58 protein-coding genes (1 of these 58 running past the window's edge) are annotated in these 55,883 nt (G+C 49.7%); 28 read left to right on the top strand and 30 right to left on the bottom strand.

The genetic code is table 11. The features are described from left to right. Window positions 1-415 carry the beginning of a solanesyl diphosphate synthase gene (gene sds, locus ACKFKF_RS03125; protein ID WP_446866340.1) on the bottom strand. 554 nt of this gene lie to the left of the window's left edge, so the window shows 415 of its 969 coding nt (coding positions 1-415); its start codon is at window positions 413-415; its stop codon lies beyond the left edge, outside the window. Window positions 416-1,098: 683 nt separating this feature from the next. Between sds and ACKFKF_RS03120 the strand changes: the two genes are divergently transcribed. Then, window positions 1,099-1,230 (top strand): hypothetical protein, encoded by a 132-nt coding sequence (locus tag ACKFKF_RS03120; protein WP_446859422.1) that lies wholly within the window; start codon window positions 1,099-1,101, stop codon window positions 1,228-1,230. Here ACKFKF_RS03120 and ACKFKF_RS03115 read toward each other — a convergent pair. Beyond that, window positions 1,219-2,229 carry a glycosyltransferase family 2 protein gene (locus ACKFKF_RS03115; protein WP_446866339.1) on the bottom strand — a complete coding sequence of 337 codons (1,011 nt, stop codon included), beginning with the start codon at window positions 2,227-2,229 and terminating at the stop codon, window positions 1,219-1,221. The two genes, ACKFKF_RS03120 and ACKFKF_RS03115, sit on opposite strands and share 12 nt — an antisense overlap. A gap of 185 nt (window positions 2,230-2,414) precedes the next feature. After that, window positions 2,415-3,068, bottom strand: a complete 654-nt coding sequence (locus ACKFKF_RS03110) for a C40 family peptidase (protein WP_446866338.1) — start codon at window positions 3,066-3,068, stop codon at window positions 2,415-2,417. 147 nt (window positions 3,069-3,215) lie between these two features. Between ACKFKF_RS03110 and ACKFKF_RS03105 the strand changes: the two genes are divergently transcribed. The 3 genes from ACKFKF_RS03105 (at window position 3,216) to ACKFKF_RS03095 (ending at window position 7,131) form a co-directional block, all read left to right on the top strand. Further along, complete coding sequence (locus ACKFKF_RS03105) at window positions 3,216-4,166, top strand: serine hydrolase (protein ID WP_446866337.1); 951 nt, start codon at window positions 3,216-3,218, stop codon at window positions 4,164-4,166. 145 nt (window positions 4,167-4,311) lie between these two features. Continuing rightward, window positions 4,312-4,923 carry a Uma2 family endonuclease gene (locus ACKFKF_RS03100; RefSeq protein ID WP_446866336.1) on the top strand — a complete coding sequence of 204 codons (612 nt, stop codon included), beginning with the start codon at window positions 4,312-4,314 and terminating at the stop codon, window positions 4,921-4,923. Between the two features lie 150 nt (window positions 4,924-5,073). Continuing rightward, window positions 5,074-7,131, top strand: coding sequence for a prolyl oligopeptidase family serine peptidase (locus ACKFKF_RS03095; protein WP_446866335.1), 2,058 nt, complete (start codon window positions 5,074-5,076; stop codon window positions 7,129-7,131). A 341-nt stretch (window positions 7,132-7,472) separates the two neighbouring features. Here ACKFKF_RS03095 and ACKFKF_RS03090 read toward each other — a convergent pair whose 3' ends face one another. The 3 genes from ACKFKF_RS03090 to ACKFKF_RS03080 all read right to left on the bottom strand — a co-directional run bounded on the left by ACKFKF_RS03090 (window position 7,473) and on the right by ACKFKF_RS03080 (window position 11,972). Next, window positions 7,473-7,655, bottom strand: a complete 183-nt coding sequence (locus tag ACKFKF_RS03090) for a hypothetical protein (protein WP_446866334.1) — start codon at window positions 7,653-7,655, stop codon at window positions 7,473-7,475. Between the two features lie 74 nt (window positions 7,656-7,729). After that, window positions 7,730-10,801 carry a PAS domain S-box protein gene (locus ACKFKF_RS03085; RefSeq protein ID WP_446866333.1) on the bottom strand — a complete coding sequence of 1,024 codons (3,072 nt, stop codon included), beginning with the start codon at window positions 10,799-10,801 and terminating at the stop codon, window positions 7,730-7,732. Window positions 10,802-11,453: 652 nt separating this feature from the next. After that, window positions 11,454-11,972, bottom strand: coding sequence for a glyoxalase-like domain protein (locus ACKFKF_RS03080; RefSeq protein WP_446866332.1), 519 nt, complete (start codon window positions 11,970-11,972; stop codon window positions 11,454-11,456). A 310-nt stretch (window positions 11,973-12,282) separates the two neighbouring features. Between ACKFKF_RS03080 and ACKFKF_RS03075 the strand changes: the two genes are divergently transcribed. Genes ACKFKF_RS03075 through ACKFKF_RS03065 form a run of 3 tightly spaced genes read left to right on the top strand, consistent with a single transcriptional unit; the run spans window position 12,283 to window position 14,629 of the window. Next, window positions 12,283-12,954, top strand: coding sequence for an RNA polymerase sigma factor (locus tag ACKFKF_RS03075; RefSeq protein ID WP_446866331.1), 672 nt, complete (start codon window positions 12,283-12,285; stop codon window positions 12,952-12,954). A gap of 56 nt (window positions 12,955-13,010) precedes the next feature. Then, window positions 13,011-14,039: a tetratricopeptide repeat protein gene (locus ACKFKF_RS03070; RefSeq protein ID WP_446866330.1), complete on the top strand. Its 1,029-nt coding sequence runs from the start codon at window positions 13,011-13,013 to the stop codon at window positions 14,037-14,039. A 5-nt stretch (window positions 14,040-14,044) separates the two neighbouring features. Then, window positions 14,045-14,629, top strand: a complete 585-nt coding sequence (locus ACKFKF_RS03065) for a Uma2 family endonuclease (protein ID WP_446866329.1) — start codon at window positions 14,045-14,047, stop codon at window positions 14,627-14,629. Window positions 14,630-14,662: 33 nt separating this feature from the next. On the opposite strand, the gene ACKFKF_RS03060 is transcribed toward ACKFKF_RS03065, so the two are convergent. Then, on the bottom strand, window positions 14,663-15,475 hold the full coding sequence (locus ACKFKF_RS03060; RefSeq protein WP_446866328.1) for a prohibitin family protein: 813 nt from the start codon (window positions 15,473-15,475) through the stop codon (window positions 14,663-14,665). 216 nt (window positions 15,476-15,691) lie between these two features. Between ACKFKF_RS03060 and ACKFKF_RS03055 the strand changes: the two genes are divergently transcribed. Next, the gene (locus ACKFKF_RS03055; protein ID WP_446866327.1) at window positions 15,692-16,117 is read left to right on the top strand and encodes a cupin domain-containing protein; all 426 of its coding nucleotides are present in this window, start codon (window positions 15,692-15,694) and stop codon (window positions 16,115-16,117) included. On the opposite strand, the gene ACKFKF_RS03050 is transcribed toward ACKFKF_RS03055, so the two are convergent. The 3 genes from ACKFKF_RS03050 to ACKFKF_RS03040 form a co-directional block, all read right to left on the bottom strand. Further along, window positions 16,096-16,956: a TlyA family RNA methyltransferase gene (locus ACKFKF_RS03050; RefSeq protein WP_446866326.1), complete on the bottom strand. Its 861-nt coding sequence runs from the start codon at window positions 16,954-16,956 to the stop codon at window positions 16,096-16,098. The genes ACKFKF_RS03055 and ACKFKF_RS03050 overlap by 22 nt on opposite strands. A gap of 167 nt (window positions 16,957-17,123) precedes the next feature. Then, entirely contained in the window at window positions 17,124-18,488 is a 1,365-nt protein-coding gene (locus ACKFKF_RS03045; protein WP_446866325.1) for a tetratricopeptide repeat protein, read from the bottom strand. Then, complete coding sequence (locus ACKFKF_RS03040) at window positions 18,488-19,651, bottom strand: hypothetical protein (RefSeq protein WP_446866324.1); 1,164 nt, start codon at window positions 19,649-19,651, stop codon at window positions 18,488-18,490. The genes ACKFKF_RS03045 and ACKFKF_RS03040 overlap by 1 nt, the downstream gene beginning before the upstream one ends. Window positions 19,652-19,749: 98 nt before the next feature. Here ACKFKF_RS03040 and ACKFKF_RS03035 point away from each other — a divergent pair, with 98 nt between their 5' ends. The 6 genes from ACKFKF_RS03035 (at window position 19,750) to ACKFKF_RS03010 (ending at window position 23,922) form a co-directional block, all read left to right on the top strand. Further along, window positions 19,750-20,568 (top strand): creatininase family protein, encoded by an 819-nt coding sequence (locus ACKFKF_RS03035; protein WP_446866323.1) that lies wholly within the window; start codon window positions 19,750-19,752, stop codon window positions 20,566-20,568. 147 nt (window positions 20,569-20,715) lie between these two features. Next, on the top strand, window positions 20,716-20,931 hold the full coding sequence (locus tag ACKFKF_RS03030) for a hypothetical protein (protein WP_446859438.1): 216 nt from the start codon (window positions 20,716-20,718) through the stop codon (window positions 20,929-20,931). A gap of 308 nt (window positions 20,932-21,239) precedes the next feature. Beyond that, window positions 21,240-21,419 (top strand): ribbon-helix-helix domain-containing protein, encoded by a 180-nt coding sequence (locus ACKFKF_RS03025; protein WP_446866426.1) that lies wholly within the window; start codon window positions 21,240-21,242, stop codon window positions 21,417-21,419. 5 nt (window positions 21,420-21,424) lie between these two features. Next, the gene (gene glsA, locus ACKFKF_RS03020) at window positions 21,425-22,402 is read left to right on the top strand and encodes a glutaminase A (protein WP_446866322.1); all 978 of its coding nucleotides are present in this window, start codon (window positions 21,425-21,427) and stop codon (window positions 22,400-22,402) included. 70 nt (window positions 22,403-22,472) lie between these two features. After that, the gene (locus ACKFKF_RS03015; protein WP_446866320.1) at window positions 22,473-23,171 is read left to right on the top strand and encodes a hypothetical protein; all 699 of its coding nucleotides are present in this window, start codon (window positions 22,473-22,475) and stop codon (window positions 23,169-23,171) included. A 58-nt stretch (window positions 23,172-23,229) separates the two neighbouring features. Then, window positions 23,230-23,922, top strand: coding sequence for an ROK family protein (locus ACKFKF_RS03010; RefSeq protein WP_446866319.1), 693 nt, complete (start codon window positions 23,230-23,232; stop codon window positions 23,920-23,922). A 1-nt stretch (window position 23,923) separates the two neighbouring features. Here the strand turns inward: ACKFKF_RS03010 and ACKFKF_RS03005 are convergent, their stop codons facing one another. The 4 genes from ACKFKF_RS03005 to ACKFKF_RS02990 all read right to left on the bottom strand — a co-directional run bounded on the left by ACKFKF_RS03005 (window position 23,924) and on the right by ACKFKF_RS02990 (window position 27,562). Beyond that, window positions 23,924-24,892, bottom strand: coding sequence for a glutathione S-transferase family protein (locus ACKFKF_RS03005; protein ID WP_446866318.1), 969 nt, complete (start codon window positions 24,890-24,892; stop codon window positions 23,924-23,926). A 285-nt stretch (window positions 24,893-25,177) separates the two neighbouring features. Continuing rightward, complete coding sequence (locus ACKFKF_RS03000; RefSeq protein WP_446866316.1) at window positions 25,178-25,894, bottom strand: pirin family protein; 717 nt, start codon at window positions 25,892-25,894, stop codon at window positions 25,178-25,180. Window positions 25,895-26,065: 171 nt separating this feature from the next. Further along, window positions 26,066-26,890: an endonuclease VIII gene (nei, locus tag ACKFKF_RS02995; protein WP_446866315.1), complete on the bottom strand. Its 825-nt coding sequence runs from the start codon at window positions 26,888-26,890 to the stop codon at window positions 26,066-26,068. Window positions 26,891-26,989: 99 nt separating this feature from the next. Continuing rightward, a complete protein-coding gene (locus ACKFKF_RS02990; RefSeq protein WP_446866314.1) occupies window positions 26,990-27,562 on the bottom strand; it encodes a TMEM175 family protein in 573 nt (190 codons plus the stop codon). Window positions 27,563-27,901: 339 nt separating this feature from the next. On the opposite strand from ACKFKF_RS02990, the gene ACKFKF_RS02985 reads away from it, so the two are divergent. The 4 genes from ACKFKF_RS02985 to ACKFKF_RS02970 all read left to right on the top strand — a co-directional run bounded on the left by ACKFKF_RS02985 (window position 27,902) and on the right by ACKFKF_RS02970 (window position 32,086). Further along, on the top strand, window positions 27,902-28,723 hold the full coding sequence (locus ACKFKF_RS02985; protein ID WP_446866313.1) for a PHP domain-containing protein: 822 nt from the start codon (window positions 27,902-27,904) through the stop codon (window positions 28,721-28,723). A 306-nt stretch (window positions 28,724-29,029) separates the two neighbouring features. Continuing rightward, the gene (locus ACKFKF_RS02980) at window positions 29,030-29,809 is read left to right on the top strand and encodes a class I SAM-dependent methyltransferase (RefSeq protein WP_446866312.1); all 780 of its coding nucleotides are present in this window, start codon (window positions 29,030-29,032) and stop codon (window positions 29,807-29,809) included. Between the two features lie 33 nt (window positions 29,810-29,842). Then, on the top strand, window positions 29,843-31,414 hold the full coding sequence (cobA, locus tag ACKFKF_RS02975) for a uroporphyrinogen-III C-methyltransferase (RefSeq protein ID WP_446866311.1): 1,572 nt from the start codon (window positions 29,843-29,845) through the stop codon (window positions 31,412-31,414). Between the two features lie 108 nt (window positions 31,415-31,522). Further along, a complete protein-coding gene (locus tag ACKFKF_RS02970; RefSeq protein ID WP_446866310.1) occupies window positions 31,523-32,086 on the top strand; it encodes a DUF2721 domain-containing protein in 564 nt (187 codons plus the stop codon). Here ACKFKF_RS02970 and ACKFKF_RS02965 read toward each other — a convergent pair. Next, window positions 32,083-32,361 (bottom strand): hypothetical protein, encoded by a 279-nt coding sequence (locus tag ACKFKF_RS02965; protein WP_446866309.1) that lies wholly within the window; start codon window positions 32,359-32,361, stop codon window positions 32,083-32,085. The two genes, ACKFKF_RS02970 and ACKFKF_RS02965, sit on opposite strands and share 4 nt — an antisense overlap. A gap of 322 nt (window positions 32,362-32,683) precedes the next feature. On the opposite strand from ACKFKF_RS02965, the gene ACKFKF_RS02960 reads away from it, so the two are divergent. The 5 genes from ACKFKF_RS02960 (at window position 32,684) to ACKFKF_RS02940 (ending at window position 40,088) form a co-directional block, all read left to right on the top strand. Further along, a complete protein-coding gene (locus tag ACKFKF_RS02960) occupies window positions 32,684-36,184 on the top strand; it encodes a DNA polymerase III subunit alpha (protein ID WP_446866308.1) in 3,501 nt (1,166 codons plus the stop codon). 33 nt (window positions 36,185-36,217) lie between these two features. Then, window positions 36,218-36,394, top strand: coding sequence for a hypothetical protein (locus tag ACKFKF_RS02955; protein WP_446866307.1), 177 nt, complete (start codon window positions 36,218-36,220; stop codon window positions 36,392-36,394). A gap of 447 nt (window positions 36,395-36,841) precedes the next feature. Further along, window positions 36,842-38,449, top strand: coding sequence for a phytoene desaturase family protein (locus ACKFKF_RS02950; protein ID WP_446866306.1), 1,608 nt, complete (start codon window positions 36,842-36,844; stop codon window positions 38,447-38,449). A gap of 24 nt (window positions 38,450-38,473) precedes the next feature. After that, window positions 38,474-39,337, top strand: coding sequence for an alpha/beta fold hydrolase (locus ACKFKF_RS02945; protein WP_446866305.1), 864 nt, complete (start codon window positions 38,474-38,476; stop codon window positions 39,335-39,337). Between the two features lie 94 nt (window positions 39,338-39,431). Next, window positions 39,432-40,088, top strand: a complete 657-nt coding sequence (locus ACKFKF_RS02940; protein WP_446866304.1) for a DUF998 domain-containing protein — start codon at window positions 39,432-39,434, stop codon at window positions 40,086-40,088. Window positions 40,089-40,099: 11 nt separating this feature from the next. On the opposite strand, the gene ACKFKF_RS02935 is transcribed toward ACKFKF_RS02940, so the two are convergent. The 11 genes from ACKFKF_RS02935 to ACKFKF_RS02885 all read right to left on the bottom strand — a co-directional run bounded on the left by ACKFKF_RS02935 (window position 40,100) and on the right by ACKFKF_RS02885 (window position 47,995). Further along, a complete protein-coding gene (locus ACKFKF_RS02935; protein WP_446866303.1) occupies window positions 40,100-40,261 on the bottom strand; it encodes a hypothetical protein in 162 nt (53 codons plus the stop codon). A gap of 177 nt (window positions 40,262-40,438) precedes the next feature. Beyond that, window positions 40,439-41,038, bottom strand: coding sequence for a hypothetical protein (locus ACKFKF_RS02930; RefSeq protein ID WP_446866302.1), 600 nt, complete (start codon window positions 41,036-41,038; stop codon window positions 40,439-40,441). Window positions 41,039-41,040: 2 nt separating this feature from the next. Next, window positions 41,041-41,310 (bottom strand): hypothetical protein, encoded by a 270-nt coding sequence (locus ACKFKF_RS02925; protein ID WP_446866301.1) that lies wholly within the window; start codon window positions 41,308-41,310, stop codon window positions 41,041-41,043. A 156-nt stretch (window positions 41,311-41,466) separates the two neighbouring features. Continuing rightward, window positions 41,467-41,739, bottom strand: a complete 273-nt coding sequence (locus ACKFKF_RS02920; RefSeq protein ID WP_446866300.1) for a hypothetical protein — start codon at window positions 41,737-41,739, stop codon at window positions 41,467-41,469. Between the two features lie 89 nt (window positions 41,740-41,828). After that, entirely contained in the window at window positions 41,829-43,814 is a 1,986-nt protein-coding gene (locus ACKFKF_RS02915) for a protein kinase domain-containing protein (protein ID WP_446866299.1), read from the bottom strand. A 182-nt stretch (window positions 43,815-43,996) separates the two neighbouring features. Then, entirely contained in the window at window positions 43,997-44,464 is a 468-nt protein-coding gene (crcB, locus tag ACKFKF_RS02910; RefSeq protein WP_446866298.1) for a fluoride efflux transporter CrcB, read from the bottom strand. Further along, window positions 44,434-44,778 carry a glutaminase gene (locus tag ACKFKF_RS02905; protein ID WP_446866297.1) on the bottom strand — a complete coding sequence of 115 codons (345 nt, stop codon included), beginning with the start codon at window positions 44,776-44,778 and terminating at the stop codon, window positions 44,434-44,436. The genes crcB and ACKFKF_RS02905 overlap by 31 nt, the downstream gene beginning before the upstream one ends. A 138-nt stretch (window positions 44,779-44,916) precedes the next feature. Further along, entirely contained in the window at window positions 44,917-46,383 is a 1,467-nt protein-coding gene (locus tag ACKFKF_RS02900; RefSeq protein ID WP_446866296.1) for a caspase family protein, read from the bottom strand. Between the two features lie 68 nt (window positions 46,384-46,451). Continuing rightward, window positions 46,452-46,781 (bottom strand): Pepco domain-containing protein, encoded by a 330-nt coding sequence (locus ACKFKF_RS02895; protein WP_446866295.1) that lies wholly within the window; start codon window positions 46,779-46,781, stop codon window positions 46,452-46,454. A 54-nt stretch (window positions 46,782-46,835) separates the two neighbouring features. Further along, a complete protein-coding gene (locus ACKFKF_RS02890) occupies window positions 46,836-47,390 on the bottom strand; it encodes a Uma2 family endonuclease (RefSeq protein WP_446866294.1) in 555 nt (184 codons plus the stop codon). A gap of 50 nt (window positions 47,391-47,440) precedes the next feature. Continuing rightward, entirely contained in the window at window positions 47,441-47,995 is a 555-nt protein-coding gene (locus ACKFKF_RS02885) for a Uma2 family endonuclease (protein ID WP_446866293.1), read from the bottom strand. Window positions 47,996-48,127: 132 nt separating this feature from the next. On the opposite strand from ACKFKF_RS02885, the gene ACKFKF_RS02880 reads away from it, so the two are divergent. From ACKFKF_RS02880 to ACKFKF_RS02870, 3 genes are all read left to right on the top strand, one after another. After that, on the top strand, window positions 48,128-48,385 hold the full coding sequence (locus tag ACKFKF_RS02880; protein WP_446866292.1) for a MoaD/ThiS family protein: 258 nt from the start codon (window positions 48,128-48,130) through the stop codon (window positions 48,383-48,385). A gap of 126 nt (window positions 48,386-48,511) precedes the next feature. Continuing rightward, the gene (gene thrC, locus ACKFKF_RS02875) at window positions 48,512-49,816 is read left to right on the top strand and encodes a threonine synthase (RefSeq protein ID WP_446866291.1); all 1,305 of its coding nucleotides are present in this window, start codon (window positions 48,512-48,514) and stop codon (window positions 49,814-49,816) included. Between the two features lie 84 nt (window positions 49,817-49,900). Next, a complete protein-coding gene (locus tag ACKFKF_RS02870) occupies window positions 49,901-50,176 on the top strand; it encodes a MoaD/ThiS family protein (protein ID WP_446866290.1) in 276 nt (91 codons plus the stop codon). A gap of 88 nt (window positions 50,177-50,264) precedes the next feature. Here ACKFKF_RS02870 and ACKFKF_RS02865 read toward each other — a convergent pair whose 3' ends face one another. The 3 genes from ACKFKF_RS02865 to ACKFKF_RS02855 all read right to left on the bottom strand — a co-directional run bounded on the left by ACKFKF_RS02865 (window position 50,265) and on the right by ACKFKF_RS02855 (window position 53,464). Next, window positions 50,265-50,984: a PEP-CTERM sorting domain-containing protein gene (locus tag ACKFKF_RS02865; protein WP_446866289.1), complete on the bottom strand. Its 720-nt coding sequence runs from the start codon at window positions 50,982-50,984 to the stop codon at window positions 50,265-50,267. A gap of 1,121 nt (window positions 50,985-52,105) precedes the next feature. Continuing rightward, the gene (dapB, locus tag ACKFKF_RS02860; protein WP_446862105.1) at window positions 52,106-52,927 is read right to left on the bottom strand and encodes a 4-hydroxy-tetrahydrodipicolinate reductase; all 822 of its coding nucleotides are present in this window, start codon (window positions 52,925-52,927) and stop codon (window positions 52,106-52,108) included. Window positions 52,928-53,062: 135 nt separating this feature from the next. After that, on the bottom strand, window positions 53,063-53,464 hold the full coding sequence (locus ACKFKF_RS02855) for a hypothetical protein (RefSeq protein WP_446866288.1): 402 nt from the start codon (window positions 53,462-53,464) through the stop codon (window positions 53,063-53,065). 171 nt (window positions 53,465-53,635) lie between these two features. Between ACKFKF_RS02855 and bchI the strand changes: the two genes are divergently transcribed. Continuing rightward, the gene (gene bchI / locus ACKFKF_RS02850; protein WP_446862107.1) at window positions 53,636-54,733 is read left to right on the top strand and encodes a magnesium chelatase ATPase subunit I; all 1,098 of its coding nucleotides are present in this window, start codon (window positions 53,636-53,638) and stop codon (window positions 54,731-54,733) included. A gap of 63 nt (window positions 54,734-54,796) precedes the next feature. Here the strand turns inward: bchI and ACKFKF_RS02845 are convergent, their stop codons facing one another. Further along, window positions 54,797-55,378 carry an SRPBCC family protein gene (locus tag ACKFKF_RS02845; protein ID WP_446862108.1) on the bottom strand — a complete coding sequence of 194 codons (582 nt, stop codon included), beginning with the start codon at window positions 55,376-55,378 and terminating at the stop codon, window positions 54,797-54,799. A 269-nt stretch (window positions 55,379-55,647) separates the two neighbouring features. On the opposite strand from ACKFKF_RS02845, the gene ACKFKF_RS02840 reads away from it, so the two are divergent. Then, window positions 55,648-55,827: a hypothetical protein gene (locus ACKFKF_RS02840; protein ID WP_446862109.1), complete on the top strand. Its 180-nt coding sequence runs from the start codon at window positions 55,648-55,650 to the stop codon at window positions 55,825-55,827. Window positions 55,828-55,883: the final 56 nt, after the last annotated feature.

Genomic DNA, 55,883 nt, shown 5'->3' with positions numbered 1-55,883 from the left:
ACAGCTTGACGACTTGCAGATTATCTAAATTTGCCAGATACCAGGAAGACTGAGCAAAGAGAAAGTCTCCAGCCAGCACAGCGACCCGACTACCAAAGCTGCTGTGAACCGTAGGAATGCCGCGCCGCATGTCTGATTCATCGACGACATCATCATGGACGAGGCTGGCAGTGTGGATCATTTCGGTGATTTCGGCCAGTCGTCGATGACGTTCGGTAATCCCCTGATCCGGCATTGTTGCCCGTGTAACCAGGAAGACGATCGCGGGTCTGACCCGTTTCCCCTTGGCTCCAAAGAGGTGTTCTGCGGCTGCGTACAAAATTGGATGACGCGCACCGATGAGATTTTTAAGGTTCTCCGTCAGCACACAGAGGTCTGCTTCAACCGGGGAGAATAGGGATGTTGCTGAGGTCATGGATAAGCCGACTAAGGGGCTACATGGTTAAGAAACTTTACAGGTTCTGAACTTATTCTAAGCTAAGGGTTTTCTACATGGAATAGAAACGCAGAAAAAGTTTGGGAATTGGGCGCAAATCATCGGTTATTGGGTAAGAGAACTAGAAATTTAGGCTAAAAGCTATCTGACTAATGACAGATTTATGAGAAGAACTGAGGGAGACTGCTTTTTCCTCATCACTTCTTAAGACTGAAGGATCAGCCGGATCGCTGAAGATTGTATAGATTTTTGAAGTTCGTTCCCAGAAAGTCCCTAAACCTCTAGAGTGCTGTGTTAGTCTAGTTTGTAGGCATTTCAAAAATTTCATAACGTTCGGTACGAATCGAGAATGTAGGCGATTTTGAGTTCTTGAGCCAGGTTTTCTAAGGTTTGGCTTTTGGGTAGAGAGAGGTCTGCATTTATGAGAGCTTTTTACTAATTTTCACCAATTTGAGAAAGCCTCTCTGTACTGAGTCAGGAAGTCTGCTCCATCGTTGCAGATTATTGAATCATATGTGAACACAGTGTAGAACGCGGGTTTGTGTCGATCGGCGCTGACGCATCTTATGTTCTCGACGTGGCTAAATTGCTCAGAGTCCGGCAGGTTTCGGCTTGCCTCAATATTTTTGCTGTTTCTTAGTTTTTTATAGGTCGATCGCGCTATGGTTTACCGTGACATTCCTCTGATTATTCCAGTGTTGGCTGCGGGTTATTTATTGATTGTCTATGGGCTGCTGGGGCTGGCTCGACGCAATTCGACTGAGGTTTCGCGATCGTCGGGGTCACGAGAGTAATTTGGTTGCGTCTCCGACAACTTCTCTGACTCGATAGATGGGTCGGCCTTGTGATTCGTGGTAGGTTCTCATCGAAAGTTCGGCGAGCAGTCCAAAGCTAAACAGGTGCAGCCCTGACAAGAGCAGCAAGACCGTGAGAATGAGTAAGGGACGTTGCCCAATGTCTTCTCCTAAACCCAATTTGACATAAGCCAGGTAAGCGCCCGAAACGGTGCCTGCTAGCAAAGAGAGCAACCCAACTCCACCAAAAACGTGCATGGGACGGGTGAGAAATTTTCGCATAAAGGCGATCGTCAGCAGATCCATGATCACGCGAAAGGTGCGGTCTAATCCATACTTACTTTTGCCAAATCGTCGAGCATGGTGGCGGACGGGAATTTCGGTAATTCTGGCTCCCTCAATAAAGGCGAGTGCGGGGAGAAATCGATGCAGTTCGCCGTAGAGATTCATATCCGCCACCAGTTCAGCCCGATACGCCTTGAGTGAGCAACCGTAATCGTGAAGATGAACACTGGTGCCCCATCCAATCAGCCAGTTGGCAATTTTGGAGGGCAAAATCCGCGTCAGCGAGTTGTCTTGACGATGTTTGCGCCAGCCGCTTACCAGGTCATAGCCTTCTTCGAGTTTGGCCAGCAAGATGGGAATGTCTGCCGGGTCGTTTTGCAAGTCGCCGTCTAGTGTGACGATCGCGCTTCCTCTCGCGTGACTAAATCCTGCGGCGATCGCGGCCGTCTGCCCATAGTTCTTTCTCAAAATCACGGCTCGTAGGTCGCGGCGCGTCTGAGCCTGTTGCTTCAGCAGTTGGTCAGATCCATCTTGCGAACCATCATCCACACAAATGATTTCGTAGTGTAAATGCTGGATCTGGAGGGCGATCGCGTCCAGTAAAGCAGGAATGCTCTCAATCTCGTTGTAGATGGGCACCACAACAGACAGATCAGGCTGAAGGTCACTGCTAAAAGTTGCTGGCGTTCCGTGAGGAAAAGGAGAAATGCTCATGAGGACGAGAGAAAAGTTGGCTTTTAGTCTATCAGCAAAGGGGAGGGATGAGGGATGAGGGATGAGGGATGAGGGATGAGAATTTTAAATCAAAATGCTTGTCCGAAAGTCCCCCAGAATTGGGTGGTTGGAGGGCAGGAGATGCAAACAACGAAGCGAAAAAACTTTATCGAGCTGAGGATCGCTTACTTCTCTTGAGGTTGGTAGCTGGTGGTGACTCGTCCGGCTCCTCGTAGTTGGGCGTAGTAGGTTTGACTAATGGAGTCGCCTTCTGCCGACAAGATATCAATTCCGATACCGTTGCGTCCCTGATCTTTGCCTGAACTGTGAATATATTGTTGGTTTCCTAAATACAAGCCCACATGCGTTGCTTTAACAGGTGTACCAAAGAAGATTAGATCACCGGGAATTAAGCATTCGATTTCAACCTTTTTTACAAAGCCTTCTTGCTGATAGGCATCTCTGGGTAAACGAATTCCCGCCGAAGCGAAGGCCGCTTGCATCAAGCCAGAGCAATCATAATTTGGGGCAACGGTTCCTCCCCAAAGATAGTGATTGGGGACATTCATCGCCGCTTTTGTAAACTCAATGACTTGAGGAATTTGCTGCTGGATTTCTGCCTCAGATAGAATCGGCGCTTGATAGGAAGTTCTCGTTTCCTGCAAATACTGCAAATCTTCAACGGACAGCCAGCCGGAGTAGTCATCTTCGCAAAGCATGACCTGGAGCGGCGTGGGAGAGAGAATTTTTAAGAAACGCCCGATCGCGACCTGAGTTGCCAGACTTTTAAGTTCAGGAGAATCGTAAAGATTGAGGTTAGCTCTGGTGAGATACTGCATGGTGGCAAGGAGGAGGGATGAGGGGTGAGGGATGAGGGATGAGGGTTGTCTTTGACACGCTTTGCGGGAGAGAGGAGGGTAAGAGGTAGGATTTCTTTAAGGATCGGTGGCTTTGTCGTTCCTGGGTCAAACTCAGAGCTTTCTACCATGACTTTCTTTCACAAAGACGAAACGTTGCAAACTTTGGGCGATCGCATTCTCGAAGCGACTTGGCGTGAGTTTCCGGCGTTGGCACAAAATCAGATTGCGATGACCTGGATTGTCTATGATGCGCCAGTGTTCGTGAATACGGGAGGGGCGGTGAATGTGGATGATTTTTGGCAACGATCGCCGCGGGGCTTTCAGTATCGAGGAGTTGAGCGGATTTACCCGGCTAGTGTGGTCAAGCTGTTTTACCTAGTGGCAGCTCATGAGTGGCTAGAGAAGGGCATGATTCAAACTTCGACTGAGTTGGAGCGGGCGATCGCTGACATGATCATCGATTCGAGTAATGACGCGACGAGTCTGGTGGTGGATGTGTTGACGGGAACGACGAGCGGCCCAGAGATTCCGAGTGCCCCGTTTGAGACGTGGAAACAACAGCGCAATATTGTGAATCGCTACTTTCAATCGATCGGCTGGCCTGACCTGGCCACCGTGAACATGAATCAGAAAACCTGGTGCGATGGCGCATACGGACGAGAACGAGCCTTTTTGGGGGAGGCTTATGAAAATCGCAACATGTTGACGACCAATGCTTCGGCTCGATTGCTGCACAGCATTATTGGTGGAGTAACGGTTTCGGCGGCGCGATCGCAGTCCATGATGAATTTGATGCGGCGATCGCTCAATCCCACTGAGTTAAAAGCCAACCCTGAAAATCAAGTGACGGGCTTTTTGGGCGAAGGGTTGCCGCAAGTGGCTCGACTCTGGTCAAAGGCAGGATTGACGAGTCAGGTTCGCCACGATGCCGCCTATGTCGAATTGCCCAATGTGCGCCCCTATTTGCTGGTCGTCTTCACCGAAGGCAAACCTCACAGCACCAATGAGGCAATTTTGCCGTTTGTGTCTCAGCAAGTGGTGGAGGCGATCGCTTCTCTAGGAAGGGATGAGGGATGAGGGATGAGGGATGAGGGGTTGCTGTTGGGTTTGGGTTTGTTCAACACCAACCTATAGAAGATGAAGGAGTTTAGGCGTTTTGTTAGTCAATCAGGGCTATTCGCTATAGTGAAAAAAGACTTTTCTGGATGGAGCTAGGTTGCCGATGACTAGCCTGTTGGTTCAATCTGCACAGATGTCAATGCCGATCGATCTTTCTTCGCTCACTACACTGTCGAAGATGAGTGATCAGCAGTTTTATGAGTTTTGTCGCACGAATCCTGACTTGCGAATCGAGCGGAACGCCACCGGAGAAATCGTTGTGATGCCCCCTGCATTTGCTGATACTGGAAACCGCAATGGCAGAGTCTTTGGGCAACTCTATGTCTGGTCTGAAGCGGATGGGACGGGAGAGGTATTTGATTCTAGTTCGGGCTTTACGTTAGCCAATGGTGCTACTCGATCGCCCGATGCCGCCTGGATTTTGTCCAATCGCTGGAATGCTTTGCCGCCAGAACAACAGGCATCTTTTGCCCCGATCGCTCCCGACTTTGTGGTGGAATTGCGATCTAGTAGCGATACATTGATCAGCCTGAAGGAAAAGATGGAGGAATATATTGCAAATGGGGTGCGGTTGGGGTTATTGATCGACAGAAAGCATTGTCAAGTTCATGTTTATCGAGTCGATCGATCTCCAGAGATTTTGGACAACCCTGAGTCTGTCAGTTGCGAACCTGAGATGCCAATGTTTGCGCTGAAGATGGCAAAGATTTGGTAAGGAGATTGCACGCTGGTTATGTGTAACGATACGACAGCCTTTTAGCTGGTCGGTTGGGTAATACGAGGCTGATGTGAGCAGGAATCGAGTGATCGCTGCTCTCGGAAATGTGTAGGCTTGAGGGGTTGCTCACTCATTTCTGATTGTTCTATGACCTCTTATCCCACCAGCCAAAAAACGAATCAAGTTGACGAATATCATGGTGTCGCGATCGCTGACCCGTATCGGTGGCTAGAAGATCCCGATTCTGATGAAACAAAAGCCTGGGTCGAAGCGCAAAATCAGGTGACGTTTGGCTATTTGCAGCAGATTCCGAGTCGAGAAGCGATCGCTAACCGTCTCACAAAGATCTGGGATTTTGAGAAATATGGCATCCCGTTTAAGGAAGGTAATCGCTACTTTTACTTCAAAAACGATGGACTACAAAATCAAAGCGTTTTGTATACCTTGAAGTCGTTGGATGACCAGCCGATCGTCTTGCTTGATCCTAATAAGCTTTCTGAAGATGGAACGATCGCCCTCTCTGGCTTATCGATCAGCGAAGATGGTGCATACATGGCTTATGGGCTGTCTGCTTCGGGGTCAGATTGGCAAGAGTGGCGGGTGCGAGATATTGAAACGGGTAAGGATACGATCGACCATCTCAAGTGGATCAAATTTTCGGGCGCATCCTGGACACACGACCATCAGGGCTTCTTTTACTCGCGCTACGACGAGCCAAATGAAAAGACTAAGCTAGAAGACGTAAATTATTTCCAAAAGCTTTACTATCATCGGCTGGGCACTGACCAATCTGAAGATCTGTTGATCTACGATCGTCCCGATCACAAAGAATGGGGCTTTCAGGGCGGTGTGAGTGAAGATGGACGCTATCTGATCGTTTCTGTCTGGTTGGGCACTGATCCGCGTAATCTCGTGTTCTACAAAGATTTGGCAACACCTGACGCGCCTGTGGTGGAGTTGATTGGCGAATTTGAGGCGAGTTTTAGCTTTATTGACCACGAGAACGATCGCTTCTGGTTTCAGACTGATCTTGATGCGCCACGGGGACGGGTGATTGCGATCGACTTGCAGCAGAGCGAGCGGGCCCATTGGCAAGAAGTCATTCCTCAAACGGCTGAAACACTGGAAGGAGTCGGCATTCTCAATCATCAATTTGTTGCGTCTTATCTCAAGGATGCTCGCAGTCAGGTCAAGATTTTTGGACTCGATGGAGCCTTTGTGCGTGAAGTGGCGCTTCCTGGAATCGGTTCGGCTGGTGGATTTGGGGGCAAGCGCGACGAGACGGAAACCTTCTATAGCTTTACTAGCTTCACTACGCCGACCACAATTTATCGCTACAACCTGCTGACCGATGAGAGTACCGTGTTTCGTCAGCCCAAGGTCGATTTCAATCCTGATGATTACGAGATTCGGCAGGTTTTTTATGCCAGCAAAGACGGCACTCAGGTTCCGATGTTCATCACCCACAAAAAAGGGCTAAAACTGGACGGCAGCAATCCGACTTATCTCTATGGCTACGGCGGATTTGGCATATCACTAACGCCTTCATTTTCGGTGGGGCTTTTGGTGTGGATGGAGTTGGGCGGCGTGTATGCTGTTCCCAATTTGCGGGGCGGTGGTGAGTATGGCGAAGACTGGCACCAGGCAGGCACCAAACTCAAGAAACAGAATGTGTTTGATGACTTCATCTCTGCGGCGGAGTGGCTGATTGACAATAATTACACGTCGTCGAAAAAGCTGGCGATCGCTGGAGGCAGTAATGGCGGTTTGCTCGTCGGAGCTTGTATGATTCAGCGACCTGATCTGTTTGCGGCGGCACTTCCGGCAGTCGGGGTGATGGATATGCTGCGCTTTCACAAATTCACGATCGGCTGGGCCTGGATGCCTGAATATGGCTCCCCCGAAGAGGCAGAAGAATTCAAGGCACTCTATGCTTACTCTCCGTTGCACAATCTGAAACCGGAAACGGCTTATCCTGCAACGTTGGTGACGACAGCGGATCATGACGATCGGGTAGTCCCTGCCCACAGTTTCAAATTTTCAGCAGCCTTGCAAGCGGCTCATTCAGGCGATCGGCCTGTGTTGATTCGGGTGGAAACCAAAGCAGGACACGGTGCCGGAAAGCCGACTGCCAAAGTGATCGAAGAGATTGCGAACAAATGGGCGTTTTTGGTCAAGACGCTAGATTTTGAGCCGACGATTTGATGAACGGATTTGATGGATGCTAGTTGAATTTTTCGCTTCGTTGTCAAGCTTCTGCCCCCCAACCCCACGTGGATTCGATGAAGTTTTTTTGCTTCGTTCTTCGGCGCTTCTGCCCCCCAACCCCCCAAAATTGGGGGACTTTAAGACAAGATTTTGGGTTCAAAGTCCCCCAAAATTGGGGGATTTAGGGGGCTGCCTGGATTAACCGCAGCGAAAGATTTCATCGAATTCACGTTAACCCTGCATTTTGGAGAACTCTCGGACAAGCGTTCTGGCTCAAAGTTTCTCACTTGCGAAGGATTTAAGGGGCATTCCTCAACAATCGAAGCGAAGCTCATCCCTCATCCCTCATCCTTGACAATCATCGCCGTATCGGGTTTGCTTACCGTCGATCGCTCACACACGACTCCGTGGTTTCTCCAAAGCTGAAAACTGTGCCAGAGTTTGGGGGCGTTTTGAATCGTCAAAATCATCACCCCAACGCTTACCGAAACCCCCATCATTAATTGGTTGATGCGAATCATTGCTCAAAGTCTCCCCGATTGTCCTTCTCAGATATTCATCCCCAAACTAATTAATCGGGATAAGGGGTGAGCGGCTAACCCATCACTTGTCGCAGTCGAGCTACCAACTCTGTCGGGTCGATCGGTTTCGCCAAATGTTGCTGAAATCCGGCTTGTAAGACCTGGCGTTCGTTGGCTTCTCCTGCGTAGGCTGTTAGGGCGATCGCTGGAATTTCCCCATACTTAGGATGGCGACGAATCTGTTGAATCAATGCATATCCATCTACTTCGGGCATTCCGATGTCGCTGACTAGCAGATCAAAAGAGTCTTGATCGAGCAGTTGGAGTGCCGCGATCGCTCCTGTGGCCATTTTTACCGTGGCTCCTTCTTGCTCCAGCACAAAGGCCACAAATTCGCGAGAGTCTTCGTCATCGTCTACAACCAAAATGTGTAGCTCTGAAAGGGGGCAGTGATCGAGGGTTGAGTCAGCAGCCGATTCGATCGGGGCGCTGGTTTGCGAGAGACAGGGCAACTTGATGGTGAATGTGGCTCCCTGTCCTTCGCCGGGGCTGTCTGCTTGAATGGTGCCGCCGTGGAGTTCGACGAGTTGTTTGACGATCGCCAACCCCAATCCCAGTCCGCCAAATTTGCGCGTCGTCGCTCCGTCTTCTTGACGAAAATGCTCGAAGACATGAGGCAAAAAATCCGCGTGAATGCCTTTGCCCGTGTCGATGACTTGCATCTGAACCACGCGATCGATCTGCGTTAATCGAATCTCAACCCGGCCGCCTGTGGACGTAAATTTGACCGCATTCGATAAAAGATTCCAAACCACTTGCTGTAAGCGACCTGCATCGCCAAAAACCTGCCCCACACTCGGATCAAAGCTGGCTTCAATCTGAATATTTTTGGCTTCTGCTGCCAGTTGCACGGTTTCTAACGCGGACTCGATCGTTGCCACCAAACTCACTGGAACCTGATTGAGCGCCAACTTGCCCTGGAGAATGCGTGAGACATCCAGCAAATCCTCAATTAACTGCGATTGAAGTTTGGCGTTGCGCTCGATCGTGGCGATGGCGGCCGCGGATTTTTCAGCATCAAGGCGGCCCGTTTGCAGTAGTTTTGACCAGCCCAAAATGGGATTGAGCGGCGTTCGCAATTCGTGAGACAGGACGGCTAGAAATTCGTCTTTGATGCGGTTGGCTCGTTCGGCGGTTTCTCGTGCGGCTTGCTCTTGTTGGAGAATGCGCTCTCGATCGCGCTCAATCTGAATGCGATCGCTAATGTCGTTGGCGATGCCTACCAGTCCGACCACCTCGCCTGCTTCGTTGCGATAAGGGGCCTTCATGCCCAAAAAGGTGCGGATGCCATCGGGGGATTCTTCGACGACTTCGGTTTTGCCCGATTCCATGATGCGGCGATCGTTTTCCATGACTCTAGCGGCATCTTCAGGAATTGGGTAGAGATCGCTGTCATATCGCCCGATCACTTCTTCGGCCGTTTTGCCCAACACGGTGAGCGTCGCGGGATTGGCGTAGATGATGCGCCCTTGGCGGTCTTTGACGAAGATGGGCGTGGGTGCCGATTCATTGATCACGTTGAGAATGGCATTTTTTTGCCGCAGTTCTTCCTCAATGCGAACGCGATCGGTAATATCGGTATTGGTGCCAAACCAGCGTGAGACCTTACCTTGGGCATCTCGAATCGGAATCGCTCGCGAGAGAAACCAACCATATTGCCCATCTCGACCGCGCAGCGGAAACGTATCCTCCCAGACTTCGCCCGCCTCTACGTGTTGACGAAATTTCTCCGTCACGCGATCGACGTATTCGGGATGATGTACCTTTTGCCAACCCCAACCCTGCATCTCTTTGAGTGTGGTCGCCGTGTAGTCAAACCAGCGCTGATTGTACCAAAAGATCCAGCCGCTCTCGTCGGCTATCCATGCCAGTTGAGCAATATTGTCAGCCAAGTTGAGAAACCGCTCTTCGCTCTCTTGCAGTTCTTGTTCGATGCGTCTGCGATCGCTAACATTGCGCCAATAAACCGAAACTCCCTCAGTTGAAGGATAAGCGTTGGCTTCTAGATAAAGATTGAGCGCTGGCGACAGATATTCAAAACTGACGGGAACCTGCTCGGCCAGTGATCGGTGCAGTTCTCGATACGAGATTGAATCGGCCTGTTCTTCAGCCGGAAATAGCGTCCAGACTGATTGACCCAGCAAGTCAGCTTTGGAATGTTGGAGAAGCCGTTCTGCTGCCTGATTGACATAGGTAAAGCGCCATTCAGGATCAAACGCGACAAAGGCATCGGTAATGGTTTCTAAAATGCGGCTGATGGTTTGATTGGCTTTCTGGAGGGCGAGTTCGGTCTGTTTGCGTTGGCTAATATCTCTAAAGAAGATGGCGACTTCTCGATCTGACGGCCCAAAGCGAAAGGCGTACACATCAAACCAACGGTTCATCGCTTCAGAGCCATTCTCAAACCGCAGGGGTTCGCCCGTCAGCGCCACATTACCGTAGATTTCGACCCAATGATCTTCGAGGGTTGGAATGAGTTGACGTGCCGTTTTGCCAACTGCCTGAGTGAGTCCGGTTTGCGTTTCAAAGGCTGGATTGGTTTCTAGAAAGCGGTAATCGATCGGCTGATTATTTTCATCAAACAGCATTTCGATCAGACAAAAGCCGTCGTCGATCGACTCAAACAGCGATCGATAATGGCCTTCTTGAAGCGGTTGAGAATAGCTCGGTTCGTGACGTGACTGTTCTGAGGCAGCTTCTACAAATGTTGTCACCACTGCGTAGGGAGTTGCACTGTTGGCTAAAAATAGCGGACTTGAACTCACCGTCAGCCAGATCACGTCTCCGGTCGGCCGACAAACCCTCATCAGCACATCAAAACAAGGCTGCCCCGTCTGCAAAGCTACCATCGCGGGATGCTCGCCCAAAAAAGGAGAGCCATCTAGATGCACACTCTGCCAGTGAAGGTCGATCAAGGTGCAGCCCTGAATTTGTTTGGCGGTCACTCCCAAAAGCTGCTCTGCTTGATCATTACACGCCTGGATCGTGCCGTTTGATAGTTGAAACACCATCCCCGCCTCGGTTGGAATCTCAAACGCTCTATTGAGCGACGCTGGGTTGGGTTCAATTTTGCCTTGATTTTGCATGAAAGTTCATCGTCGATCGCACAGCTACGATCTTAAGAAATTGCCTCTAGTCTTTCCATCGTCTCGCAATTGCCCAAAATCGTCTAGAGTGCCAAATTTCGATTTGCATGAGCAATAAGTTTCGGTCACAGCAAGCCGTTGAATGTCTGATAAAGGGCTGGAAAAAGCGCGATCGCGCCAACAATTTTGAGCGTTACAACCGATTGATTCTTAAGGTTGCGTAAATCTTACGTTAAAGCAGTCCTTTATACAGTTTTTCATCTGCGTGAATCGTAACAATAGAGTTGTGTCCTAGAGTCAAATCACCATAACTGTATAGCTCTCGTGAGGGGGCTATTCTTTTTAAATAGGTGTTCTTAAACACATCTTTTTGATCTTATCTTCTCATCTTCTCAAACGTGAAATCAAACACAAAAGGAGCAGACTTTTTAGATCCACTCCTTCGATCGACTTGACTCACAAATTAGAAACTTTAGTTAACGTGAATTCGATGAGAGTTTTTCCGCTTCGTTGTTCACGCCTCCTGCCCCCCAACCCCCCAATTTTGGGGGACTTTAAGAGAAGAGAGGAATTCTGGTTCAAAGTCCCTCACTCGTGGGGGATTTAGGGGGCGTTCCTGGATCTAAAAGCGAAGCGTTCATCGAACTGACGTTTAGTTAGAAACCTCTGACAACTCGATGACATTTCCTGCGAAATCTTTGACCAAAAAGTTCAACGGTTTTTCGCGACGAATCTTATGCTTAACGCCGCGCGTCTGAACTCGTAAAAGAATTTGGTCTAGACAATCGCGATCGAAACACACATGTCGCTGGCGATCTTTTTCTCCGAGACTAGCGCCCGAAATGATGTGTAGCTGAGTATTTTTCTTGAGTTGATACCACAAGCCATCATTCGCCGTGCCCCGTACCGTCGTGCTGCCCACATTGCCAGACAGATGCATGGGGTTGATACCCGCAGTGCCCAACGACTGCTCATAGTTGTAGTAATAGTGCAACGGCACCTCAGCCGCCGCCAGACTCAACATGCCTTCATAAAAGTCTCGTGCCAACTCCACATCCGACACCATGACTGTGTAGACCTTGGGAGCGCTGGTCAAAAACATCCACATCGCCGCCGCATAAGCACCCAGCAGCATAATCATGATGCCCTGAGTCGAGAGTAAGCTATCCATAAATCAAGAAGTGTAGACGATCGCGATTGATAAACTGATTGACAAACTTAGATCTCAGTATTACTAAGCTAATTCATTCTATCAACAGGGATTGACGAGAATCCGCAACAAAGTCTGTAAACATTCTGGGAATCGGACAAGGGGGAGGTTAGACAGGGGACATTAGACAGGGAACCGAAGACTGAAAGCTGCGTCCAAAGTCGTGCCGATCGATAACTTTTTTTGACGAAAAACGATCGCAACTAGACAAAGACGCTGTATATAGTGGTAGAGGCCCTCTATCAGCACCTTTCCTCTGTGGATTAAACTCGTGCCCATTCCTACCTTTCCTGAAGCGAACCATCCGGTTATCAAGTCACTGTCACACTACAACGATCAGGAATTGCTGACGCTGTTTCAACGATATCCTGATGTGGGGCAATATTTTACGGCGGTTTTTTGTCGCTATAGTCCGATGGTCTACACGCTGATTCAGCATTCGGCGCGCTCGCCTGTCCAGGCTGACTATCTGTTTGCGCTGATTTGGCGACATATTTTTCATGAATTAGGCGGGTTGGATCTGCGGGCATTTGCATCAGAAGGCCTCACCTTTCAAAGCTGGCTGATCAACGTCACGGCGCTCTGTATCAATCAGGCCGAGTTGCCCCCGGTTGAGGAAATTCACTACAACATTAAGGCCGCCTCTCCGCCGTTTTGGTGCTACCTCGATCGCGCCCTCGAACAGCTTCCCCCAATCACTCGTCTGATGGTGCTGATGGCGCAAACCTTTCACTGGAGCGAAACCCGGATTTCTGCCTACCTGCAAGCCGAAGGAGAACATATTCCGCCTGCTCAAGTCAAAGCCCACCTGCAAGAAAGCTATCAACTGCTCGAAACGACTTTGCCCGAAGATATTAGAGCTATCTATCTGGGTGGGAACGCTAATGGACAATCTGGGTTCGCTAACTTGGATGCCTCGTCTTTAGAGGCTACCCTGGATTAATTCTGAATTATTTGTTGATCGGAGGTTTTGAGATGCGCGGGATGAAGGCGAGAAGGATGGTTGCAGTTCAACTCTTAGTCGGGGGAATGGTGCTGATGGCTCCTTCTAGCCTCGCGGCCGATTTGAATGCAGATCTCAATACGCAACTGTTGATTCGTCAATACAACGGCACTCAGGGCACTCCTAGACAGGAAGCCGATCGCCTCTTTCGTCAGGGTGAAGAGCAAGAACGAGCCGGATTTTCTGACAAAGCGATCGACTCCTACCTACAGGCGCTCAGTCTCTACCGTGACATTCGAGAAGTGGAGGCTCAGGCGCTAACCTACGATGCGCTGGGTAAGACTTACGCTCAAGTGGGCAAGTTTACCGAAGCTGAAGACGCACTCAGACGCAGACTGGCGATCGCTCGTGACCTCAAAGATTTTCAGGGACAGGTGTTTGGCTTCAACAATCTCGGAACGCTCTTGCTTCAACGGGCCAGCATTTCAGAAGCTCAAAAAACGTTTGCAGACGGGCTGAAGATCGCCAAAGATACCCGGTTTTATGCGGGAGAAGGGCTATCTCTAAGCAATCTGGGACTCGTCGCCTACAGTTTGGGTGATTACAATCAGGCGATCGCTCTCTACGAGCAAGCTAGAACCCTTCGCGGACAGGCAGGCGACCCCGGCGAAGCCAACACGCTCAACAGTTTAGGCGATGCGTATCGGGCAGTCAAAGACTATCGATCGGCGCTAGTTAGCTATCGTCAAGCGTTGTTTGTGTCGCAAAATAGTGTCGATCGTCCCAGTCAATTTCGGGCCCTCAATGGATTGACGCTTGCGTTCTATGGACTGGGGCAAAATTCCAACGCTTCGACAACTCTGGATCAACGGCTGGTTCTCGCAGTGGAGCAAAACGACTCTAGACAACTCATCGTGACGCTCAAAGATTTGGCAAAATTCTACAACGCCAAGGGTGACTACACGGCTGCCGACAGCTACTATCAGCAGGCATTCAAGGTGGCCCAAACGATCAACGATTCCAAAGAGCAAGAAGGATTGTTGAGAGAAATTGGAGTGCTGCGATCGCGCAAATATACCCGCTAGTTGCCATGACTCAAACGCTTGTTAAAAGCCAGTCGGATCAGCGAATTTTGGTGAGCGATCGCACCTGGGAGCAATTCAAGCAGATTCAGAAAGGCTTTGAGAATGCTGCTGGGATTCGCTTGTTTTATTTTGAGGGCACGATCGAACTTCTCATGCCAGGACGCGACCACGAATTTTTCTCTCGGTTTATTGGATATCTGGTAATGACCTTTTTGTTTGAGAAAGGCGTTCGCTGCATTCCTACGGGGTCGATGACGCAAGAAAAGGAGGGTGTCAGCTCAGTGCAGGCGGATGAGTCTTACTGTATCGGAAGTTCTAAGCCGACTCCTGACTTGTCAATTGAAATTGTTTTTACAAGCGGCGGTGAGAGCAAGCTACCTCGATATCAAGCGATCGCAGTCCCCGAAGTCTGGTTTTGGGAAGACGGAACCTTTACGCTCTATTGTTTGGTTGCGGGTCAGTATGTGCAAGTCAAAAAAAGTCAGCTACCTGGCTTGCAAGACCTGGATATTGACTTACTGACTCGATGCGTCCTCATGTCCGAAACAGATGAATTAGCCGCCCTGAATGAGTTTAGAAAACACAAATAGGACGCACGATCGCTTTTCTATCAAAGCTGCAAATCAAGGCTGCAAGATCATGGGCGTTCCTTTGGAGTCGCCGTTGAGAATGATCACTTTAGCGTTTTGCGATTCGGCTAGTTTTTGGGTGGCTTCGATTTGACGAAATTGGAGAACGCGATCGCTCAAGCTTTGAGACAAGATTTTTTGAGCATCGGCGTTTCCCTGAGCTTCAATGCGTTTGCGATCGGACTCTTTGCGCTCTTTTTGCAAGACAAATTCCATGCGTTGGCTGTCTTGCTCGGCTTGCAGTCGGGCTTGAATCGATTGCTGAATACTTTCAGGTAGAGTGACATTTCGCAGGGGCGTTTCTTCGATGATCACGCCGCGATCGCTCAAGGCTTTATTCAAACTATCGCGCAGTTGTTGAGACAGATTGTCTCGATTGGTGGTGTAGAGCGTTGTCGATTCATAGCTGGCGGTTGCGGCCCGGATCAGCGATCGCACTTGAGGAATCAAAATCACCTCTTCGTAGTTGGTGCCGATCGTTTGATAAATTTGTTTGGCTTTAGCTGGATCGAGCCGATACAAAATGCTGACATCGACGTTCACAATTAAGCCTTCTTTGGAAGGAGCCTGAGTCGTTTCTTTGATTTCTTTGGTCTGGGTCGAAAAGGTGACGACTTTGGCAAACGGATGCCTGAGATGAACGCCTGGATCAAGCGTTTGGTTTGATACCTGCCCAAACAAATCGACCACGCCAACTTGCCCAGTGGGAATGATAGTCATCGATTTTACCAACGTCACCAGGGCACCCAAGCCGATCGCTATCAGAGCAGCTTTGGGAAATGTAAAACGGCTGAGACGTAATTGCATCTGCAACACTCCATTGCTTAATTTCTGATTGAACTAAGAGTACCCGAACTGTAGATGCTGTCTAGGTTTGATTAGTTTAAGGTCGAGTTAAGCGATCGAGATTGAAGGCGATTTTTCTACAGGATTTTGCAGGCTGATGAGGACGGTGCATAAAGGAATTTGCTCGGTCGTGTAGGTAGTACAGTCCTAAGTCGTCACTTTTCCAATTCAATTATCATGACTGAACTAAATTCTTCTAACCTCAATGATGTCCCAAACGAGATTGTTACGGTGCGTCCCACGATCGAGACGATGACTCGTCAAGGGTTGCCCTACTTCATCGGGATTTCTGGCGCGACAGCAGGCACCGAAGGTCTTTCTCTCAGTTTGGTCGAGATTCCACCGGGAGGTATTGGCCAACCTCACATTCATCAGGGCTTTGAAACCGCAATCTATATCCTCAAGGGACGGGTCGAAGCGCGCTATGGCGATCGGCTTCAGCATTCTGTGATTCATGAAGCCGGAGATTTTATGTTTGTGCCGCCTGGGGTGCCTCATCAGCCGCGCAATCTGAGCGAAACGGAATCGGTGCAGGCGATCGTTGCTCGGAATAATGCCTACGAAACAGAGGATGGCATTCCTTACACTCCCCCGTCAGATTGAGCGGTTAAAACTTTGGCAGCAGATTGGGCGAGTTGTTTGATTGTCGTGAAGTCTGGGGCAGGAATGGCATCATTCAAGCTCAGCCAGAGCAAATATTCAATGTTTCCGGCGGGCCCGACGAGCGGCGACCAGGTAAGCCCCCGATAGCCCCAACCGAGTTCTTGAGATGCGGTGAGAACTTGCGCGATCGCCCCTGCTTGATCTTTGACATCTCGCACGACTCCTTTTTTGCCGATGCGATCGCGACCCACTTCAAACTGGGGTTTCACCAACAGCACCATTTCTCGGGGAGCTTGCAGCAGTCGCCACATTGCAGGCAAAACTTTGGTGAGTGAAATAAATGAAACATCCACGACACCCAAATCGGGAAGCGGTTGATCATCTGAATACAAGTCTTCTGGATTGAGGTGGCGCAGATTGGTGCGTTCTTTGAGGATGACTCGCGGGTCTTGGCGCAGTGTCCAGGCGACTTGTCCGTAGCCAACATCAATGCCATACACCTGTTTTGCGCCCGCTTGCAGCAGACAATCGGTGAATCCGCCTGTAGAAATGCCGCCATCGAGACAGATGCGATCGCTCACCTCAATTCCAAATTCTTGTAGCGCTTTTGCCAATTTTTCACCGCCGCGAGAGACGTAGGGCGATCTGGCTTTCACTTCGATCTGGGCCGTTACGTTGACTTCGGTGCCGGGTTTGTCGATGAGTTGGCGATCGACTCTCACTTCCCCCGCTTGGATCAATCGCTGTGCCTGCTGCCGAGAATCACAGAGGGCGAGGTCTACCAGTAATGTGTCGAGACGCTGTTTCAAGGGATGAGGGATGAGGGATGAAGTAGTCATGATAGCGGGGATGGTGGCGGTTTGGGAGGCGATCGTTGCTGTTTGAAGTTGGAACGTTGGGAGTTGGAGAGCGATCGTTGGGGTTGAGATGAGAGTGTTGCGGTTTGAAGTGCGATCGTTCCTGTTTAAGCCTAGAAGTTTTCTGCTGGAAAGACGATCGTTCCTGTTTAAGAAGCCGTTTGTGTCATTTCTTGGCGAAGCAGCTCAAGATTTTTTCGTACCGTTTGGGTATTGGGATGTTTGGCTCCTAGCGTTTGCTCTAGTATGGCCAATGCCCGACTAGAGAGCGGTTCTGCTTCCTCATAGCGCCTCTGAAGATAGTACAGTAATGCCAAATCGTTGAGGCTGGTTGCCACATCAGGATGATCTTCTCCAGGGAGTGTTCGTCTCAGTTGCAAGGCTTGAAGATAGAGGGGTTCGGCTTCCTCGTAGCGTTCCTGAACACGGTACAGTCCTGCCAAATTGTTGAGGCTATTAGCCACGTCAGGATGATTTTCTCCCAGGAATGTTCGTCTTAGTTGCAAGGCTTGAAGATAGAGGGGTTCGGCTTCCTCGTAGCGTCCCTGAGACTCGTACAGTTCTGCCAAATTGTTGAGGTTGGTTGCCACACCGGGATGTTTTTCTCGCAGGTGTGATCGCGTCAATTCCAAAGCTTGAACAAAAAGCGGTTCTGCGTCCTCGTAGCGTCCTTGAGATTTGTATAGGTATGCCAACCAAGCCAGACTACTTACCAAATTCTCTTCTTGACTGATCGCTGTTTGCAGGTTGACCGCTTTGCGAAAGTAGTCAGTTGCCGTTTCTTGTTCTTGCTGATAATCGATCGCTTCTCCCCGTTCTGCTCTGCCAGCATAGAGCCGCCCCATCTGGTTATACAGCGTTGCCAGCAGTGGATCATCAGGGCGTTTTTTCTCGGTTTGTTCGATCAGCGCTTGCAAATCTGCCAGGGGCAACAGAACATCATCGTCGTTCGTCAGTCCCAGTTCTGTCAGGATGGGCTGAAACGATTCAAGTTGCGAGCTTTTTACCGCCGCCGTTTGGTGTGACTCAAAGCGAAATACTCCCTTGCGCCAGCCCCAAAAATCCGGTGCCTTCCGCTCCATCTGCGTCAACAATTGCGTCGTCACCCACAGCACGATCGGAAACCGAAACTCCGGCAACGCCTCCCGCGTCCACTGCAAATAGCCAAAAAAAGCATCCTGCTCCGACTTTTCCTCACCCAACGGCAGAAAATAAAGCTGCTCTGCCCCCGTCACCATCACCACCGACTGACTCCCCTCACGCAGCGACTCATCCTCCTGCATCTTTTGCAGAATTGTCATTTTGAGACTGGGTTCTCCCCGAATTAACGAAAGTCGATAGCAGCGAATAGGCTCCAATTCTGCCTGAAAGCGATCGATTAACGCTTCACGAAACTGGCTATTGTCACACACCGCAATCAGCAGACTAAAAACTCCCTGACTCGCCTCGATAGTCACCAGCAAATCTTCATATGCCTCCAGGTTTTCTGCATCCAGTTCTATTGCATCAGGCATTAAATTAGATTCCTGTCTGTTAATAGTTCCACGACGATCGGATGTACGTCATACCAGGTTTTACGATTGCGATATTCTAAAACATGTAGCCCATGCAGCAAATCTAAAAACTCTTTTTGGGTCGGATCATCAGGCATCAACTCGGTATAAACTTTAGACAAAATTTCATAATCCACCTTTCCCAACCGTAGCGAAAAATCATTGCGAAGCTTGTTCACTGCCTCTTCTAAGATTGCCTCATTGATCACGATCGCCTGCGTCGGATCACGACGAATCAACCGCAGACAGATTCGACAACATTCATTTGCAATCCGAATCAACTCCCGCAAAACGCCGCCACTATAGCGAATCATCTTTTCTGCGGTCTGCCTGTCCAACAGACGATCGGAAATTCGCTTGTGAAGAATTGCACACAAAATATCCATCACTTCCGGTTTCGGAACTGCATTAGGAAGACGACATTCATCTTTAGCAAACAGCTTGAGAACAGGCCTACTCACCAATTGATTATTGGTTTCTGTCTCGATCGTCGGCAAAATCTCTTTATCTCGCAGCGTTGCCATCGGGATTGTATAAATAATATGAAACCCCGGCAATATTCGCTCAAACTTTTGCTTAATTTCTCGACGCACACCAGCATTGGTTTGTAGCTGTAAACTGACTGCTTCTAATAAGTTAATGCCAACTTTTGCTTCCCCTTTTAATTCTTTGACATCCGTTTGAGTCTGTTCAGCGAACCACTTATAAATTGCATTTTGTGTGGTCTTGGGAACTTCAACCTGATGCTTTTCTGCCTCCACCATCAAATTGAGCGCGATCGCAAACAAAATATTAATGTGATCCACATCCGACATTTCAATCACTTTCGCAATCGAAAACAGCACCACAAAATAGCGACCCCTTGCGGGTAACTCGAAGAGATCGCCCATCAATGGACTGCGACTAAACTCCGCCAACAAAGTCGATTTTCCACAGCCCCGATGCCCCGAAAAAATAATCTTGCTATCCGCTGCACCGCTGTCTTCGACCAGTTGCACCAGTTGATCGATCACATCCCCGCCATACTCTACGCGAAAGCGATCGAGATCCTTTTGATCCAATAGAGGCAGCAAATCAAGATTTCTGTACGCCGTCTGAAACAGACTCAACAAACTATCAGCCATACTTCGCTTATCGAAAATGTGCCATCAATATCATCACTTCTCGATTTAGCGTATCGTAATGATTCCTGCCACTCATCCCTCATCTCTCATCCCTTCCTATGCTCCACGGTTTCATTCCCCCCGATCGCTTCTTCCCCTACCTGACCTGGACGGATATTCAAGCGATGCCTGATAAAGAGAATGTGGTGATTGTGCAACCGATGGGCGCGATCGAGCAACATGGCCCTCACTTGCCGCTAGTGGTCGATGCCGCGATCAGTGTGTCCGTCTTGGGAAAGGCATTGAGTCAGCTTGATGCCAGCATTCCCGCCTACGCGCTGCCCTGTCTCGACTACGGCAAGTCAAACGAACACTGGCACTTTCCGGGAACGATTACGTTGAGTGCCCAAACGCTGCTGGCGATTTTGTCAGACGTAGCTGAAAGTGTCTATCGGTCAGGGTTTCGCAAATTAGTGTTCATGAATTCTCACGGGGGACAGCCGCAAGTGATCGAAATCGCTGCGCGAGATTTGCACCAAAAGTATGAGGATTTCATGGTGTTTCCCCTCTTTACCTGGCGCGTACCGGGAATTGGAGCGATCGCCGAAGATCTGCTCACCCCTAAAGAACTCGAACTCGGCATTCATGCAGGCGATGGCGAAACGAGTTTGCTGCTGTCGATTTTGCCCGATCAGGTGAAGATGGATCGCGCCGTTGCCGAATATCCCCTGGGTGAGCCAAGAACCGGGCTGTTGAGTATGGAAGGGGCGCTACCGTTTGCCTGGACAACGCGAGATTTGAGCCAGAGTGGGGTTTTGGGCGATCCGACGACGGCGACGAGTGAGAAGGGCGATCGCATTCTACAAACGCTGGCGGATGGTTGGGTCGCGGTGCTCAAAGAAGTTCACGCCTTTCAGCAGCCCAGAGCTTATTTGTGAAAACAACAATCCGTTACGCTTTTGTGATAATTTGTTGATTTTCTGAAATGTTCAGTATCATTTAATACTCTCTATAGAAAGAGTTTACTACAATAGTTGGCATCAACTCAAGGCATTGTGGAATGCCCCGATCGTAGGAGATAACCGATGCTAAAACTAACAGCCGTCCCCGTTCCCCAAACGCTACAGGAACTCGACGAGGCAGTAAAGCAGTTTCAGGCGAGTGATTTTAGCGGTGAAGAACTGATTCGTCATTGGCAAGCGATTCGAGAAGCGTCTTTGAAGGAATTTGTGCCGGAGCGAGAGGGCGACCCCTGGTGGGTATCTCAAGGAGATTGTATTCCTGGTGAAGAGAGTTACTAAAAAGTTTTGATGCAATGTGAACGCCTTCTCTAACCATTAGGGAGGGCTTTTTGCTGGCAATCATTTATCAGAGGACTCGAAAAAAGCAGCGGGAGAAATATGAAAGAAGTCAGCCAGTTTTTTGATGTGACTGACTATTAGTTTGCGTTGACCGTTGACAACTTCGGAGACGATCGATTGTAGTGGTGATCATATTAGGTTAGCGCCCGTTCTCAGCTTCGACCTGGTTCAATTGCCGTATTCTGCATGAGTTAAAACATGACGAATGAATACTTTTAATATGTGTAATCTAACAGGACAATCAATCGATATTTGTTACGTCGCCAGATTATGTTTACGAAGCTTTGGAACGATGGTCTAATCAACAAGGGCGATCGCTCGCGAATTTTGGCGCTTTCTTGATCGAAGTGGCGATCGTGAAAGCCCTAAAAGAAGGAGAAATTTCACCACCATCTGAGAAGCCACCGACCAATCCCCCACGTAAATAAAACTCATGGGCGAAGCACATCCCCTTCAGGCATATCTCGAAACGCTCTACCTCAAATACAAACCGCTCAAAGAGGGCAAACTGGCCAGCTATATTCCTGAGTTGGCCAAGGCCGATCCAGACTGCTTTAGCATTTGTATCGTCACCGTCGATGGGCGAATTTTTGAAGTCGGAACTGCCGATCAGCTATTCACGATCCAGTCCATCTCGAAGGTGTTTGTCTATGGCATGGCCCTGGCCGAACATGGACGCGAAAAGGTCTTAACTAAGGTCGGAGTTGAGCCAACGGGCGATCCGTTTAATTCAATCATTCGATTAGATGAATACTCCAAGCGGCCTGACAACCCGATGGTGAATGCAGGCGCGATCGCCACTACCAGTTTGATTCAGGGCAGTGATCCAACCGCTCGCTTAAATCGAATGCTGGAGATGTTTCGTGGCTACATTGGTCATGATGTTTATATCGATATGTCGGTGTTTATGTCAGAGCGATCGACCGGACACCGCAATCGAGCTATGGCCCATTTGATGCGGCATTTCGGAATGATTGACGCAAACATTGATGAAGCGTTGGATTTGTATTTCCAGCAGTGTTCTTTGATGGTGAATGGTCGCGATCTGGCAGTGATGGCAGCGACGTTGGCAAATAAGGGTGTGAATCCAATCACGGGCGATCGGGCCATTCCTGCTCATTGCATTCGCGATATTTTGTCTGTGATGTACACTTGCGGAATGTATAACTATGCGGGGCAGTGGGCCTATCAGGTTGGCATTCCTGCTAAGAGTGGCGTGTCTGGCGGTATTCTCGCTGTCATTCCCAATCAGGTTGGCATTGCGGTTTTCTCTCCTCCGCTAGATGCGAATGGCAACAGCGTGCGCGGGATTAAAGTTTGTGAGGAGTTATCTCGTCAATTTGAGTTACACATGTTTGACTTGCCGATGGGTTGTTCTCACTTCTTGCAAACATTAGAAAACAAACCGTAACAAACTGTATTTTGGCACTGGAGAACACGGTATAGTCACGGCATGAGGCCGATCGTCCAGGAGTAAGGTTATGGTGAGAAGACAAACAGCCAATACGCGCAAAACCAGCCCCCGTAAGCCGCCGGAGGTGCCTGTGGTGGAGGGTGAAGCGATCGAGGAGGCAAAACAAGCGTTGGATCAAGCCACCGGCCATGACAATAATGAACCTGCTTCGACTGACGATGTGATCGACGTGTTAGCTGAACCTTGGGATGATGCCCCGACTGAGGAAGCTGCGCCCGTCCCTTCTGAACCCGCTCATTCTGAATTAGAGTCAAAAGTCACCGATCTCAAAAATTCTCTCGAAGCTTCTCATCAAAAAGAACAGTCGCTTCAGCAGAAAATTGATGAATTGCAGTCTCAATTGGATGAGCAAAAATCGCTGGCGAAAAGCTTACAAACCAGTTTAGAAAAGGCGAGTAAAATTCAGGCAGAGCTTGAACAAGCGCAAAAAGCCGCCCTGCAATTAGCTGAGTCTAACCAAAAGCTGATTGACGAAAACAAAGCGCTCAAAGCCGCCCACGCCGAGGCCGAATCTTCTAAAAAAGCCTCCCAACTCACCCTTCAGCCACCCGAAGCCAAGAAAGCTTCTCAGCTATCCGTTCCGGCCGAAATGAGTGAACACGATCGCTTCCTCCGCCAACAAGCCGCCAATCTCGCCCATCCGGTTTTCCCCAACGATCCTGCGCCCAGTCGCCTGTCTGAACAAGATATTGGCTGGTTTGATTGAGTTGTCCGCCGTTAGTACGTTACAAAGAATGAGGAACGACTGACAAAGGATAGAGCTGATGAAAAAAACGCTGGCGATCGACATTGGTGGCAGTGGCATCAAAGTCATGATTTTGGATGAGCAAGGAACGCCTGTCAGCGATCGTGCCCGTGTCGAAACGCCTCAACCCGCAAAGCCCAGTCCGGTGATGGAGGCGATCGTAGAGTTGGTAAGTCAACAAAGTGAATTCGATCGCGTTTCGGTTGGGTTTCCGGGGGTTGTGCGGTTGGGCGTGACGGAGACAGCGGTAAATCTTGACCCTGACTGGGTTGGTTTTAATCTAGAAGCGGTCTTGAGTGAGCGGTTGGGCAAGCCTGTGCGGGTGGCTAATGACGCTGACATTCAGGGGATGGGCGCGATCGCAGGTCAAGGAGTCGAACTGGTGATCACGTTGGGCACTGGGTTTGGGTCTGCTCTGTTTCTCAACGGCAAGCTGGTTCCCAATCTGGAAATGGGCCATCATCCTTTTCGCAATGACAACACCTATGAACAGCAGCTAGGGCGCGCTGCTTTGGATGGTGTGGGTCAGAAAAAGTGGAATCGACGACTAGAGAAGGCGATCGCATCCCTGCAAAATCTCTTTAACTACGACACGCTCTATATCGGGGGCGGCAATACCGATAAGATTACGATCGCGCTGCCGCCCAACGTCAAGATTGTGCCCAATGTTTCAGGGCTTTTGGGTGGGATTGCTTTATGGAAGGATTCATAAATTACTCAACGAAGCGATGGCGATCGTGCGGTTCGTCGAAGTTGATGATCGGGCCTTTGGGAACGATGCGCGTTGGATTGATCTGCGTCTGACTCATGTAGTAGTGACGCTTGATGTGATCTAAGTTGCAGGTTTTTTGGATGTCAGGATGCTGGTAGAGATCTTTGAGATAATTCCAGAGGTTGGGGTAGTCTGCAATTCTACGAAGATTACATTTGAAGTGACCGTGATATACCGAGTCAAACCGGAGTAATGTCGTGAACATGCAAATATCTGCTTCGGTGAGTTGATTGCCGCAGAGATAGCGTTGTAGATTCAAAACCGACTCCCAGCGATCGAGGTTTTCAAACAGTTCTGTTACCGCTTCTTCGTAGGCTTTTTGAGTGGTGGCGAAACCTGATCGATAGACACCATTGTTAATCGGCATGTAGATGGCTTCGATCGTTTCGTCGATCGCTTCTCTTAATGCTGTGGGATACAAATCAATATCAGATTTTGCAAACTCTGAAAATTCTAAATCGAACATGCGAATGATCTCACGAGACTCGTTGTTGACGATCGTTCCCGTTTGCTTGTCCCACAACACTGGAACGGTAATTCGACCTGTGTACTTGGGATCAGCTTTGAGGTAAATATCCTGCAAATACTGAGCATGATTGACCGAATCAGGAATGGTGCCCGGTTCTTGAGAAAACGCCCAACCTTTGTCGCTGAGAATGGGATCGACGATCGACAGCCCGATCGCATCTTCTAATCCCTTTAGGCTTCGCATAATCATCGTACGGTGGGCCCAAGGACAGGCTAGACAAACATACAAATGGTAGCGTCCCGATTCTGCTTTGAAGCTGCTTGAATTATCTGCGGTAATGCGATCGCGAAACTTAGTCGGCATCCGGTTAAACTTACCGCTTTCATCTCGCTCCGTCCATTCAGTCGTCCACTTGCCATCGACCATCATTCCAAGTGCCATCAGAACCTCCAAAAAAGCTGTGAACTATAACGTGAATCCGATGAAATCCCTGGCTGCTGTTATCACTCTGGGCAGCCCCCTAAATCCCCCAAGTTTGGGGAACTTTGAACAAAAAATCCTACCCGAAAGTCCCCCAGAATTGGGGGGTTGGGGGGCTGAAGAATTGGGTAACGAAGCGAAAAATCCAACCGAATTCACATTGAACTATGAGTTTCAAGCTTTAAGTTTAAGCGTCTGTCCTTCAAACCTCATCACTCAAAACTCATATCTTCTGTCTCTCGCCTTCTACGCCAGATCAAACACCAACACTTCAGCGTCTTCTTTGCCGACCAGTTCTAGTGTTTCACCGTCCAAGGCTGCCGCGTCACCTTGATTGAGCAACTCACCATTCAGCGAAACGGCTCCACGAGCTACTTGAACCCAGAAGTGTCGACCCCTTGCGGGTGACTCGGAGAGATCGGTCTCTGTCAAACTCACCTTCTCACCTTCACTTAAAACCGTCGCGTACAGATTCAAATCCTGGTGAACGGTGACAGACCCATTTCGCCCGTCTTGAGACGCAATCAGCCGTAGATTGCCCCGTTTCTCATCGTCTGAATAGGCTTTTTGCTCATATCCAGGCTCCAGATTCCTTTGCTCAGGCAAGATCCAGATTTGTAAAAGGTGAACAGGATCGCGATCGGAGTGGTTATATTCGCTGTGGGTCACGCCCGTCCCGGCTGTCATGCGCTGCACTTCTCCCGGAAGCATTACCGCCCGGTTGCCCATACTGTCTTGATGCTCCAGCGCCCCTTCTAGCACATAAGTAATGATCTCCATATCGCGGTGAGGATGGCGGCCAAATCCCTGGCTGGGGGCTACGCGGTCTTCATTGATCACCCGCAGCGTGCGAAAGCCCATGTGAGCAGGGTCGTAGTAATTTGCAAAGGAGAAGGTGTGGTAAGAGTCCAGCCAACCGTGGTTTGCGTGTCCTCGATCTTCGGCCTTACGAAGCGTCAACATAGTTCCTCCTAAATGAAAATGTGCAGTACGAGGATTGTTTGGTGCTTAAATGTTCTAGCTCGTACTTTCTATAAATTTAGAATAACACAGCGATTGTCTAAATGCAAACAATCATAAGTCAATGTGAATTCGATGAATTTCTCAGCTTCAGTTGAAGACCCCGGAGAGCCATCAACCGAGAGCTTGGCAAGTGGAGCAATAATAGAGCCGTCGTCCAGCGAAGATTTCTTTGACGATCGCCCTTCCACACACAAAGCAGTCCTGTCCCTCTCGATTAAAGACATAGTGACGATAGCGACTGCGCGAATAGCCAAGTTTTTTGAGGCGATCGACAATCTGCAAATCGTTCGTAATGCCTTTTGTTCTGTAGGATTGCAGCGTCACCGAGAGAACGGACTGAGCGAGGGCGTGAATTTGTTCAACAGTGCAATCAACCGGACGCAAAGCGGGATGAACCTTCGCCACAAATAGAATTTCGCTCCGCAAATAGTTGCCCAATCCGCCTAAGAAATGTTGATCAAGCAGCAGAATCGTGAGTTGACGACGAAAAAATCGCTTGTCGAGAAAGCGGGCTACAACTTCTTCAACGGTCACCGCTTGATCCAACACATCCATTTCAACTCGGCTGAGAAACGGATGCACCGCTAACTCCTCCTCATTCAACACCTGAATTTCTGACGCAGAGTAAAGCAAAGCCGAGTGTTTGGGGGTGTGAATTGCCATCCGCAACTGACGGTTTGTGGTCGGGTAAGAATGCAGCTTGCGGACATACCACCGCCCATAAAGCTGATTGTGACTGTAGATGTAGAGCGGCTTCTCAAAACAAATCACCATCGCCTTGCCCCGCGTCCGAATGGCGGTTACGGTTTGCCCAATCAGTTCTTCTTCAAACGGTTTTAGGCGATCGAACGCAAAAAATATCTCAGTGACGGGGCGATCGACCAATGCTTTGGCAATCTCATCGGCAGCTTGTCTGATTTCGGGGCCTTCGGGCATGGGGGCAGGGAGGAGGGAGGAGGGAGGAGGGAAGAGGGAGGAGGGAGGAAAAGAGTTTTGAATTCCTCGTTGACTGTTTAAATTAATGAATGGTTCAGCTTATGAAGTTAGCGTCTTCTCAATGCGACGATCGGGGATGAGCCACATTGCTGCCACTGAAGCGTAAATTGCACAAGCGATCAATGGATTGACCCAAGTAAACAGAATCGCTGTGACATAAAAGCCTAACGATAGCTTGCCTTTAACGTCTCGCCCCATCGCGATCGCCAGGGTAGAATCTTGACCGTGATAAGCAATCAGAACGCGAGTGAGAATAAAGTAAGCAATGGCATTCAACAAGAGAACTACACCATAGCAGGCAACCGGAACAGGGGCAAAATTTTCACCCATCCAGCCTGTGACAAAGGGAATGAGCGATAACCAAAATAGCAAATGCATATTGGCCCAAAGAATGTGCCCGTTGACGTGTCGGACTGCTTGTAGCAAGTGATGGTGATTGTTCCAATAGATGCCGAGATAGATGAAACTCAGGATATAACTCAGAAAGATTGGAATGAGTGGACGCAGAGCCGCTAAATCAGCCCCGTGCGGCACCTTGAGTTCTAAGACCATAATGGTAATAAGGATGGCGATCACTCCGTCGCTAAAGGCTTCTAGTCTTCCTTTTCCCATTACTGTCACGCTCCTTGTCTACTAGTTTTTTTTTGCTAATTCATGGTGCAAATCATGGCACGTTTTCTGATTCTTATCTTGTTACCGCTACGATAGTTCGCGGCTCGTTTTATCAGAAATTGTTACTCCCTATCATTGACGCTCTTCTTTAACGTCAATTCGATGAAGTTTCTTCACGGCGTTGTTTAGCGCTTCTGCCCCCCAAAGTGCCAATTGTGGGCGACTTTTAAATTAGATTTCCAGTTCAAAGTCCCCCAGCATTGGAAAATTTAGGGGGCTGCCGGATTAATCACCGTGGCGAAAGATTCCATTGAATTCACGTTTCTTTAGAATAGAAGAATGTTAGAACTACACTGTCACACGACTTATTCTGATGGGATGCTGACACCCACTGAGCTGGTTAATCGAGCGGTTTCCGTCGGGGTGCGGGCGTTGGCGATTACGGATCACGACACGATGAGCGGCTGGGATGAGGCGTTTGCGGCGGCTCCTGATCACCTGGAAATCGTCCCTGGACTGGAACTGAGTACCGTTTGCAACGATCGCTCTCTACATATTTTGGGCTTTTATCCCGATCGCCAAAAACTTCACGCTCCGCTAATGGAACGGCTCGAAGGTCGCAAACGCCGCGCTCAAAAGATTGTCGAAAAACTTGCTGACTTGGGCTATCCCATCCAACTGCCCGACATGGGAGAAGGCATGGCTCCAGGGCGACCTCATATTGCAACGGCGATGGTCAGAGCGGGCTATGTCAATTCGTCGCGGGAGGCGTTCGATCGCTTTCTCGGTGATGATCAACCTGCCTACGTCCATTACGAAAAGTTTGAGAGTACTGAAGGGGTGGCGCTGTTACGGTCTTGTGGGGCGGTTCCGGTATGGGCGCATCCTTACTTGTTTCGCGGGGGAGCCGTTGAGGAAATTCTTCCAGATTTGGTGAAAGCGGGACTTTTGGGAATTGAAGTGTTTCATCCCAGTCACTCAGCGGCGGGTATCGATCGCCTCACTCAACTCTGCACAGAATACGGGCTTTTGATCACGGGCGGCAGTGACTACCACGGCCCCAATTTGGCAACTCAGAAGGATGAATATCGGTCACTCAACAGTCTAAATATTCCTCTGGAACTGCTGGAACCTATTAGGAAAGCGGCTGGCCAGGGTTAAAGCGATCGTTCCTTTATGCAAATCTCACAGCTAGTTCATATGAACTTCATGCAATTCCCCAAATCTTCTCCGGAGAACGTCCAATTTTTTTGGCATATAGGGATGGTAGATGCACCCTGATGATTACCCCTGACTTCGGTTGGGGGTTTTTTATTGGAGGGATGAAGGAGAACTTCGATGATCTGTTCCCCCTTTGGGGGTAATCCGCTTCGCGAGGAGGGATGAAAAAGTTGGCGACGTAGGAATGAGGTCATAAATGATCTAACTTGGATCTAACTTGATCGCACTCATGCTGGGTTCATGCCTATGTCTACTCCGCTGCATCAGCTTGATCCATTGAATCGGTTCTCCGATCGCGCTTCTGACTATGTGAAATATCGTCCGACTTACCCCACTGAAGCGATCGACCAGATTCTCGAAGGGTTGGGTACGCCGTCTCAATTGGTGGCGGCTGACATCGGCGCGGGAACAGGAATCTCGGCTCGGTTGTTGGGCGATCGCGAGCTGCAAGTCTGGGCGATCGAACCCAACGCTGCGATGAGTCAGGTTGCCGAAGTCCATCCCAATGTGACCTATCGCGCCGCTACCGCAGAACAGACCGATTTATCCGACGCTTCCGTTGACTTAATTACTTGTTTTCAATCGTTTCATTGGTTTGATCCAGAGCCGACTTTGGCAGAGTTTCGACGAATTCTCAAATCATCGGGGCGACTGGCGTTGGTGTGGAACGATCGCGATCAGTCCAACGAGTTCTCAGAAGGCTATGAAACACTGCTACGAGAAATCTCAGACAAACATCATGCACTCGGTCAGGCATTCGGTCGTGCTGGAGCTTTCCCCACAAATCCCCATTTCTTGAATGTTAGATCGCAGCTATTTTCTTTTGAGCAGACGCTCGATCAAGCGGGATTAATCGGCAATGCCAAGAGTCGATCGTATGTTCCGCAAGAAGGAATGGCTCATGACCAATTAATCACCAAACTCACTGCCCTTCACCAACGTTGGGCAAATCCTCAAGGGCTAGTTTCTATCTCTTATCAAACCAGAGTCTTTTTGGCTGATCCTCAGATTACTTCTCAGCCCTAACGTTGCCCTGCTGAAATTAATGCTCAAATCCTCATGAATGGAAAGGTGTATCTTGTTGGTTCGGGAACCGGAGGCACAGACTATCTGACGGTGAAGGCTTATCGGCTGCTGACCCAGGCAGAAGTGTTGGTTTACGATGCGCTCGTCGATTCACAACTGCTAGAAGTGGTGCCAGAGAGTTGTGTGAAGCTGAATGTTGGCAAACGCGGCGGACAGCCCAGTATGAAGCAGCCCCAGATCGATCGCCTCCTCGTCGAGCAGTGTCAGCAAGGAAAGCAGGTCGTTCGGCTCAAAAGTGGCGATCCGTTTATTTTTGGGCGATCGTCCTCTGAGATCCAAGCGTTGAATGCGGCAGGCTGTCCATTTGAGGTGATTCCCGGAATTTCTTCGGCGCTGGCCGCCCCTCTTCTGGCAGGAATTCCATTAACTGACCCCGTTTTGAGCCGTTGTTTTGCAGTTTTGAGTGCCCACGATACCGAAAGTCTGGACTGGCAAACGATCGCTCAAATCGAGACGCTGGTGATGCTGATGGGTGGACAAAATCTCCCGATTATTCTGCAACAATTACAAAAACAGGGACGATCGCCCCAGACTCCGATCGCCATCATTCGTTGGGCGGGGCATCCAGCGCAACAAATTTGGGTCAGCACTCTGGCAGAAATTCTGTCACACACAGATCCCCATTCACTTTCTCCCTGTGTGATCGTTATTGGCGAGGTTGTCGGACTGCGCTCCTTTCTCCTCCCCACGTTTCAGCCCCCCGTCGTTCCCCCTGTGTTTCCTGTGTCTACCCTTCCCCTTTCTGGTAAAACCGTTCTTGTGACGCGATCGGTGTCTCAATCCAGTCAGTTTTCCCGATTGTTGCAAAGTCAGGGCGCGACGGTGGTCGAGATGCCGACGTTAGAAATTGTGCCGCCTTCAAGCTGGGAAGAATTGGATCAGGCGATCGCGCGTCTCAATGATTTTGATTGGCTGATTCTCACGTCAACGAATGCCGTCGATTACTTTTTTGAACGGTTGGGGTCACAGCTTCAAGACGTGCGAGGCTTGTCAGAAATCAAGATTGCAGTCGTCGGCGAAAAAACGGCTCAAAGACTGAAGCAGCGAGGATTACAGCCCGATTTTGTCCCTCCCGATTTTGTCGCAGATTCGATGGTGCTCAATTTCCCTGAACCTGTGACGGGCAAAAAGTTCCTGTTTCCGCGCGTCGAGAGTGGGGGGCGAGATGTGTTGATTAAGGAGTTTGGCGATCGGGCTGCTCAAGTCACAGAGGTTGCGGCTTACCAATCGGCCTGCCCAACGGCGATCGATCCCGTTGCGCTTGAGGCGCTCAAAAATGGTGAAATTCAGATCGTCACGTTTGCGAGTTCCAAAACGGTGCGCCACTTTTGCCAGCTACTCGAAGGTGAGTTTGGTCAAGATTGGCTGACACATTTAGAAGGCGTTGGGGTGGTCTCGATCGGCCCTCAGACCTCCAAAGATTGTCAGATGCTATTGGGAAGAGTCGATGTCGAGGCTCAAGAATTTACACTACCAGGATTGACTCAGGCAGTGTTGGAATGGGTGAGAAGGAGTGAGGAGAGAGGAGTGAGGAGTGAGGAGTGAGGAGTGAAGTCCAAAGTCTAAGGTCTCCTCATTTCATCCCTCTATCTAGTAAATCTGTACTAAAATATGCTATCCTCATGTCACGCTAAGTCGTGGAGAGGAAGCCTTATGAGTGTCGAACAGACCACCCAATTGATTCAGCTAATCCTCAACTCGGTGCTGATGATTGTGGCTTGTGCGTTTGTGTTGGGGGGCTTGATGCTGCGGCGCAGTGCCCTAGAAAATCGGTTGCAGACGACAAGTTTGGAATATTATCAAGTGCTACATTTGGCGTATGACTCCCAGAGCGATCGCCTCCTCCTGCTCAAAAAACAACTGCGTCACCTGCAACAACAGATTCAATCCTCTCGCAACGGCATTCTGGCACTTCACTACGCGCTAATGGTCTTTGTCGCCAGCACTTTTGCATTAGCCATGAGAACGGTTATCGAGGGCACCTGGCTCATTTCGGTGGCGATGGCGTTCTTTATTGGAGGCATGGGGATTTTACTGTTTAGCGTGGCGATCGTGCTGCTCGATTTGCATCAGAGCGATCGTCCCTTTTGGCAAGAGATGACCGGAATCCTCACCTTCAGTTCCCGCAATTTTGCCCCCCGCGAAGACCTGCGAATCAGACGCTTACGATCCGCCAAACCCAAACTGGTCAAAGCTCGTCGAGCAAGGGCTGGTTAACTCTGAGGCGCAATGACGATCGCCTTCTGTCCTGATGGGTCAACTACAATCCACCCAACTGAGGGATCGAGATTTTCAGCACGGTCACTGACTTTGAAGTAGGCTTTTTCTCCGGTGTTGGTCTCGATCGCAAAGTCTGCATTTTGCGCGTAAATCACCCTAAAGCCCCGATCTTGTAAGCAGTACTTTGTCCAGGCTTTGAGCGATTGCCGATTGGGATCGAAGGGGAGCGGGGGGCGATCGAAGACTTGCTGCATGACGTTGATTAGCGGCATAGGAAGAAGGGATGAGGGATGAAGGAGGAGGGATGAGGGAATTTAGATTCAACTCGTCCACCTTGCAAATTTTACTCCTCACACCTCACACTTTCCTCTTCCAAATTTGATACATTGGTACTATACTGATCTTCAGATGACGTGACTATAACTCTGACAACAGGTAATGGGTGATCTAGAGATCGGAGGTTGACAACTCCAGTCTGATCGCCCATCACCTCTACTTATGGAGTCGTCTGCAATAAATGCGCCAAAAAAATACTAGATGTAGCGCAAAGATCGAGTAATCTGTTCTCATTCCTTTTGTGTGGTTTGAGCGATTATGTCCTTTGTTGGTCTTCATATCCATAGCGACTACAGCTTACTGGATGGGGCGAGCCAGTTACCCAAGCTGATCGATCGTGCTGTCGAGTTAGAAATGCCCGCGATCGCCCTGACAGATCATGGGGTGATGTATGGCGCGATCGAATTGATCAAAGTCTGCAAGGGCAAGCTCAAACCAATCATTGGCAATGAGATGTATGTCATCAATGGCGACATCTCCAAGCAAGAACGCCGTCCTCGCTATCATCAGGTCGTTCTTGCAAAAAATACTCAAGGGTACAAAAATCTCGTTAAGCTGACGACGATTTCTCACCTCAAAGGCGTTCAGGGGAAGGGCATTTTTTCGCGTCCCTGCATCAGCAAAGATTTTTTGGCGGAGTATCGAGAAGGCTTGATTGTTACAAGTGCCTGTCTGGGTGGAGAAGTGCCCCAAGCGATTTTGCAGGGCAAACCTGACATTGCGCGGCGCGTCGCCAAGGAATACAAAGACCTGTTTGGCGAAGATTATTATCTCGAAATTCAGGATCATGGTCTGCACGAAGAACGCATCGTCAATCCCGAAATCGTCCGCATTGCGCGTGAGCTAGACATCAAACTGATTGCCACCAACGATTCTCACTTTATCTCTTGCTACGACGTAGAAGCTCACGATGCGCTGCTCTGCATTCAAACCGGGAAGCTGATTACCGAAGAGAAACGGCTGCGCTACACAGGCACGGAATATCTGAAATCGGCGGACGAAATGCGATCGCTCTTCCGAGATCATTTGCCTCAAAGTGTGGTGGATGAAGCGATCGCCAATACGGTCGAAGTCGCTGCCAAAGTTGAAGAATATCAGATCTTAGGCGAACCTCGGATTCCTAATTATCCGGTTCCAGCAAACTTCACAGCCGATTCGTACCTTGAGAAGATCACCTGGGAAGGACTGCTCAAACGGCAGAAACGTAACACTCGTGAGGAAATCGATCAGACGTACCGCGATCGCCTGGTTTACGAACTGAACATGATGAGTCAGATGGGCTTTGCCACCTACTTTCTCGTCGTTTGGGACTACATCAAATATGCCAGAGACAATGGGATTCCAGTCGGGCCGGGACGCGGATCGGCGGCGGGTTCTCTCGTGGCGTTTGCCTTGGGAATTACGAACATTGACCCCGTTTTTCACGGTCTGCTGTTTGAGCGATTTTTGAATCCCGAACGCAAGTCGATGCCGGATATTGATACCGATTTTTGTATCGATCGCCGCGATGAAGTGATTCAGTACGTCACCAAAAAGTACGGCACGGAGCGAGTAGCCCAGATCATCACCTACAACCGCATGACTTCTAAAGCGGTTCTCAAAGACACGGCCCGCGTGTTGGATGTGCCTTATGGGGAGTCCGATCGCATGACCAAAATGATTCCCACGGTGCGAGGCAAAACCGTTCCGCTCAAGGTGATGATTTCAGACGCAACGCCCGCCAAGGAATTCAAAGAAAAGTACGATAACCAGTCCACTGTCCCAAATACGACCGTCACCTATCGCCGCTGGATCGACACCGCCATCCGCATCGAAGGCATGAACAAAAGTGTGGGCATTCACGCGGCGGGCATCGTGATCTCGGCTGACCCACTCGACGAAATTGTGCCCTTGCAGCGCAACGCCGATGGAGCCGTCTTCACCCAATACTACATGGAAGACATTGAGACGCTGGGACTCCTCAAAATGGACTTTTTGGGGTTGAGAAATCTGACCATGATCCAAAAAACGCTGGAATTGGTGGCGCAGACTCAGAAGATTACGATCGACCTCGACGAGTTGCCCCTCGACAATCCTGGCGTTTACAAACTGCTGGGACGCGGCGATCTAGAAGGCATCTTTCAGCTTGAATCGTCGGGAATGCGGCAGATCGTTCGAGATCTCAAGCCGGATAGTTTAGAAGACATTTCCTCAGTGCTGGCCCTTTATCGTCCCGGCCCGCTCGATGCTGGACTAATTCCCAAATTCATCAACCGCAAACATGGACGCGAACGCATCGACTACGCGCACAAGATTCTCACGCCGATCTTAGAAGAAACCTATGGAATCATGGTCTATCAAGAGCAGATCATGAAAATTGCTCAAGATATGGCGGGCTATTCGCTCGGTCAGGCAGATTTGCTGCGGCGGGCGATGGGCAAAAAGAAAAAGTCTGAGATGGAAAAGCATCGAGAAATGTTTGTCCAGGGTGCCGGAGAACATGAGGTTTCGGCTCAGATTGCGGACGCGCTATTTGAACAGATGGTGCAGTTTGCCGAATATTGTTTTAACAAATCTCACTCGACGGCTTACGGCTACGTCACTTATCAGACCGCCTATCTCAAGGCAAACTATCCCGTCGAATACATGGCGGCGTTGCTGACTTCCAATAGTGGCGATCAGGACAAAGTGCAGCGCTACATCGCGTCCTGTCTGGGGATTGGCATTCAAGTACAGCCGCCTGACATCAATCGATCGGGCATCGACTTCACCCCCACTGGCGAGAGCATTCTGTTTGGTCTGAGCGCCGTTCGCAATGTGGGCATGGGTGCGATCGAGGCGATTCTCGCAGTCCGAGAAGAAAAAGGGCCCTTCAAGTCGCTGGCGGATCTGTGCGATCGCGTCGATTCTCGTGCGGTCAACAAACGCGCATTGGAATCGCTGATCTACTGTGGAGCCTTCGATCAGATTCAGCCCAACCGTCAGCAGTTGATCAAGGATCTAGAGCTGGTGCTGGATTGGGCCCAGTCTCGCGCCAAAGATCGGGCCAGCGGTCAGGGCAATTTATTTGATCTATTGGGCGGCAGCGTTCAGCAAGAAAGTTTTGAAACGGCACCCAAAGCGCCCCCGACTCCCGACTTTCAGCAACAAGACAAACTGCGGTTAGAAAAAGAAGTGCTGGGCTTTTACATTTCTGACCATCCACTCAAACAGATTCAAGAATCCGCCAAAATTCTCGCCCCGATTAACTTGAGCGATCTTGACCGCCGATCGGAAGGTGCCAACGTCAGCGCGATCGTCATGCTCACCGCCATCAAGCGAGTCACAACTAAAAAAGGCGATGCGATGGCCATCATTACCGTCGAAGACCTGACCGGACATTCTGAAGCTGTAGTCTTTCCCAAAACCTTTGAGCGCGTGGGACACCTGATTGTCGATGACGCTCGGCTGATGGTCTGGGGCAAAGTCGATCGCCGTGACGACCAGACCCAATTCATCATTGAAGATGCAGAGCCGATCGAATCCGTCCGCATGGTGATGGTGGAACTGAAACCAGAAATTGCCAACGACGGACAACAACAATATCGCCTCAAGCAGATTTTGCAGGAATATCGCGGCGACGACAAAGGAAAAGTCTCCGTAGTGGCGATCGTCAGTGCCAACAATCGCCGTCATTTCGTCCGATTTGGGCAACAGTTCCGCGTCCAAGATGAGCAAGCGGCCGTGAATGCGTTGACAAAGGCAGGCTTTCGATCGCGGGTGTCGGCCTTAGTCGGTTAGCGCGAGTACGTAGCAATCAGTAGCACAATTCAAATGTATTTGGATTTGGGATATAGCCCTGAAGTTGCGGCTGACAAGGCTGCTCGTGCTGACCACTTATCTCGCCGTCGCAGAAGCACTTATACCAATTTGAAAGAACGCATGGATCGCGCTCAAATTTGTGCCGATAGTTGCCGTTGGGTTTCACAGCGTTACGACTCAAACGGCTAAATATCGGTTCATTGTCCACGCTTCAATGTCTTCAATTCTCTAAGTTGTCAACGGCATAACAATCCGCTTGCACACCGATCGTATTGAGTTGGTTGGTTGAGTACGAGATGCTACTAGCGGCGGGTGAAGCGGAACGTTAACTGTACTGTAGGAGCGGCTCGTGTCGTGGTGTTTCACTAATCAACCAACATCAAAAAGAGAGTTTCCTCACAACTTCCTCAAATTTTAGATTTACCCTTGAGTCTAGATTGGAATGAAAATTAAATAACATCGACTTTTGTCAGTTGGGTTGAAGCATGAAACTCACCATTTCTGGGGCGTTGGGTTAGCAGACGGGAAGCAAGCGATGTACCTTGACCCAACCTACACAGGCTATTTAATCTTCGATTCTTGGGTGAATCAAGCAACTGACCGAAATTAGCAAACAGCGCGTAGGAGAATCCTCTGATGTCTCATCTCCAACAGTATGACGCGATTGTGATTGGTTCCGGCATTGGTGGGTTAACTGTGGCAGCAATTCTCTCAAAATTCAATCACCAAAAAGTTCTGGTTCTGGAGCAACACTTCATTTTTGGGGGCTTCACCCAGGAATTTAAACGCCAGGATTTTCAATGGGATGTCGGACTTCACTATGTTGGGGAAATGGGAGAAGGCGAAGACGGAAGGCTGATCTCCGACTACATCACCAACGGCACTTTGAAATGGACAAGAATTCCTGATCCGTTTGAAACATTGGTGTATCCAGATTTCACCTTTGAAGTCTATTCTGATCCGCACCGCTATCAAGCCGATCTGATTCAGAAGTTTCCCGATGAAAAGGCGGGCATTCTTCGTTACTTTGCAGATTTGCAACGGTTTAGTCGGTGGCATGGGCTGCGTCAAGCCACTGGTTTTTTACCCGGTCGGTTGGGGGCGATCGCCCAATCCCTGGTTAATTACTTCGGCAAAACCTTTCTCCAAACCACGAAGGACTATCTCGACCAACACTTCCGCAATCCGCAATTGAAAGCGCTCCTAGCATCCGCTTGGGGCACCTATGGACTGCCGCCCTCCGAAAGTGTCTTCTCGATCCATGCCCTGGTCATATCTAGCTATCTGAAGGGGGGATGGTATCCCGTGGGTGGGGCGCAGGAAATCGCTAAACAGATCTTCCCGGTGATTGAACAAGCTGGAGGACGGGCGATCGCGCAGCGACAGGTGACTGAAATTATTATCGAAAATGGGGTGGCGATCGGGGTCAGAGCTTGCAAAACTCACGATCCAGATGCAGCGATCGAAGCCTATTATGCGCCAGTCGTGATCTCGGATGCTGGAGCTTTCAACACCTACACCAAATTGCTGTCGGTTGAGGAGCGGGCAATGTATGGTGATGCCATCCAGCGGTTTCCCAAAGGGCACAGCGTTGTCCTCTTATTTTTGGGCTTGAAAGCGTCTCCCCAAACGATCGGGTTCCGGGGTGGACATCACTGGGTCTACAGCGACTACGATCATGATACGGCGTGGCAATTGCAACGAGTCTCACCGGAACAGGGCATTAATAGTTGCTTCCTCTCTTTCCCCTCGCTCAACGACCCGACGGCACAATCGCACACCGCCGAAGTCATGGTCTATGCGGATTATGAGTGCTTCGCCCAATGGCAAGAGCAACCCTGGAGAAAACGCGATGCCGATTACTATGCTCTCAAAGATCGGATCACCCAAAGCATCATTGATTTCTTGGAACGTCATTATCCGGGGTTTAAAGATCTGATCGAATTCACAGATCTCTCGACTCCCTTGACGATCGCCTATTTCGATGCCAGCGATCGAGGTGCAATCTACGGCATTCCCTTCGTCCCAGAGCGGTTACAGCAACCCTGGGTCGGTGTCAAAACGCCGATTCAAAATCTCTACCTGACTGGGGCCGATGCCATGGGGCCGGGAATTCTGGGTGCAGCCTTTGGGGGTGTCATGGCGGCAGCGGCAGTCAATGGTGGATCGGGATTCCCCAAAATTATGGCGGCCATGCGTCAAGAGGCAACCCAGAAACAAGCTCACACCGTTCCATTGCGATAAACCCTCTTATTCAGGTTATTTACTATGAACGAGAAAATGATTCAGGCGAATGGGGTTGACCTCTGCACCGAAAGCTTTGGCAATCCAACCGATCCCACCCTGCTGTTGATCGGAGGTGCTGCATCTTCAATGGTGTGGTGGCCTTCAGACTTCTGCCGGAAACTAGCAGAAGCAGGACGCTACGTGATTCGATACGACAACCGTGACACAGGACGCTCCATCACTTACGAGCCAGGTCAGATCGGCTATTCGTGGGATGACTTAAGCGATGATGCAGTGGGAGTGCTGGATGCCTATGGGGTCGATCGCGCCCACCTGTTTGGGTGGTCAATGGGCGGCATGATCACGCAATTGGTCGCATTGAAATACCCTGAACGAGTGATCACCATGACCCTCATGATGTCAAGCCCTTTTGCACCCAGACAAGAAACTGATGTACCAACTATTGAAAACAAGGAATTTCTGGCTCACTTTGCCACAGGCACAACGCTAGATTGGGCGCATGAAGCAGCCGCGATTGATTATACGGTTGAAAGCTGGCGCTTGACATCTGCTGGTTCTAAGCATCCCTTTGACGAAATGAGCATCCGGGCACTGGCTACGGAAGACGTAAAGCGGGCAAACAATCTGCCCAGCATGATGAACCATGCTCTCTTGACTGGGGGCGATCGCTATTCCGGTCGGCTGGGGGAAATCAACATTCCAGCCTTGGTCATTCACGGCACCGCCGATTCAATGGTTAACTATCAACGCGGGGTCACACTCGCCGAAGAACTTCCTGATGCCACCTTGCTAACCCTGGAAGGAACAGCGCACGAGCTTCACCGGGATGATTGGGACACAATCATTGATGCCATCATCAACCACACGAAACGTTTGAACCGTTAGGCTTGAGCGGGAAGAATCATTAGGGTGGAAAACTCCTTCGATGCTCGCCAAGCACAGCCATACTCGAAGCGAAAGCTAATTCAGGAGGTGAAGGATGATGCGAAAGGTTTTGCTCGTCTGCGGTATTTTGTCTTCGCTGATCTATGTCACCACCGTTGTACTCGCACCTATGCAGTGGGAGGGCTATAGCTCTGCTTCTCAAACTGTCAGCGAGCTAATCGCGATCGATGCTCCGACGACACCATTCGTCGTTCCGCTTTTCATCCTGTATTCCCTCCTAGTGTACGCATTCGGAGTGGGTGTCTGGCAGTCAGCGGGTCAAAAGCGTACTCTGCGCTTTGCGGCAGTTGGGCTGGTTGGAAAAGAAGTCCTTGGCTTGGTGGCGACTCTACTTTTCCCGATGCATCTGCGTGGGGTCGAGGGAACGCTGACGGATACCATGCACGCAACTCTCACGGGTGTAGGTCTTCTCTTCATGCTGCTTGCCCTGGGATGCGCGGCTATTGCATTCGGCAAGTGGTTCCGCCTCTATTCGATCGCGACAATCCTGATATTCGTCGTGTTTGGCGTTTTGGCAGGTTTGGATGGTTCCCGACTTGAGGCAAACCTACCCACGCCGTGGATGGGAGTTTGGGAGCGGATTAACATCTTCGCCTACATGCTATGGGTCGTGGTGCTGTCTATCGCTCTCTTACGCAACCAAGTGGAACGGTCTCAAGACAGGCTTGAGGGGAGCCGTGATTCTGGATGAGTTGAGTTTGATCACCTGATATACCGTCTAACAATCGCGCTGCACCGGAACGTCTCATCACTGCCGCCAAGAGATTGAGGCTGAAGGTGATCGATCGACGGCGCAGAACTGAGAAGTTCGGGATAGTAGACAATACTCGCATTGAAATTGGGCACATTGCCGAACGATCTCATAGTTTAGGAATGCTCATTTGCTCTAGTAGCCATGACCGCATTGATGTAGCTAAAGATTTCGTCGAGTTCTCCGATCGCTTCTAGCTTAAGGCTTCAGAGAAATCTTATCTAAAAGTTCCTCAGAGTTGGAGGACAAAGGTACTGAATTACGACGCGAAAACCCCGATCGCATTCACATTACTTCAAGGGTCTTGGGGTGCCCTGAGCGTCAAAGGTAAATGGATTAGGGCCAACTGCACCCTTCAGGTCTTTGGGCTTGAGTTCGCCTCTGACCAGTTTAGAAAGGCTGTCCTGTCCGCCGGGTTGATAAAAGATAGTACGTTCGACTCGGTTAAAGCCAGCATTGGGACGAACCTGCCCAGAGGCTCCCAGCAGTTCAACAACGAGCCTATTCTGTCCAGGTTGCAACCCCGTGAGATAAAGCGGAAAACGATCGGTCGTCTTCACACTTCGACCATTCAATGTATAGCGCACTGAGGCCGTTCTACCCAGGTTGACACCATCGACGAGATAATCCAACAAAATTGGCTCCGCGCCATAGGTGCCGCTCACCGGAGAAACGACCGTAATCAATCCCACAGGCTGATTGTAGTCTGCAATATTTTTGCCGTCTGACTGCTGCACATTAAAGGTCACATGCGCCTGAGAGCCTCGGTTTCGGTAGCTTTGGTTCCACGGACGAGCCGAGACAACACGAATCGTGTGAGTACCAGGACTGAGATTCAGCTTCAATGGTTTGCTGGGGTCAAAGTAGTCGATCGGTGAGTTATTATCCACAATCACTTTGAAATGTAGCCCCAACCCGGTCGCCGGACTTTGCCAGGAGTAAATCGTTTGGCGCTCAGTTGCAGCGTGACCTCAGTTGAGTTGACGGTCGTTCCAGGTTGAGGCGAGACGATCTTGATGTCGGGCGACGATTGATCACTGGTTGGGGTAAGCGCTTCAATCACAGACGGTATCGAAACGATCGTTTGAGCGATCGCACTCCAATTTGTAGATAGAACGGCGATCATCACTCCCACCGTCAACGGGGCTGTTCTCAGACGCATGGCTTAAATTCCTTCAGAGAAAGTAGGTAACAAACCCTACAGTTACCCTAAGTTGTCTCTCTGAGAAGTCAATATTATGCAAATTTAATTATCTAAGTAGAGAGAAGCCCAAAGCGGACAGTTTTCACCACAGTTCTAAACGCTTAATCTCCAAGCTCAAAGCTTCTCCCAGTCGGGGCAGGAGTCGTCCGTTAGCCAGCCATAGGGGTGAAAGCCGCACACAAGCGAGGCGCGAGTTGTCCGATCGTACCCATACGCCACCCCGTGATAATTTGCACAACCCTGGCAGGCTTTAGGACGAGACGATGCCACTTCGTTAAAGCCCAACCGCGATCGCAATATTTGCTGATTACTCTGCTGTCGGTGCCATCTCACAGATTCAGCTTTGCGATAAAGATAATCCATGCCGGGACTTTTAGCAGCGTCCATCGGGTTCAATAACAAAGACAATATTGCTCAGAATAATCGCGATCGCGGCTAATTTTCCTCACCCCAACGTCTAATCTTTTTAGCTTCTTTTATAGCTGCCAGACCTTGATCGTATTGTCAGAACTCCCACTAGCCAAAAGCCGTCCATCTACCCCGATCGCCACCACGTTGACCGAATTGGTATGCTCCGTCAATGTCCCGATCAGATCTCCGGTCGTCAGATTCCACAGCTTAATGGTTTTGTCATTGCTGCCGCTGACTAAGGTTTTGCCGTCTGGCGTAATCGCGATCGTATTGACGATATCAATGTGTCCTGACAAAGTACGCACCACATCCCCTGTATTCGGATTCCACAGCTTAATCGTCTTGTCTTTACTGCCGCTGGCGAGAATTTGACCATTGGGACTGATGGCGATCGACAACACAGAATTTTGATGCCCCGTCAACGTGCGAACAAGCTGCCCTGAGTTGAGATTCCATAACTTGATCTGATTGTCGAGTCCTCCACTGGCCAAAATCTGAGAATTGGGACTGACCGCCACCGATCGCACCATCCCCGACAGCCCCGTAAAGCTGCGAAGCAATTCACCATTGGTCATCCTCCAGACAGAAACCGTCCGATCTTCACTGCCACTGACAAAAAACTTGCCATCGGGACTCACCGCCACCGAGTTGACATCGCGGCTGTGACCGAGAATCGATCGCATCAATCTGCCCATCGGCAACTGCCACAGTTTAATCGTGTCGTCGTCACTGCAACTGATCAACGTCTTGCCATCAGGACTCGTCACCAGACCATTGATCGCTTTGACATGCCCCATCAAGGTGCCCAGTCGTTCTCCGGTTTCGACATCCCAAACCATGATGCGATCGTCGAGGCTGCCGCTAAACAACGTCTGACCGTCTGGACTAATGGCCAACGAAACCACCCAGGAAGAGTGACCACTCAAGGTATGCAGGCATCTGCGAATTTGGGGCGACCCAGACGAAGCGCGTCGAGAAGCTGTGCGCGAAGAGGGGCGAGAAATCGGAGAAGGGGTCGGCGTGGGGAGTCGCTGCGTCTGATCGTCTTCCGCAATGGGCTGCTCAACCTCGGACAACCCTGAAGTGGGGGGTAAGGTGACATTGGAGGCGCTGCCCATCCGCGTGGAATTGGGAGGAGACGCAACCGCAGGAGTCGAGAGCGCAAACCGCAGATCGTGCATGGCTTCATCTGCTGACTGATAGCGATCGTTGACCAGATCCTTCAGCATTTTGTCGAGAATTTGCCCAATGCGATCGCTGATTCCTGCTCCGCGTTGGGTTAAGCGTTCTCGCCAGAGCCAGCGTCCCGCCAACGGATCATAAAGATCTTCGGGCTTGACTTGAGTCAGCAAATAGAGACAGGTTGCTCCCAGGCTGTACAAATCGCTGGCGGGGTAGGCTTTACCGCTGCGTAACTGCTCGACGGGCGCATAGCCTTCGGTGCCAATTTTGGTGCCTGGTTGAGTAGAAGTCGCCTCAGTCAACAATTTCGCTACTCCAAAGTCGATCAGCACCAGCCGATTATCAATCTTGCGGCGAATGATATTCGACGGCGTAATGTCACGGTGAATTACATGGCGATCGTGAACAAATTTGAGAATCGGCAACAGCCGCACCAGCACTTCACGAATCTTTTGCTCACTAAAGGGGCCCTGGCGACTTAGTTCTTGAGATAGGGTTGGCCCCTCGATAAATTGTTGAACCAGATAAAGGCGCTGGTCTTGCTCAAAATAAGCCAGCAGTGCGGGGATATGCGGATGCTCGCCCAATTCGTGCAGGCGGACGGCCTCTTGCTCAAACAGTTTGATCGCCTTTTCGAGCGCTTTGGTGCCCTTAAGCTGGGGCGAAAATTGCTTGATCACGCAGCGGGTATTCAGCCGATCTTCGTCCACTGCCAAAAAAGTTTTGCCAAAGCCGCCCTGTCCCAAAGGTTGCAAAACCCGATAGCGTCCCCTGAGCAACGGAATCAGTTTGGCTCCGCAACTTTGACAAAATTCTGCCCCGTCTGCATTCTGGGGACGCTTACAATCAGGATTTAGGCAGTAAGTCATTAATCAGAAAGCACGGGGGACTTGGACGCTGCAAACTAATGGGTTGTGGAAGGGTTGATCGTGACCAATTTTTCGATCGCTGCCAATAATTTGCTTTTGTAGGCTTTATAAGTTTTTATTCTACTCCTCTGCTTGCGTCTAGGGTATGGGAGCGCAAATCGAGGTGAGAAAAACGGATACCATTAGGGTAGATTTCTAAAGAAAAATCGAGCTAAAAGTTTTCCCAATTCCAAACTGGCAATTCCCAAAACTGCGCTTCCTAACCCATAAAAGAGTGCCAATGATTTTTGTCCGGTTTGCCAGAGTGCAGAGGTGTCTAGCGCGTAGGTCGAAAAGGTCGTATAAGACCCCAAAAAGCCGACAGCGACTAGAAAGCGTAAGTCGGGAGAAGTGAGCGATCGCTCCAACGTCAAGGTGACAAAAAATCCCATAATCAAAGCACCCGTCAAGTTAATAAAAAAGGTGCCAAACGGAAAATCCGCCCCCAGCCAGCGGCTAAAAAATAAGGTTAAATAATATCGACTTAACGCCCCCGGAATCGCACCCAAACAAATTGCTAAAGGGGCACGTAGTGCAGGATCGTTGGGTAAGATGAGCGCCAGCGATCGACTCAACCCAATCAACGCAGACTGTAATAAATTTGACAGCATTCCAGATTCTCAGAAAGGACAAATTCTTCATACCACTCCTTTCGATAGAACTGAAGCCATGAGGTTGCCAGATGTTCTGCCAGGGCCATGTCATAGACAAACACCTTCGAGATGAACTGGATTGTGAAGAGGTGATCGGCATCTCCGACTTCAAAAATTCGCCCATCGACGGTGACCACACAAATACTAAACCAGTCTGGATCGGCCTTCGCCAATTCGGGAATGTAGCTAGCCAGCTTGCCTTCATTCAGCAGTTTGTATTTGAGGTAGAGCGTTTCGAGATAGGCCTGAAGGGGATGGTCTATTTCGCTCATAACTTTTTTAGATACGAGGGGGATTGGCCAATCGCTTCTCAGAGATTCTTGAAAAGTAATTTTCCTATAGATTAGCGGATTTTCTCCTCTCACAGTTTTCTCTTAAGAAGAAAGTAAGAAGAAAGATTGTTCATCTACTTATTTGTCCTGATCCAGTAAGTAAAGAATTTCATCACAGTAAGCTTCTGCAAGCTGCCGCTCGTGAGATGCGATCAATTCGTCTCGCATGTGTGCCATTGAAGTACGCACCTTAATGAGAAGAGAAAAGCGCTGCTCCCAGTGTTTTTTATCTTGCTTTAAGACCGGCTGAAACACTGTCCAATAAGCAGCAATAATTTTGTAAAGATCTAAGGGATAAGCAAAGTCTAATAAATTAATAGAAGCGCGATCGCCAAATTTCTTCTTTTCATTCTCCTGTTTTTGGCGGCAGGGGTCAAAGATATCAACTTTCAGATTGGGACAATTGGCCTCTACCTGAGCAATCCAGTCTTCAGTTTTATACTCGGCTTCCAACTTCTCAGCAATAAATAGGCGTAATCTTCGCTCAGTTTTTTGCCAAAGAGGCCAGAGAACAACTGATCTGACAATATCAAACTCAAAAGTTTGGACAGTGCGAGGAGTTGGTGTGGCGTTGCGTGAAGTAGAAGCTTGCTTTCTTGCGCCTTCTCCTGCGGGAGAGGGTTGGGGTGAGAGCGGCTCGGCAGATTGTAAATGAGACTTACGATCGAGCCGCTTGATTGCATCGATCGCCTGCCGATCTCCTGGAGAAACCACCAGCACACGAATCCAGCACTGCTCTGCTAATCGGTAATCCTCATTCGCTTCCGCCTCAAGAGCATCCATCTTCAACGGTTGAGCATCCGCAAGCGTGGCATGTTTTGGCATCAACACCAGATGAGATTTTGCGATCGGTTCGGCAATTGTATAAGGCGTTTGATTTGCCCGAAGATTGTTGTCGCGCAGAATCTCAGGGACTCGCCGCTCTAGATAATGGCTCAATCGCTCCACCGTGGCACAGTGCCCCAAACCCTCTAACAACGCTTTTGTAAACGCCCCTTGTGCGATCGCTTCAATCTCGTAAGAATATTGATGAGGACTACAAGAAAACAAGCTGACCATTCCAGTTTGCCGCGATCGCTCCGCTGTCTGCTCGCCCAAACTTCCGCCCTTCCTTCCCCCTTCTCGACAGGCATCCAGCATCAGTACCACATTATCTGCCCCGCAGCCTCGCAAGCGATCGGTAATATGATTGATCGAGATGCCCGTGTTTTGAATGTCATGCGGATCGCCATCCAGCGGCATCAAATAATCTTGCTCACCGCCGCGCATCCCATGACCACTAAAGAAAAACCAAAAATTGTCGCCATCTTGCATCGGACAAGCAGCCTCAATCTCACGCAAAACTCGCAGCAGATTCGATCGCGAAGGACGAGTTGACTTCCCTTTCCAAGCAGGCGAGTCATCTGAGAAAAAGAAAACCTGGTCAAAGCCTGCTTCTTTGAGTAAAAACTCTCGCATCAATAGAGCATCCTGCTTGGCATATCGAAGCGGTTGCAGAAACTCATACTGATTGATGCCGATGACGATCGCTTGATTCCTTGCCATTCTCGTTTTGACCGACTGCCGCTTAAAGGATTGCTGTAACTAGCTGGATCAAGCTCTGAAAGATCGCGTTACGACACCCTTTTAAACTTCAACTTAATCGAGCCTTTTCCGCCTGCAACTAGCTTAATCTCGCCCTCCGCACTGATTTCGACCGATAGTTCAATTTCATCAAGCTTTATTTTTGATTGCGCTTGCGCTTGCTGTTCTGCTTGACTAAAAATCCGCCCAACCATCTGCAAAAATGTTTCCATCTTGCGCTCTAGTTCAGCGACATCAAGCTGCTTTTCGCGAAATACCTGGACCCGCTGCTGCAACTCTTCTCCCCATCCTCTTGCCCCATCAGGGCGATCGACAAGCGGTTCAGAGTCGGTGATAATCCAAATTTTTTCTTCTGACATGACAACTTAGGAGGATTTTTATACATCATGGCAGAAATTTTACGGTTTTTAGGGTCAGCCGTTGATGATGCGATCGACGCTCACTGCAATGTTAGGAAACGTCACAGGCTGAAGGGTTCCAGTAGAAAGTGTCATTTTGGAAGCGTATTCTCCATCCTGCGGATCTCGGAACACGATCAGCTTAAATGTTTTGAGATTGACAACCCAGTATTCTAAAATTCCTGCCTCTGCGTAGAGTTTGCTTTTGATTTCCAGATCCTTATCCAAGCTGGAGTAAGAATATTCCACCACCCAAAAGATGTTTTCTGGATAGGGATGATGGTCTAGATACTCACGTCCGAGCGGTTGCACAATTGCTAAATCGGGTTCTGGTTCAGACCCATTTTCAAGCAAGGTGATTGGCTTGGCAGGACGAATCATGGCTCGATCGCCTAACAGTCGAATCAAGTAAGTGCCTGCATTTGTGCTGAGGTGAGCATGGGGTTTTCCTTCAGGTGCCATCTCGACCAGTTCTCCTCTCAGTAGTTCAACGTGGCGATCGTCCAGAAAGCCAGCGTCAACCAAACGGTGATATTCGTCCAGCGTCCATTTTGCAGTGATGGTTGTCATAACAATTCTCTTATCGTTCTAATGTGATCGATCGTCAGCGGATGTCAGGCTTAAAGTCCATTAACGATGCGATCGACGCTCACAGCAATGTCAGGAAACGCCAAAGGCTGAAGGGTTCCAGTAGAAAATGTCATTTTGGAAGCGTATTCTCCATCCTGCGGATCTCGGAACACGATCAGCTTAAATGTTTTGAGATTGACAACCCAGTATTCTTGAATTCCAACTTCAGCGTAAATATTGCTTTTGAGTTCTAAATCTTTTTTTAGACTGGAGTTTGAATATTCGATCAGCCAGAAGATGTTTTCTGGATAGGGATGATGATCAAAATATTCGCGCCCCAAGCGCTGCACGATCGCAACATCTGGCTCAGGTTCAGAACCATTGGGTAGTGTAATCGGCTTTGTTTGCCGAACGGTTGCACGGTCATCAAGTAGACCAATGAGATACTCGCCTGCTTCACCGCTGCAATAAGCATGAGGTTCTTTTTCGGGCGACATCTCGACGATTTCTCCTTTCAGTAACTCAACGTGGCGATCGTCCAGAATGCCAGTGTCAACCAAGCGGTGATATTCGTCTAATGTCCATTTTGCGGTGATGGTTGTCATGACAGTTCTCTTATCGTTGTAGCAGTACTATCGATCGTAGCTATCAATATTTTATGCATTGAATCTTTTGTTCAAACAACTGGATCGCGATCGCTTGTCTTGCTCTCCCATTCTCAAATTGACTCACTTGCTATGTCCAACTCTATTACCGTGACCGTTAAATTATTTGCTGCCTACCAGGAAGCTTACGGCGTTTCAGAACTGACGCTAGACCTTCCGATCGGGGCAACGGTGGAAATGGTGCGCGATCGATTGATTAACGATCGTCCCCAACTCGCTGAATGGCGCAACCTCACTCGATTCGGTGTCAACCTCCAATTTGTCGAACCCCAAACCACCCTGCAAGCCGGAGATGAAGTGGTGTTGATTCCACCTGTAAGTGGGGGATGAAAGCAGACAATCTTAATCCCGATAAAAATGGTCGGGTATGTTTGACGGGTTATTTTTGCCGTGATAGTATCAGTCGAGATTCAACCATGAAATAGCAAAACGCTTGCACCAAGGGAGTTTTAAGTCATGCCCCAGGCGACCGAACTGAAAACGCAATCTACAACCGCCGCCTTTCGCGCTTTGAAGTGTAAAGAATGTGGTGAAGAATACGAACTGAAAGCCAGTCACGTTTGCGAAATGTGCTTCGGGCCGCTGGAGGTCAAGTATGACTACGACTTTTTGCGGCGCACCGTCACTCGCGAAACCATTCAAGCCGGCCCACACTCGATTTGGCGCTATCGTCCGTTTTTGCCCGTCGCCACCGACAACCCGATCGATGTCGGCACAGGCATGACTCCCCTCATTCAAGCAAACCGACTGGCACGACGACTGGGACTCAAAAAGCTGTACATCAAAAACGATGCAGTGAATATGCCAACCCTCAGCTTCAAAGATCGCGTGGTATCGGTCGCCTTGACTCGTGCGCGTGAATTGGGCTTTACCACTGTGTCTTGTGCCAGTACGGGTAATTTGGCTAACTCGACGGCGGCGATCGCCGCCCATGCAGGTCTAGAGTGCTGTGTGTTTATCCCGTCTGATCTCGAAGCGGGCAAAGTCTTGGGGACGCTGATTTATGGCCCGACCGTTATGTCAGTGCATGGCAACTACGATCAGGTGAATCGTCTATGTTCTGAAGTGGCTAACACCCACGGCTGGGGCTTTGTGAATATCAATCTGCGCCCTTACTATTCAGAAGGCTCTAAAACGCTGGGCTACGAAGTGATCGAGCAGCTAGGGTGGCAACTTCCGGATCATGTGGTCGCTCCGCTGGCTTCTGGTTCGCTGTTTACCAAGATCTATAAAGGGTTTAGAGAGTTTGTTGAAGTCGGTTTAGTCGAAGATAAGCACGTTCGGTTTAGTGGGGCCCAGGCAGAAGGTTGCTCTCCGATCGCTCAAGCCTTTAAAGAAGGTCGTGACTTTATCTCTCCCGTCAAGCCGAATACTGTGGCAAAATCGCTGGCGATCGGCAACCCCGCAGATGGCGTTTATGCAGTCGATCTGGCGCGTAAAACCAACGGCAACATTGAATCAGTCACCGACGCAGAAATCATTGATGCAATCAAACTGCTGGCCGAAACCGAAGGCATCTTCACCGAAACCGCAGGCGGCACCACCGTTGCAACTTTGAAAAAGCTCGTTGAAGCAGGTAAAATTGACCCTGACGAAACCACCGTCGTCTACATCACAGGCAACGGACTCAAAACTCAAGAAGCCGTCCAAGGCTACATCGGCGAACCTCTCACTATCGAACCCAAACTCGACAGCTTTGAGCGCGCCCTAGAACGATCGAAAACCCTCGATCGCCTCGAATGGCAGCAAGTCCTAGTGTAAGAATGAACGACAGAAAAGAGATTCAGCGATCGTTCCTGAATGCTCTGATCATTTTTTCATCCCTCATCCCTCATCCCTCCCACCATGTCTGTTAAAGTCCTTATTCCCACCCCGCTTCAGAAACTTACCAACGACCAGCCCACGATCGACTGTGACGGCACCAGCATTGTCGAGTTGTTAGAGTCGCTCGAAAAAAGCTGCCCCGGTATCAAAGCTCGAATCTGCGATGAACAAGGGCAGCTACGCCGATTTGTCAATTTTTACGTCAACAGTGAAGACATCCGATTTCTAGAAGGAGTCAACACACCGCTCAAAGATGGCGACGAAGTGAGCATCATTCCCGCGATCGCGGGTGGCTAACACCCAGGCGGAGACTAAAGGCCAGAGACTAAAGACCAGAGACTCAAAATGCTTCCCAGTCTAAAATCTCCGGTCTAAAGTCTAATGTCTAAAGCCCAGTTTCCTTGGCCAGTTTACGCTTTTTGAGCGACCCTACACCCAAGGCACCGACTGCCAACAGTCCCAAAATCGTGGTGGGTTCGGGGACGGTTTCTAACTGTACAAACGCATAGTCAGAATCTGCGCCACCTGATCCTCCGTTGGGGAAAGCCGCAAATTTAAGCTGGCTGACTGCGGCGTTGCCAAAGGGATTTGCGATCCGCCAAGCACCGCCTCCCGCTTGAGATCCCGCAGTTGAGAGGGTCGTGACAATGCCGCCAAGACTCCACAAAGCATTGGTTGCGTCCACGACAGTCAGCTTACCCGTTTGAATGCCATTAGCTGTCACTGCGGCAATCTCTCCTGCAAAGTCGCTGAAAACACCTGTGTCGTACAAGAATGCCAGGTCAAAGGAGCCGATCGTTTCTGCTTTGAGAAAGTCAACCGTGATGGCTTCGTTATCTTTTCTGTCGATTTCTCCGCCGACATTTCCGCCTTGTACACCAATGCCCGTCACACCGCCGACGGTTTTGCGCTCAAAGGGTCTGGGGCTGGAGGTCACCTTTGCAAATCCAAAGTCTTTGACGTTGGTCACGCCATCGCTGGGTAGGTCGCCTTGACGAATCACCGCAGCTTGAGCAGGAGAGATGACTAGAGCAGATCCGGCAACGGCCGCCGTCATCAAAAGGGCTTGAACGATCGATTTTTGAGTGAATGAATTGCTGATCATGGGGCTTTTTGAGGTTAAAAATTAAGGGTGTATCTGAGTAGGCACCTGATGATTGATTCACAAAGTAAGTGATTCAAAAAAATTGAGACGACGTTCTTTCTGTGCAACAAAACACAGAGAATTGGAGTCGCAAAATCAACCCGATTTAGAATTGGGTAGCGCTAAGTCGGTATTGATTAAAATCACAATTTCAACGGTCAATCAAACTGAAGTTAGAATCAGTCCGATCGCGCTGTGAACTATCACTTACAGATTGTTAAAAGGCTGGTTGGACGTAAGACCGTCGCCCAATCATTAAGGTGTGATATAAAAACTGACCGCTTGTCAGGACTGACCGCCTGCCAGCTTTAAATCTCAAACAGCTAATCGTTGTAATGACTTCTTGCACTCACCTCGGATGGGAATCCGGAAAATCGAATATTGGGTAGTGAAACTCGATCAGGCGAGAGATTTGATCATTAACATTGGTCTGAGAAGCAAACCGACTGATATCTAGAATGACAAATTTAACCCAATTCGCGCTTATTTTTGAGACGGTTTAACCAAAGCAATATGTTCTCAAGTGTCTCTATTTTGATCAAATAAACGGTCGATCGCTTTTCCGGATCAGCCAATTTCATCGCGGATATCGTAAGGTTTGAAGCTACCTAAAGCTGCCGTCAGTTCAACAAAGCTTTTTTGCTTCGGTGTCAAGCGTCTGCCTCCCAAGCTGCCAATTCTGAGAAACTTTCAGACCAGATTTCCGGTTCAAGGTTCTTCACCTAGGAGGAATTTAGGAAACGTCTTTGAACTTGTAACTCTGATTGACTGACAGATCTTTTCCAGTAGGTTGAGTTGAACTCGGTGAAACCCAACGTGAGAGAGGCGACTGCTGGGCTTCGCGTTGCTCAACACCAACCTACAAAAAACGGGGGCTTCAGGAGTTTTGTCAGTCAACCAGGAGGAGATCTTGCTATATTGCAGCGTTGGGTTAAATTCTGCTGAGATATTACCCTATTGCGTGGTTTTACAGAGAAAGTGACTTAGAACTTCATCTTGGCTTGATGAGGCGTGAGGCGTGAGGCGTGAGGCGTGAGGCGTGAGGTGGAATGAAATGTCCTGTATGAAAGGCTAATCGAGAGCTACAGGATTTTTTCTAGACCGTACACTAATGTCTTGAGCGGCAACACTTTGCGAATCGAGAGGAGGACACCGGGCATATAGCAAGCGCGATCGCTCGTGTCGTGGCGCAAGGTGTAGATTTGACCGGGTGCCCCAAAAATGACCTCTTGATGGGCGATCAAGCCGGGTAGACGAATACTGTGAATCCGAATCCCTTCATCAGCCTGGGCCCCTCTCGCTCCAGTAATTTTTTCGGTCTCGTCCACTATCGGAGCATTGTAGGTTTTGCCCATCTCAGCCAGCATTTGGGCCGTTTGGACGGCTGTGCCACTTGGTGCGTCAGCTTTTTGGTTGTGGTGCAATTCAATGATTTCAACGTGGTCAAAGTACTGAGACGCTTGCACAGCCGCCTGCTGAAGCAGAACCATGCCGATCGAGAAGTTGGGTACGATCAGGCATCCGGTACTGGCTTTGTCGGCAAATTCTGCCAGGTCTTGAATCTGTTGAGCCGTTAACCCTGTGGTGCCAACGACGGGGCGCACTCCGTAAGCGATCGCCGATCGCACGTTGCCATACACTACATCCGGGTGAGTCACATCCACAACCACGCCCAATTCGCGCTCTTGAGACAGCATGGCCATCGTCGATTCGTACTCATTGAGAATCGGCACCTCTAAGGCTCCGCAGCCAATCACTTCACCAATGTCTTGCCCCACAAGGTCAGGGTTTCTGGATAAGGCTCCGATTAGCGTCATGTCGCTTGCTTGAGACACCGCCTTCACGATTTCGCGCCCCATCTTGCCCGTTGCACCATTCACCACGACTGGAATTGGATTAGCCATCGTTGAAATCCGTTGTTGATCACCTATGGGCATTTTAGAATCACGCGACCCCTTGCGGGTAACTCGAAACGACCCCTTGCGGGTAACTCGAAGCGACCCCTTGCGGGTAACTCGAAGAGATCGGCTTTGCCCCTTCTATAACGTTCTTGGCAACAAGTCTCCCATCATCTGTGCCTGACGCTCAACGATCGCCACCAGTCGAGAAATATTCTGTTCTTGTCGCTCGGCCGTTGCAGCTTGTTGCTCGGCCGTCGCAGCGATTCGGTCAGTCGCTTCAATGATTCGGTCAGTCGCTTCAATGATTCGGTCAACGGTTATCCTGAGATCTCTCAAACTCTCTCGAAACTCAGCCATCCAGACGCGCATTTCTGCCATTTCCTGACGTATCTCAGAAATATTCTGTCTCACAGCAGTAATGCCTTCAGCCATCAGCCCAATCTGGTAGGCAGAGGCTTCGAGGCTGTTTGCGGTGCGAATGCTAACGGCGGTGAGGTTTTCGAGGCGGGCATCAATGACTTCTAATCGTTCGTTGCTCATGGCGTGGGCCAGCTAAAATCCGGTGCTTTATCATAGCGTGAAGTCGGTTGTTCACTCTTCAACTTCCAGGGTTACTTGGTAGAACCGTTCAAGGTCAAAGATTTTAGCCCCCGGTGATATGTCACAATTGGATACGCTGATTAAAATTTCTTTAATTTCGTAGGTAATCTCGTGACCTTTACGACAGAAGCTACTTCCCAAAACGGGCGGTCTGCCCTCGCGCCCTTTCCTCGCCGTCGTGCCGTCTTTCCTTTTACCGCGATCGTCGGTCAAGAAGAAATGAAACTGGCCCTCCTGCTCAATGTGATCGATCCCAAAATTGGTGGGGTGATGATCATGGGCGATCGCGGCACGGGCAAATCCACGACGATTCGGGCGTTGGCTGACCTGTTGCCAGAGATCGAAGTGGTTGCGGACGATCCGTTTAACAGCCATCCCAGCGATCCTGAAATGATGGCGGATGCGGTGCGGCAACTGATCGAGCAGGGTGAAGACGTGCCCGTCGCTCAGAAAAAAGTGATCATGGTCGATCTGCCGCTGGGGGCAACCGAAGATCGCGTTTGTGGAACGATCGACATTGAGAAAGCCCTATCTGAAGGGGTAAAAGCCTTTGAGCCGGGGTTACTCGCCAAGGCCAATCGCGGTATTCTCTACGTCGATGAAGTCAATCTTTTGGATGATCACTTAGTCGATGTGCTGCTCGATTCTGCCGCTTCTGGCTGGAATACGGTTGAGCGAGAAGGCATTTCCATTCGGCACCCGGCTCGATTTGTCTTAGTCGGCTCTGGCAATCCTGAAGAAGGAGAACTGCGTCCCCAACTGCTCGATCGCTTTGGGATGCACGCCGAGATTCGCACCGTTAAAGAACCTGCTTTGAGAGTTCAAATTGTCGAACAGCGCACCGAGTTTGATCAAGACCCCCAATCCTTTTTGGAGAAATATCAAACCGAACAGGATGCCCTTCAGCAAAAGTTGGTCAATGCTCAAGAACGGCTGAAGAAGATTGCCATTGAATATGATCTGCGCGTCAAGATTTCTCAGGTTTGCTCAGAGTTAGATGTAGACGGACTGCGCGGCGATATTGTCACAAACCGGGCTGCTAAAGCGATCGCTGCCTTTGAAGGTCGTACCGAAGTCACCGTTAATGATATTCGTCGCGTCGCCACCCTGTGTCTCCGGCACCGTTTGAGAAAAGACCCGATGGAATCGATCGATTCTGGCTACAAAGTTGAGAAAGTCTTCAATCAAGTGTTTGGCGAAGCGGTTTGATGCTGTGAATTCAACGGGTGTGAAGCGGGATAATTTGCCTGACGCACCCGGTCTCGCAGCTTTTCAGGCGCACATGACTCGGCGCATTTGTCTCAGATTGGTTGGCAGATCCAAGCGGATGGCTTGCTCGATCAAGAGTCCAGGGACAGGAATCGTCGGAGTTGCCTGAACGGAGTAGGTTAAAACAGTGCCGTTTTCGTAGGCTTCGAGGCTGAGGTCGGCAAAAAAGTCACTAAAGCTGCCCGATTCTAGATAAAACTGAACTCGCTGATGGTGAGTTTCTAAAACTTTGAGATAGATTTCAACTTGTGCACTAAAGACCAAAAAAGCTTTGCTGGCACTTTGATAGAGCCGTTTGACCTGCCGCTTTGCACTGTTTGAAGCGTTAATTCCTGAGTGCAACACCTGACTGTGGGTAACATCAGGAAAATATTGTGTCCAGCGAGGATAATCGGTAAGCTGTTGCCAGACTTGATCTGGAGTCAAAGGCAGGTATAGTCGAGCAGTGACCGCCCCACCCCAAGCAGAATAAGCGCGTGTGGTCAGCAAAACTTCGCCTTGTAGAAGGGCTATCCGATCGATCTGTCCCCTAGATTGATTGGCAACACTGAAATTGATCGCGTTGGGTTCGATAGAAGCAGCCATTTTGATTTCACTCCTCATCCGTTCCAGCAGTCTAAGCTAGAGTGTATGACGATCGAGTTGCTTTCACCATCACACGCTCACAAGTTTGTATACTCTTAATCTTCCCGTCAATTTCGCATTATTGACTGACAAAAATCCGGGATATTCTGTCTCAGGTTTGAGAGGTTGGTTTTGAGAATTTGGTCTGAGAATTTGCAAGCAAAACAGTAAAGCCAATTGCTGATCTAAATTGCTGATCTAAATGTTTTAATGCTGTTGAGGAACCTGCTATGAGTCGATCGACGAATTCGAGAGCCGTTGTGTACTTAGTTGTCTTGGGGCTAACGGCGATCGTGTGGCTGCTCAGAGGAATTGGGCTGCTTACCTTTATTCCAGGCTTTATCCTGTGGGTTTTGATCTTGCTGTCGATCGCGCTTACGATCGTCAATGGTTGGATAGAAACTAGATAAAGCGATCTCTTCGAGTTACCCGCAAGGGGTCGCTTCGAGTTACCCGCAAGGGGTCG

Source organism: Phormidesmis sp. 146-12, assembly GCF_052939495.1.
This window is presented reverse-complemented; position numbering and strand designations above follow the sequence as displayed.

Excerpts from the sequence above, each read along its gene's own strand:
- ACKFKF_RS03120 (WP_446859422.1), top strand. The coding sequence starts at position 1,099 with ATGGTTTACCGTGACATTCCTCTGATTATTCCAGTGTTGGCTGCGGGT.
- ACKFKF_RS03115 (WP_446866339.1), bottom strand. The coding sequence starts at position 2,229 with ATGAGCATTTCTCCTTTTCCTCACGGAACGCCAGCAACTTTTAGCAGT.
- ACKFKF_RS03110 (WP_446866338.1), bottom strand. The coding sequence starts at position 3,068 with ATGCAGTATCTCACCAGAGCTAACCTCAATCTTTACGATTCTCCTGAA.
- ACKFKF_RS03105 (WP_446866337.1), top strand. The coding sequence starts at position 3,216 with ATGACTTTCTTTCACAAAGACGAAACGTTGCAAACTTTGGGCGATCGC.
- ACKFKF_RS03100 (WP_446866336.1), top strand. The coding sequence starts at position 4,312 with ATGACTAGCCTGTTGGTTCAATCTGCACAGATGTCAATGCCGATCGAT.
- ACKFKF_RS03095 (WP_446866335.1), top strand. The coding sequence starts at position 5,074 with ATGACCTCTTATCCCACCAGCCAAAAAACGAATCAAGTTGACGAATAT.
- ACKFKF_RS03090 (WP_446866334.1), bottom strand. The coding sequence starts at position 7,655 with ATGATTCGCATCAACCAATTAATGATGGGGGTTTCGGTAAGCGTTGGG.
- ACKFKF_RS03085 (WP_446866333.1), bottom strand. The coding sequence starts at position 10,801 with ATGCAAAATCAAGGCAAAATTGAACCCAACCCAGCGTCGCTCAATAGA.
- ACKFKF_RS03080 (WP_446866332.1), bottom strand. The coding sequence starts at position 11,972 with ATGGATAGCTTACTCTCGACTCAGGGCATCATGATTATGCTGCTGGGT.
- ACKFKF_RS03070 (WP_446866330.1), top strand. The coding sequence starts at position 13,011 with ATGGTTGCAGTTCAACTCTTAGTCGGGGGAATGGTGCTGATGGCTCCT.
- ACKFKF_RS03065 (WP_446866329.1), top strand. The coding sequence starts at position 14,045 with ATGACTCAAACGCTTGTTAAAAGCCAGTCGGATCAGCGAATTTTGGTG.
- ACKFKF_RS03060 (WP_446866328.1), bottom strand. The coding sequence starts at position 15,475 with ATGCAATTACGTCTCAGCCGTTTTACATTTCCCAAAGCTGCTCTGATA.
- ACKFKF_RS03055 (WP_446866327.1), top strand. The coding sequence starts at position 15,692 with ATGACTGAACTAAATTCTTCTAACCTCAATGATGTCCCAAACGAGATT.
- ACKFKF_RS03050 (WP_446866326.1), bottom strand. The coding sequence starts at position 16,956 with ATGACTACTTCATCCCTCATCCCTCATCCCTTGAAACAGCGTCTCGAC.
- ACKFKF_RS03045 (WP_446866325.1), bottom strand. The coding sequence starts at position 18,488 with ATGCCTGATGCAATAGAACTGGATGCAGAAAACCTGGAGGCATATGAA.
- ACKFKF_RS03040 (WP_446866324.1), bottom strand. The coding sequence starts at position 19,651 with ATGGCTGATAGTTTGTTGAGTCTGTTTCAGACGGCGTACAGAAATCTT.
- ACKFKF_RS03035 (WP_446866323.1), top strand. The coding sequence starts at position 19,750 with ATGCTCCACGGTTTCATTCCCCCCGATCGCTTCTTCCCCTACCTGACC.
- ACKFKF_RS03030 (WP_446859438.1), top strand. The coding sequence starts at position 20,716 with ATGCTAAAACTAACAGCCGTCCCCGTTCCCCAAACGCTACAGGAACTC.
- glsA (WP_446866322.1), top strand. The coding sequence starts at position 21,425 with ATGGGCGAAGCACATCCCCTTCAGGCATATCTCGAAACGCTCTACCTC.
- ACKFKF_RS03015 (WP_446866320.1), top strand. The coding sequence starts at position 22,473 with ATGGTGAGAAGACAAACAGCCAATACGCGCAAAACCAGCCCCCGTAAG.
- ACKFKF_RS03010 (WP_446866319.1), top strand. The coding sequence starts at position 23,230 with ATGAAAAAAACGCTGGCGATCGACATTGGTGGCAGTGGCATCAAAGTC.
- ACKFKF_RS03005 (WP_446866318.1), bottom strand. The coding sequence starts at position 24,892 with ATGGCACTTGGAATGATGGTCGATGGCAAGTGGACGACTGAATGGACG.
- ACKFKF_RS03000 (WP_446866316.1), bottom strand. The coding sequence starts at position 25,894 with ATGTTGACGCTTCGTAAGGCCGAAGATCGAGGACACGCAAACCACGGT.
- nei (WP_446866315.1), bottom strand. The coding sequence starts at position 26,890 with ATGCCCGAAGGCCCCGAAATCAGACAAGCTGCCGATGAGATTGCCAAA.
- ACKFKF_RS02990 (WP_446866314.1), bottom strand. The coding sequence starts at position 27,562 with ATGGGAAAAGGAAGACTAGAAGCCTTTAGCGACGGAGTGATCGCCATC.
- ACKFKF_RS02985 (WP_446866313.1), top strand. The coding sequence starts at position 27,902 with ATGTTAGAACTACACTGTCACACGACTTATTCTGATGGGATGCTGACA.
- ACKFKF_RS02980 (WP_446866312.1), top strand. The coding sequence starts at position 29,030 with ATGTCTACTCCGCTGCATCAGCTTGATCCATTGAATCGGTTCTCCGAT.
- cobA (WP_446866311.1), top strand. The coding sequence starts at position 29,843 with ATGAATGGAAAGGTGTATCTTGTTGGTTCGGGAACCGGAGGCACAGAC.
- ACKFKF_RS02970 (WP_446866310.1), top strand. The coding sequence starts at position 31,523 with ATGAGTGTCGAACAGACCACCCAATTGATTCAGCTAATCCTCAACTCG.
- ACKFKF_RS02965 (WP_446866309.1), bottom strand. The coding sequence starts at position 32,361 with ATGCCGCTAATCAACGTCATGCAGCAAGTCTTCGATCGCCCCCCGCTC.
- ACKFKF_RS02960 (WP_446866308.1), top strand. The coding sequence starts at position 32,684 with ATGTCCTTTGTTGGTCTTCATATCCATAGCGACTACAGCTTACTGGAT.
- ACKFKF_RS02955 (WP_446866307.1), top strand. The coding sequence starts at position 36,218 with ATGTATTTGGATTTGGGATATAGCCCTGAAGTTGCGGCTGACAAGGCT.
- ACKFKF_RS02950 (WP_446866306.1), top strand. The coding sequence starts at position 36,842 with ATGTCTCATCTCCAACAGTATGACGCGATTGTGATTGGTTCCGGCATT.
- ACKFKF_RS02945 (WP_446866305.1), top strand. The coding sequence starts at position 38,474 with ATGAACGAGAAAATGATTCAGGCGAATGGGGTTGACCTCTGCACCGAA.
- ACKFKF_RS02940 (WP_446866304.1), top strand. The coding sequence starts at position 39,432 with ATGATGCGAAAGGTTTTGCTCGTCTGCGGTATTTTGTCTTCGCTGATC.
- ACKFKF_RS02935 (WP_446866303.1), bottom strand. The coding sequence starts at position 40,261 with ATGAGATCGTTCGGCAATGTGCCCAATTTCAATGCGAGTATTGTCTAC.
- ACKFKF_RS02925 (WP_446866301.1), bottom strand. The coding sequence starts at position 41,310 with ATGCGTCTGAGAACAGCCCCGTTGACGGTGGGAGTGATGATCGCCGTT.
- ACKFKF_RS02920 (WP_446866300.1), bottom strand. The coding sequence starts at position 41,739 with ATGGACGCTGCTAAAAGTCCCGGCATGGATTATCTTTATCGCAAAGCT.
- ACKFKF_RS02915 (WP_446866299.1), bottom strand. The coding sequence starts at position 43,814 with ATGACTTACTGCCTAAATCCTGATTGTAAGCGTCCCCAGAATGCAGAC.
- crcB (WP_446866298.1), bottom strand. The coding sequence starts at position 44,464 with ATGCTGTCAAATTTATTACAGTCTGCGTTGATTGGGTTGAGTCGATCG.
- ACKFKF_RS02905 (WP_446866297.1), bottom strand. The coding sequence starts at position 44,778 with ATGAGCGAAATAGACCATCCCCTTCAGGCCTATCTCGAAACGCTCTAC.
- ACKFKF_RS02900 (WP_446866296.1), bottom strand. The coding sequence starts at position 46,383 with ATGGCAAGGAATCAAGCGATCGTCATCGGCATCAATCAGTATGAGTTT.
- ACKFKF_RS02895 (WP_446866295.1), bottom strand. The coding sequence starts at position 46,781 with ATGTCAGAAGAAAAAATTTGGATTATCACCGACTCTGAACCGCTTGTC.
- ACKFKF_RS02890 (WP_446866294.1), bottom strand. The coding sequence starts at position 47,390 with ATGACAACCATCACTGCAAAATGGACGCTGGACGAATATCACCGTTTG.
- ACKFKF_RS02885 (WP_446866293.1), bottom strand. The coding sequence starts at position 47,995 with ATGACAACCATCACCGCAAAATGGACATTAGACGAATATCACCGCTTG.
- ACKFKF_RS02880 (WP_446866292.1), top strand. The coding sequence starts at position 48,128 with ATGTCCAACTCTATTACCGTGACCGTTAAATTATTTGCTGCCTACCAG.
- thrC (WP_446866291.1), top strand. The coding sequence starts at position 48,512 with ATGCCCCAGGCGACCGAACTGAAAACGCAATCTACAACCGCCGCCTTT.
- ACKFKF_RS02870 (WP_446866290.1), top strand. The coding sequence starts at position 49,901 with ATGTCTGTTAAAGTCCTTATTCCCACCCCGCTTCAGAAACTTACCAAC.
- ACKFKF_RS02865 (WP_446866289.1), bottom strand. The coding sequence starts at position 50,984 with ATGATCAGCAATTCATTCACTCAAAAATCGATCGTTCAAGCCCTTTTG.
- dapB (WP_446862105.1), bottom strand. The coding sequence starts at position 52,927 with ATGGCTAATCCAATTCCAGTCGTGGTGAATGGTGCAACGGGCAAGATG.
- ACKFKF_RS02855 (WP_446866288.1), bottom strand. The coding sequence starts at position 53,464 with ATGAGCAACGAACGATTAGAAGTCATTGATGCCCGCCTCGAAAACCTC.
- ACKFKF_RS02845 (WP_446862108.1), bottom strand. The coding sequence starts at position 55,378 with ATGGCTGCTTCTATCGAACCCAACGCGATCAATTTCAGTGTTGCCAAT.
- ACKFKF_RS02840 (WP_446862109.1), top strand. The coding sequence starts at position 55,648 with ATGAGTCGATCGACGAATTCGAGAGCCGTTGTGTACTTAGTTGTCTTG.